General features: G+C 69.2%; 53 protein-coding genes and 2 tRNA genes (1 of these 55 running past the window's edge). 36 read left to right on the forward strand and 19 right to left on the reverse strand.

Annotated elements, in window-relative coordinates; genetic code table 11:
• Positions 1-674 (reverse strand): EamA family transporter RarD (gene rarD, locus ACILR4_RS05955; RefSeq protein WP_395699921.1); only part of this gene is annotated, 674 nt, incomplete at its 3' end.
• Positions 675-811: 137 nt separating this feature from the next.
• On the opposite strand from rarD, the gene ACILR4_RS05960 reads away from it, so the two are divergent.
• A complete protein-coding gene (locus ACILR4_RS05960; RefSeq protein WP_395699922.1) occupies positions 812-2,008 on the forward strand; it encodes a peptidoglycan-binding protein in 1,197 nt (398 codons plus the stop codon).
• Between the two features lie 23 nt (positions 2,009-2,031).
• On the opposite strand, the gene ACILR4_RS05965 is transcribed toward ACILR4_RS05960, so the two are convergent.
• Entirely contained in the window at positions 2,032-2,448 is a 417-nt protein-coding gene (locus ACILR4_RS05965; protein WP_395699923.1) for a YchJ family protein, read from the reverse strand.
• Complete coding sequence (locus ACILR4_RS05970) at positions 2,441-3,436, reverse strand: GNAT family N-acetyltransferase (protein ID WP_395699924.1); 996 nt, start codon at positions 3,434-3,436, stop codon at positions 2,441-2,443. Before ACILR4_RS05970 ends, ACILR4_RS05965 begins: the two co-directional genes overlap by 8 nt.
• Positions 3,437-3,533: 97 nt before the next feature.
• Between ACILR4_RS05970 and ACILR4_RS05975 the strand changes: the two genes are divergently transcribed.
• From ACILR4_RS05975 to ACILR4_RS06095, 25 genes are all read left to right on the forward strand, one after another.
• Positions 3,534-4,472, forward strand: a complete 939-nt coding sequence (locus ACILR4_RS05975) for an alpha/beta hydrolase (protein ID WP_395699925.1) — start codon at positions 3,534-3,536, stop codon at positions 4,470-4,472.
• Between the two features lie 90 nt (positions 4,473-4,562).
• Positions 4,563-5,846, forward strand: a complete 1,284-nt coding sequence (gene tolB / locus ACILR4_RS05980; RefSeq protein WP_395699926.1) for a Tol-Pal system beta propeller repeat protein TolB — start codon at positions 4,563-4,565, stop codon at positions 5,844-5,846.
• A 64-nt stretch (positions 5,847-5,910) separates the two neighbouring features.
• Positions 5,911-6,465, forward strand: coding sequence for a peptidoglycan-associated lipoprotein Pal (gene pal / locus ACILR4_RS05985; RefSeq protein WP_395699927.1), 555 nt, complete (start codon positions 5,911-5,913; stop codon positions 6,463-6,465).
• Between the two features lie 2 nt (positions 6,466-6,467).
• A complete protein-coding gene (ybgF, locus tag ACILR4_RS05990) occupies positions 6,468-7,268 on the forward strand; it encodes a tol-pal system protein YbgF (RefSeq protein WP_395699928.1) in 801 nt (266 codons plus the stop codon).
• 11 nt (positions 7,269-7,279) lie between these two features.
• Entirely contained in the window at positions 7,280-8,395 is a 1,116-nt protein-coding gene (locus ACILR4_RS05995) for a YeeE/YedE family protein (protein WP_395699929.1), read from the forward strand.
• Complete coding sequence (locus ACILR4_RS06000; RefSeq protein WP_395699930.1) at positions 8,395-9,183, forward strand: ThiF family adenylyltransferase; 789 nt, start codon at positions 8,395-8,397, stop codon at positions 9,181-9,183. The genes ACILR4_RS05995 and ACILR4_RS06000 overlap by 1 nt, the downstream gene beginning before the upstream one ends.
• A gap of 75 nt (positions 9,184-9,258) precedes the next feature.
• Positions 9,259-9,334 (forward strand) — tRNA-Lys (locus ACILR4_RS06005).
• A 47-nt stretch (positions 9,335-9,381) separates the two neighbouring features.
• Positions 9,382-9,457: transfer RNA gene (locus tag ACILR4_RS06010), tRNA-Lys, on the forward strand.
• A 174-nt stretch (positions 9,458-9,631) separates the two neighbouring features.
• Positions 9,632-10,933: a tyrosine-type recombinase/integrase gene (locus tag ACILR4_RS06015; protein WP_395699931.1), complete on the forward strand. Its 1,302-nt coding sequence runs from the start codon at positions 9,632-9,634 to the stop codon at positions 10,931-10,933.
• Between the two features lie 897 nt (positions 10,934-11,830).
• Positions 11,831-12,556 carry a DUF433 domain-containing protein gene (locus tag ACILR4_RS06020; RefSeq protein ID WP_395699932.1) on the forward strand — a complete coding sequence of 242 codons (726 nt, stop codon included), beginning with the start codon at positions 11,831-11,833 and terminating at the stop codon, positions 12,554-12,556.
• Positions 12,553-12,954 carry a hypothetical protein gene (locus ACILR4_RS06025; protein WP_395699933.1) on the forward strand — a complete coding sequence of 134 codons (402 nt, stop codon included), beginning with the start codon at positions 12,553-12,555 and terminating at the stop codon, positions 12,952-12,954. The genes ACILR4_RS06020 and ACILR4_RS06025 overlap by 4 nt, the downstream gene beginning before the upstream one ends.
• Positions 12,955-13,009: 55 nt before the next feature.
• Complete coding sequence (locus ACILR4_RS06030; RefSeq protein WP_395699934.1) at positions 13,010-13,846, forward strand: hypothetical protein; 837 nt, start codon at positions 13,010-13,012, stop codon at positions 13,844-13,846.
• Positions 13,847-13,984: 138 nt separating this feature from the next.
• Positions 13,985-14,803 (forward strand): hypothetical protein, encoded by an 819-nt coding sequence (locus ACILR4_RS06035; RefSeq protein WP_395699935.1) that lies wholly within the window; start codon positions 13,985-13,987, stop codon positions 14,801-14,803.
• Positions 14,804-14,957: 154 nt separating this feature from the next.
• A complete protein-coding gene (locus ACILR4_RS06040) occupies positions 14,958-15,221 on the forward strand; it encodes a helix-turn-helix transcriptional regulator (protein ID WP_395699936.1) in 264 nt (87 codons plus the stop codon).
• A complete protein-coding gene (locus ACILR4_RS06045; protein ID WP_395699937.1) occupies positions 15,218-15,481 on the forward strand; it encodes a hypothetical protein in 264 nt (87 codons plus the stop codon). Before ACILR4_RS06040 ends, ACILR4_RS06045 begins: the two co-directional genes overlap by 4 nt.
• Before the next feature lie 3 nt (positions 15,482-15,484).
• Entirely contained in the window at positions 15,485-15,832 is a 348-nt protein-coding gene (locus ACILR4_RS06050; protein WP_395699938.1) for a hypothetical protein, read from the forward strand.
• Positions 15,813-16,667, forward strand: a complete 855-nt coding sequence (locus ACILR4_RS06055; RefSeq protein ID WP_395699939.1) for a hypothetical protein — start codon at positions 15,813-15,815, stop codon at positions 16,665-16,667. Before ACILR4_RS06050 ends, ACILR4_RS06055 begins: the two co-directional genes overlap by 20 nt.
• Positions 16,664-17,263, forward strand: a complete 600-nt coding sequence (locus ACILR4_RS06060; protein ID WP_395699940.1) for a hypothetical protein — start codon at positions 16,664-16,666, stop codon at positions 17,261-17,263. Before ACILR4_RS06055 ends, ACILR4_RS06060 begins: the two co-directional genes overlap by 4 nt.
• Positions 17,264-17,287: 24 nt before the next feature.
• Positions 17,288-17,788, forward strand: a complete 501-nt coding sequence (locus ACILR4_RS06065; RefSeq protein WP_395699941.1) for a hypothetical protein — start codon at positions 17,288-17,290, stop codon at positions 17,786-17,788.
• The gene (locus tag ACILR4_RS06070) at positions 17,685-20,792 is read left to right on the forward strand and encodes a DUF927 domain-containing protein (RefSeq protein ID WP_395699942.1); all 3,108 of its coding nucleotides are present in this window, start codon (positions 17,685-17,687) and stop codon (positions 20,790-20,792) included. The genes ACILR4_RS06065 and ACILR4_RS06070 overlap by 104 nt, the downstream gene beginning before the upstream one ends.
• Before the next feature lie 41 nt (positions 20,793-20,833).
• Positions 20,834-21,328 carry a hypothetical protein gene (locus ACILR4_RS06075; protein WP_395699943.1) on the forward strand — a complete coding sequence of 165 codons (495 nt, stop codon included), beginning with the start codon at positions 20,834-20,836 and terminating at the stop codon, positions 21,326-21,328.
• Between the two features lie 61 nt (positions 21,329-21,389).
• A complete protein-coding gene (locus tag ACILR4_RS06080) occupies positions 21,390-22,019 on the forward strand; it encodes a hypothetical protein (protein ID WP_395699944.1) in 630 nt (209 codons plus the stop codon).
• A 29-nt stretch (positions 22,020-22,048) separates the two neighbouring features.
• A complete protein-coding gene (locus ACILR4_RS06085; RefSeq protein ID WP_395699945.1) occupies positions 22,049-23,227 on the forward strand; it encodes a phage major capsid protein in 1,179 nt (392 codons plus the stop codon).
• A gap of 946 nt (positions 23,228-24,173) precedes the next feature.
• The gene (locus tag ACILR4_RS06090; protein WP_395699946.1) at positions 24,174-24,695 is read left to right on the forward strand and encodes an HK97-gp10 family putative phage morphogenesis protein; all 522 of its coding nucleotides are present in this window, start codon (positions 24,174-24,176) and stop codon (positions 24,693-24,695) included.
• 115 nt (positions 24,696-24,810) lie between these two features.
• Entirely contained in the window at positions 24,811-25,773 is a 963-nt protein-coding gene (locus tag ACILR4_RS06095) for a PriCT-2 domain-containing protein (RefSeq protein WP_395699947.1), read from the forward strand.
• A gap of 438 nt (positions 25,774-26,211) precedes the next feature.
• Here the strand turns inward: ACILR4_RS06095 and ACILR4_RS06100 are convergent, their stop codons facing one another.
• The 3 genes from ACILR4_RS06100 to ACILR4_RS06110 all read right to left on the reverse strand — a co-directional run bounded on the left by ACILR4_RS06100 (position 26,212) and on the right by ACILR4_RS06110 (position 27,975).
• Positions 26,212-26,514 (reverse strand): DUF4010 domain-containing protein, encoded by a 303-nt coding sequence (locus tag ACILR4_RS06100; protein WP_395699948.1) that lies wholly within the window; start codon positions 26,512-26,514, stop codon positions 26,212-26,214.
• A gap of 50 nt (positions 26,515-26,564) precedes the next feature.
• On the reverse strand, positions 26,565-27,461 hold the full coding sequence (locus ACILR4_RS06105; RefSeq protein ID WP_395699949.1) for an MgtC/SapB family protein: 897 nt from the start codon (positions 27,459-27,461) through the stop codon (positions 26,565-26,567).
• Positions 27,462-27,552: 91 nt separating this feature from the next.
• Complete coding sequence (locus ACILR4_RS06110) at positions 27,553-27,975, reverse strand: universal stress protein (RefSeq protein WP_395699950.1); 423 nt, start codon at positions 27,973-27,975, stop codon at positions 27,553-27,555.
• A 163-nt stretch (positions 27,976-28,138) separates the two neighbouring features.
• Between ACILR4_RS06110 and ACILR4_RS06115 the strand changes: the two genes are divergently transcribed.
• On the forward strand, positions 28,139-28,906 hold the full coding sequence (locus tag ACILR4_RS06115; protein WP_395699951.1) for a winged helix-turn-helix domain-containing protein: 768 nt from the start codon (positions 28,139-28,141) through the stop codon (positions 28,904-28,906).
• Complete coding sequence (locus ACILR4_RS06120) at positions 28,903-30,930, forward strand: PAS domain S-box protein (RefSeq protein WP_395699952.1); 2,028 nt, start codon at positions 28,903-28,905, stop codon at positions 30,928-30,930. Before ACILR4_RS06115 ends, ACILR4_RS06120 begins: the two co-directional genes overlap by 4 nt.
• A 19-nt stretch (positions 30,931-30,949) precedes the next feature.
• Here ACILR4_RS06120 and ACILR4_RS06125 read toward each other — a convergent pair whose 3' ends face one another.
• Positions 30,950-31,753 carry a Crp/Fnr family transcriptional regulator gene (locus ACILR4_RS06125; protein ID WP_395699953.1) on the reverse strand — a complete coding sequence of 268 codons (804 nt, stop codon included), beginning with the start codon at positions 31,751-31,753 and terminating at the stop codon, positions 30,950-30,952.
• A 239-nt stretch (positions 31,754-31,992) separates the two neighbouring features.
• Between ACILR4_RS06125 and ACILR4_RS06130 the strand changes: the two genes are divergently transcribed.
• Positions 31,993-32,475, forward strand: coding sequence for a hypothetical protein (locus ACILR4_RS06130; protein ID WP_395699954.1), 483 nt, complete (start codon positions 31,993-31,995; stop codon positions 32,473-32,475).
• Between the two features lie 45 nt (positions 32,476-32,520).
• Positions 32,521-33,126, forward strand: a complete 606-nt coding sequence (locus ACILR4_RS06135; RefSeq protein ID WP_395699955.1) for a hemerythrin domain-containing protein — start codon at positions 32,521-32,523, stop codon at positions 33,124-33,126.
• A 29-nt stretch (positions 33,127-33,155) separates the two neighbouring features.
• On the opposite strand, the gene ACILR4_RS06140 is transcribed toward ACILR4_RS06135, so the two are convergent.
• Positions 33,156-34,397: an NAD(P)H-dependent flavin oxidoreductase gene (locus tag ACILR4_RS06140; protein ID WP_395699956.1), complete on the reverse strand. Its 1,242-nt coding sequence runs from the start codon at positions 34,395-34,397 to the stop codon at positions 33,156-33,158.
• Positions 34,398-34,513: 116 nt separating this feature from the next.
• On the opposite strand from ACILR4_RS06140, the gene ACILR4_RS06145 reads away from it, so the two are divergent.
• Genes ACILR4_RS06145 through ACILR4_RS06155 form a run of 3 tightly spaced genes read left to right on the forward strand, consistent with a single transcriptional unit; the run spans position 34,514 to position 37,245 of the window.
• Positions 34,514-34,879 carry a metal-sulfur cluster assembly factor gene (locus ACILR4_RS06145; protein WP_395699957.1) on the forward strand — a complete coding sequence of 122 codons (366 nt, stop codon included), beginning with the start codon at positions 34,514-34,516 and terminating at the stop codon, positions 34,877-34,879.
• A gap of 20 nt (positions 34,880-34,899) precedes the next feature.
• Positions 34,900-36,036: a hypothetical protein gene (locus ACILR4_RS06150; RefSeq protein WP_395699958.1), complete on the forward strand. Its 1,137-nt coding sequence runs from the start codon at positions 34,900-34,902 to the stop codon at positions 36,034-36,036.
• Positions 36,037-36,051: 15 nt separating this feature from the next.
• Positions 36,052-37,245 carry an NnrS family protein gene (locus ACILR4_RS06155; RefSeq protein WP_395699959.1) on the forward strand — a complete coding sequence of 398 codons (1,194 nt, stop codon included), beginning with the start codon at positions 36,052-36,054 and terminating at the stop codon, positions 37,243-37,245.
• Between the two features lie 26 nt (positions 37,246-37,271).
• Here the strand turns inward: ACILR4_RS06155 and ACILR4_RS06160 are convergent, their stop codons facing one another.
• The 11 genes from ACILR4_RS06160 to ACILR4_RS06210 all read right to left on the reverse strand — a co-directional run bounded on the left by ACILR4_RS06160 (position 37,272) and on the right by ACILR4_RS06210 (position 52,032).
• Positions 37,272-37,991 (reverse strand): carbonic anhydrase, encoded by a 720-nt coding sequence (locus ACILR4_RS06160; RefSeq protein WP_395699960.1) that lies wholly within the window; start codon positions 37,989-37,991, stop codon positions 37,272-37,274.
• Positions 37,988-38,761, reverse strand: coding sequence for a peptidylprolyl isomerase (locus tag ACILR4_RS06165; protein WP_395699961.1), 774 nt, complete (start codon positions 38,759-38,761; stop codon positions 37,988-37,990). The genes ACILR4_RS06160 and ACILR4_RS06165 overlap by 4 nt, the downstream gene beginning before the upstream one ends.
• Positions 38,762-38,777: 16 nt before the next feature.
• Positions 38,778-39,515, reverse strand: a complete 738-nt coding sequence (gene narI, locus ACILR4_RS06170) for a respiratory nitrate reductase subunit gamma (protein WP_395699962.1) — start codon at positions 39,513-39,515, stop codon at positions 38,778-38,780.
• Positions 39,512-40,198 (reverse strand): nitrate reductase molybdenum cofactor assembly chaperone, encoded by a 687-nt coding sequence (gene narJ / locus ACILR4_RS06175; protein ID WP_395699963.1) that lies wholly within the window; start codon positions 40,196-40,198, stop codon positions 39,512-39,514. The genes narI and narJ overlap by 4 nt, the downstream gene beginning before the upstream one ends.
• A gap of 17 nt (positions 40,199-40,215) precedes the next feature.
• Positions 40,216-41,739: a nitrate reductase subunit beta gene (gene narH / locus ACILR4_RS06180; RefSeq protein ID WP_395699964.1), complete on the reverse strand. Its 1,524-nt coding sequence runs from the start codon at positions 41,737-41,739 to the stop codon at positions 40,216-40,218.
• Positions 41,736-45,518, reverse strand: coding sequence for a nitrate reductase subunit alpha (locus ACILR4_RS06185; RefSeq protein ID WP_395699965.1), 3,783 nt, complete (start codon positions 45,516-45,518; stop codon positions 41,736-41,738). The genes narH and ACILR4_RS06185 overlap by 4 nt, the downstream gene beginning before the upstream one ends.
• Before the next feature lie 16 nt (positions 45,519-45,534).
• Positions 45,535-46,983: an MFS transporter gene (locus ACILR4_RS06190; RefSeq protein ID WP_395699966.1), complete on the reverse strand. Its 1,449-nt coding sequence runs from the start codon at positions 46,981-46,983 to the stop codon at positions 45,535-45,537.
• 33 nt (positions 46,984-47,016) lie between these two features.
• Positions 47,017-48,312: a nitrate/nitrite transporter gene (locus ACILR4_RS06195; RefSeq protein WP_395699967.1), complete on the reverse strand. Its 1,296-nt coding sequence runs from the start codon at positions 48,310-48,312 to the stop codon at positions 47,017-47,019.
• 154 nt (positions 48,313-48,466) lie between these two features.
• Positions 48,467-49,162: a response regulator gene (locus tag ACILR4_RS06200; protein WP_395699968.1), complete on the reverse strand. Its 696-nt coding sequence runs from the start codon at positions 49,160-49,162 to the stop codon at positions 48,467-48,469.
• On the reverse strand, positions 49,122-51,038 hold the full coding sequence (locus tag ACILR4_RS06205) for a type IV pili methyl-accepting chemotaxis transducer N-terminal domain-containing protein (protein ID WP_395699969.1): 1,917 nt from the start codon (positions 51,036-51,038) through the stop codon (positions 49,122-49,124). The genes ACILR4_RS06200 and ACILR4_RS06205 overlap by 41 nt, the downstream gene beginning before the upstream one ends.
• A 178-nt stretch (positions 51,039-51,216) precedes the next feature.
• Positions 51,217-52,032 (reverse strand): Crp/Fnr family transcriptional regulator, encoded by an 816-nt coding sequence (locus ACILR4_RS06210; RefSeq protein ID WP_395699970.1) that lies wholly within the window; start codon positions 52,030-52,032, stop codon positions 51,217-51,219.
• A gap of 190 nt (positions 52,033-52,222) precedes the next feature.
• Between ACILR4_RS06210 and ACILR4_RS06215 the strand changes: the two genes are divergently transcribed.
• The 3 genes from ACILR4_RS06215 to ccoN form a co-directional block, all read left to right on the forward strand.
• Positions 52,223-54,502 (forward strand): heavy metal translocating P-type ATPase, encoded by a 2,280-nt coding sequence (locus ACILR4_RS06215; RefSeq protein WP_395699971.1) that lies wholly within the window; start codon positions 52,223-52,225, stop codon positions 54,500-54,502.
• Between the two features lie 12 nt (positions 54,503-54,514).
• Positions 54,515-54,664, forward strand: coding sequence for a cbb3-type cytochrome oxidase assembly protein CcoS (gene ccoS / locus ACILR4_RS06220; RefSeq protein ID WP_395699972.1), 150 nt, complete (start codon positions 54,515-54,517; stop codon positions 54,662-54,664).
• 81 nt (positions 54,665-54,745) lie between these two features.
• Positions 54,746-55,775: the 5' portion of a cytochrome-c oxidase, cbb3-type subunit I gene (gene ccoN, locus ACILR4_RS06225; RefSeq protein WP_395699973.1), read on the forward strand. The gene runs 416 nt beyond the window's last position; only the first 1,030 of its 1,446 coding nucleotides appear in the window; it begins with the start codon at positions 54,746-54,748; the stop codon falls past the right edge of the window.

Below are 55,775 nucleotides of genomic sequence, written 5' to 3' on the forward strand. Positions count from 1 at the left end.
AACAGCAGCAGCGGGATCGCGGTGAAGGGGCCGGCCAGCAGCAACCAGATATCGAGGCCGAGGTCACCGCGCGCGAACACGCCGCGCCCGCTGGCGTGGAACCACAGCAGCACGCCGATCGTCAGCGGGGCCAGCACCAGGGTCTCCAGCGTCAGTCCCTCCAGTGCACCCAGGGTCGCGGTCTTGCGCAGCAGGCCGTAGAGGCCGAAGCTCGCGGCCAGCACCAGGGCAATCCACGGCAGCTGGCCGGCTGCGATGGCCAACCACAGCACACCGGCCGCCGCCAGCACCACCGCTGCCCATTGCCAGGGCCGCGGCCGCTCGTGCAGCACCAGGAAACCGAGCATCACGTTCAACAGCGGATTGATGAAATACCCCAGGCTCGCATCAAGCAGCCGGTCATGGTTCACCGCCCACACGTACACGAGCCAGTTGGCCGACAGCAGCAGCGCACTGAGCGTGAAAACGCCCAGCACCCGCGGCTGGCGCATCACCTCGCGCAGCCAGGCAAAGCGCTTGAGCACCGCCAGCAGCACCAGCATGAAGACCAGCGACCACACCGAGCGGTGCGCCACCACCTCCAGCGCATTCGCCTGAGCCACCTGCTTGATGTAGATGGGAAAGATGCCCCAGAGGATGTAGGCCCCGGCGGCGTAGAGCGGTCCGTTTGACATGCAGCGGGCGGCGGGCAGGCGTAAGCTGTGAAGACAGGTGATTGTCGACCTTCTGCCGCGGTCGTCCTTCGGTCGGCGGATGCAGGCGACACGCCGCGCCCCCTAAGCTGTACGCGCCATCACTGCAGGAGCTCTCCATGGCCCATGTGCCCACGATGCTCGGACAGGCCGTCGGCAAAAGCCTGGCCGGGCAGCTGGCGCCCAACAAGACCGAGGACGTGAACAAGGTGCAGGCGCTGCTGAGAAAGGTGCTGGGCTCGACCGCGCCGGTGATGCTGCCCGGTGCCTGCGACCTGAACATGCAGCGCGCGATCCTGGACTTCCAGCAGCGCTGGAGCGACGCCGCCGATGGCGTGGTCGATCCGCACGGCCAGACGCTGAAGCGCCTGGACCGCTTGGCCACGCCATTGGACCTGCGGCCGATCGCGCTGAGCCGCGTGCTGGCGGCGACCAAGGACGGGCGAACGGTGAACGACGGCGGCGGCTACAGCATTGCCGTGCGCACCTGCGACGGGGGACCGCTACCGCCGGTCGGCCGCGGCTATGTGCTGTACCTGGCGATCCTCAACGACAACCAGACGGTCGATGTCACCGGCCGGCCGCTGCACGACCTGATGTGCGTGGACAACCTCGGCGACTTGCTCAACGCGTTCGACCGGTTGCACTGCTGGGGCACACCGGTGCAGTGCCGCGCCCAGGTGCGGCTGCGGGGCGAAGTCATCAGCAGTTCGGCAGCTCAGACCCTGAACGCGCCCGTACTGCCGCACAACGGTCAGTTGCTGCCGCTGGACGAAGCCGGCAATGGTCCGCGCCTGAGCTACCAGGGCGACCCCGAGGCCAAGGACTTCCATGGCCGCATGTTCGTGCAGGTCCCGGGCTTCAAGAAGTGCCTGTTCGTCTACGCGGGCCAGTTCGAACTGCTGGGTGGCAACCGCGGCTTCGACTGCATCACCTATGCGGGCACCGCCTGTGGCGCCGCCAATACGCACATGGCCGATGCGGAGGACCTGGCCGATTCGCTGGGCGCGCTGAGCCTGAGCCTGCCGCTGAAACACACCGATCCGAAGACCGGCCGCGAGACCAGCACCGTGGTCTCGCTCGACGAGGCTGACCCTGCCCACGTCAAGGCCTTCTTCGCCGGCAACACGGCAGGCTACTACCTGATGTGGAGCAACGGCCACGTGGTGCTGGTGGCCAATGGCGAGGTGCACGAGTTCAAGGCCAGTGCGCCCTCGGGCTATGCGCGCACGCCGGTCGCCACCTGGCTGCAGCCCTACAAGACCAAGAAGCTCACGGTGCGCAAGCTGCCGGACAAGCCGGCGCGCGCGGCCTGAAGCCACCGTTTCCCGCGCCGCGCTCAGCCGACCTCGCCGTCGAGGTAGAACCACTGCCCGCCTTCGCGCACGAAGCGGCTGGTCTCGTGCAGCCGATGGGCGCGGCCACCGAGCTTGCTGCGCGCGACGAATTCGACCGTCGCGGTGTCGGCACCGGTGGGCTGGTGGCGCTTGACCTCGAGCCCGAGCCAGCGCAGGCCGGGCTCGAAGTCGAGCTGCGCTGGCCGCGTGCTGGCGTGCCAGGTGGCCAGCAGGTAGTCCGCCCGCTGCATCACGAACGCGGCGTAGCGTGAACGCATCAGCGCCTCGGCATCGGGCGCCTGCAGGTGCTGGTGGCCTTCATGCCAGCGGCCACAGCAGGCCGCGTAGGTCTGGCCGCTGCCGCAGGGGCAGGCGCCGGGGGACTCAGCCCGCAGGGCCGTAGGGGCTCTATCACCCAAGCGGCATCTCCCAGATCTCGCCGACCAGGTCGTGGCCGAAGCTGTGGTGCGGCTCGGTGCCGACGAGCTGGTAGCCCTCGCGCCGGTACAGCGTGCGGGCCGCGAGCAGGTTGCTCTGCGTCCACAGCCGCAGCTTGCGGTAGCCCGCGCGGCGCGCGAACTGCGTGCACTCCGACACCAGCCGCGCGCCCAGCCCGAGGCCGCGCGCCGACGGCTCGATCAGCAGCAGCCGCAGCTGGCCGACACCGGCATCGGGCGCACCGGTGGCGTCGTCGCGCGCCTGCACCAGGAACACGCAGCCGATGTTCTCGGCCTGCCCGCCGGCGCCCGGGCGCTCGGCGATCCAGCAGGCTTCGCGGCGCGCATCGAAGCGGTCGAGGAACTCGGCCGCGATGTGCGCGACCAGCGCCTCGAAGTGGATGTCCCACTGGAACTCCTCGGCATACAGCGCGCCATGGCGGGCGATGACCCAACCGATGTCGCCCGGCCGGTGATGCCGCAGCGTGTAGGGCGGACGCTCGGCCTGGCGGCCGCCGAGCAGGTGCTCGATGGTCTGCATCGCGGCCAGCAGGCGCGGCTGGTCCACGGCCGGCACGCTGGCCAGCACCTCGGCCATCTGCGCCTGCGAGCCCGCATCCACCGGCGCAAAGGCGCGTCGGCCCGCGGCGCTCAGGCTCAGCAGCTGCTGGCGCGCATCACCGGGCGCGGGCTGCAGGCGCAGCAGCTTGCGCGCCTTCATCGCTTTCAGCAGCCGGCTCAGGTAGCCGGGGTCGAGGTCGAGCGTGCGCGCCAGCGCCGCCGCGCTGATGCCCGGTTCGCCGGCCGGCAGGTGCGACAGCTCCCACAGCACGCGCGACTCGGCCAGCGTGAAACCGCTGCCATGCAGGCGCTCGTGCAGCACGCCGATGCGCTGGGTGTAGAAGCGGTTGAAGCGGCGCAGCGCGGCCACTTGCTCGGCAACCCTGTCGGCAGGCGCAACGGTGTTCATCGGTGCATTGTCAATCAGATCATTGCCAAAGGCAATGATCTGGCGCCGGCACCTGCTGGCTACACTGCGCCGCTGCTGCCACCGCCGGAGACCGCGCATGCTCGACCCGCAAGCCAAGGCCCTGCTCGACCTGATCGCCGCACGCGGCCTGCCACCCACGCACGAGCTGACGCCGGAGGAGGCGCGCCGCGTCTATCGCGAGCGGCGCTTCTTCACGCAACCCGATCCGCCGCCGATGGCCGAATGCCGCGACCTCGCGGCGCCGGGCCCCCACGGCCCGATCCCGTTGCGCCTGTACCGGGCCGCGGCCGCCACCACGCCGTCGCCGGTGCTGGTGTACTACCACGGGGGCGGCTGGACCATCGGCGACCTCGACACGCACGACGTGCTGTGCCGCCAGCTGGCGCAGCGCAGCGGCTGCGCGGTGGTGGCGGTGGACTACCGGCTCGGGCCCGAGCACCGCTTCCCCGCCGCGGTCGACGATGCCGAGGCCGCGACGCGCTGGGTGCAGGCGCATGCGGCCGACCTGGGCGTCGATGCCGGCCGCCTGGCGCTCGGCGGCGACAGCGCCGGCGGCAACCTGGCCGCAGTGGTGAGCCTGCTGCTGCGCGACGGCCCGGCCGACGCGCCGGCGCCGAAGCTGCAGCTGCTGATCTATCCCGGCACCGACATGCGCGCCGTCGCGCCTTCGCACACCCGCAACGGCCAGGGCTACCTGCTGACGCAGGACACCATCGCCTACTTCCGGGCCCAGTACATCGCCGACCCCGCGCAGTACGCCGACTGGCGCGCCTCGCCGCTGCTGCACCCGCGGCTGGACGGCCTGCCGCCGGCGCTGGTGCTGACCGCCGGTTACGACCCCTTGCGTGACGAAGGGTTGGAATACGCCGACGCGTTGTCCAATGCCGGCGTGCCCACGCAATACATCTGTTTCGAGCGCCAGATCCACGGTTTCATCACGATGGGCAAACTGCTGGCCGAGGCCGATACCGCCGTGAGCCTGTGCGCCGATGCACTGCGCCGTGCGTTGAGCTGAGACCGCCCGCAAGCGCGGCGCGACCCCTGCCTACAATCCGCTGCGCCTTGCGGCCGGCCCTGCCCCCAACCGCGACTCCGTCATCCCCCGATGCAACTTCAACGACGACGTTTCAACGCCGCCCTCGCTGCAGGCCTTGCCACCGGCCTGGCCGGCAGCGCCCGAGCCCAGTTCAAGGTGGAGATCACCGGCATCGGCGCCACGCAGTTGCCGATCGCGATCACCCGCTTCCGCGACGAAGACCGCGCCGGCCAGGCCGTGTCGGCCATCGTGCGGGCCGACCTCGAGCGCAGCGGCCTGTTCCGCAGCGTCGATTCCAGCGGCGTGCTGGACGAGCGCAGCCAGCCGCAGTTCAGCGACTGGCGCACGCGCGGCGCCGACGCGCTGGTGGCGGGCTCGGCCACGCGGCTGCCCGACGGCCGCATCGACGTGCGCTTCAAGCTCTGGGACGTGGTGAAGGGCGAGGAGACGCTGGGCCAGGCCCTGGCGGTGAACCCGGCCGACCTGCGCCTGGCCTCGCACCGCATCGCCGATGCGGTGTACGAGAAGCTCACCGGCGAGCGCGGCGTCAATGCCACGCGCATCGCCTACGTCACCCGCGCCGCCAAGGTCTTCACGCTGCGCGTGGCCGATGCCGACGGTGAAGGCGGCGAAACCGCGCTGACCAGCCCGCACCCGATCATCTCGCCGGCCTGGTCGCCCGATGGCCGCAAGCTCGCCTATGTCTCGTTCGAGACCGACAAGGCGGTGGTCATGCTGCAAGACCTGATCAGCGGGCAGCGGCGCCAGGTGGCCAACTTCAAGGGCTCGAACTCGGCACCGGCCTTCTCGCCCGATGGCCGTTCGCTGGCCGTGACGCTCTCGCTCGACGGCATCGCCCAGCTGTACCTGATGGACCTGGGCAGCGGCGAGAAACGCCGCATCACGAGCAGCAACGCCATCGACACAGAAGCCGCGTTCTCGGCCGATGGCAGCCAGGTCTACTTCGTCAGCGACCGGGGCGGCGGCCCGCAGATCTACCGCGTCGGCCTGAACGGCGGCGCGCCCGAGCGCATCACCTTCAGCGGGGCCTACAACATCAGCCCCTGCGTCAGCCCCGATGGCCGCACGCTCGCCTACGTGGCGCGCGACGGCGGCGGCGCCTTCCGCGTGATGACGCAGGACCTCGCCGGTGGCAGCCCGCTGTCCGTCACCGACACGACGGATGACGAAAGTCCCAGCTTCGCCCCCAATGGCAGGCTCATCATGTACGCCACGCGCGCCAACGGGCGCGACGTGCTGATGACCACCACCCTCGATGGCAAGATCCGGACGCGCCTGTTGTCCACCGGCCTCGATGTGCGCGAGCCGGCCTGGGGCCCGTTCATGCGTTGAACCGGGCTTGCCGACCGCGTTGACCAGCCCGCTGGGGCACCCGAAAGGACCGAAGGAGCCGAACATGAGGATTGCATTGCGCAGCGCCGGCCTGTGCCTGGCGGCGGCCGCCCTGCTGGCGGGCTGCGGATCGAGCGTCAAGCTCGACGACACCCCCGTGGTCGACGCCAAGGGAAAGCCGGTCAATTCGATCCCGCCGGGCCAGGAACTGACCAAGCCGCAGACCGCCGGCACCTCCGACTCGAAGGTGGCCGCGATCTCGCTGGAGCGCACGCCGCCGACGATCGCCAACCTCGGCCGCACGGTCTACTTCGACTTCGACAGCTTCGTCGTGCGCGAAGACTACCGCTCGATGATCGAGGCCCATGCCCGCCTGCTGGCCGCCAACAAGGGCCGCCGGATGCGCGTCGAAGGCCACACCGACGAGCGCGGCGGCCGCGAATACAACCTGGCGCTGGGCCAGAAGCGGGCTGAAGCCGTGGCCAAATCGCTGGCGCTGCTGGGCGCGCCCGATGCGCAGATCGAGGCCGTGAGCTTCGGCAAGGAGCAGCCGGCGGTCGAAGGCCATGACGAAGCCGCCTGGGCCAAGAACCGGCGCGCCGAACTGAAGGATCGCTGATGATGAGGCCCCTGTCCGGACCCTGGCGCGGCGTCGCGCTGGCCTGCTGGCTGCTGTTCGCCGCCGGCGGCGCGCGGGCCGCGCTGTTCGAGGACGACGAGGCACGCAAGGCCATCCTCGACCTGCGCGCGCGCCTGAGCGCGGCCGATCAGGCCAGCAAGGCGCAGGCCGAGAGCCTGGGCGCGGCGAATGCCCGCCTGATCGACGAGGTGCAGCAACTGCGCCGCAGCCTGGTGGAGCTGAACCAGCAGCTCGAAGCCCAGCGCGCCGAGACCGCCCGCCTGCGCGGCCTGCAGGAGCAGGTGCAGCGCGACGTGGCCGAACTGCAGCGCCTGCAGAAGGACAAGGAAAAAGGCCTCGAGGAACGCATCAAGAAGCTCGAGCCCACGCAGGTCAGCGTCGACGGCAAGGAGTTCATGGCCGACCCCGACGAGCGGCGGGCCTACGAAGAGGCCATCGCGGTGCTGCGCAATGGCGACTTCGACCGGGCCGCCGCGGTGCTGTCGGGCTTCGTGCGGCGCTACCCGGCCAGCGGCTACATCGATTCGGCGCGCTTCTGGCTCGGCAATGCGCTGTACGGCAAGCGCGACTACAAGGAGGCCATCGCCACCTTCCGCGCGATGATCGCCGCCGCGCCGGACCATCCGCGCACGCCCGAAGCGATGTTGGCGGTGGCCAACTGCCAGGTCGAGATGAAGGACATCAAGGGCGCGCGCCGCACGCTCGACGAGCTGCTCAAGACCTACCCGAAATCCGAGGCTGCCAGCGCCGCACGTGAGCGCCAGGGCTCGCTGAAAGGCTGAGCCGGACCGACATGAGCGACGCTGAGTTGCATGCGCTCGGCACCCAGGTGCTGTGGGCGGCCTTCGTGCTGGCACTGGGCTTCGGCGCCATTGCGCAGCGCACGCATTTCTGCACCATGGGTGCGGTGGCCGACGTGGTCAACATCGGCGACTGGAGCCGCCTGCGCATGTGGGCGCTGGCCATCGGCGTCGCGATGCTGGGCTTCAACGCGATGGTGCTGCTGGGCTGGCTGCGCGCGGCCGACAGCGTCTATGCCGCACCGCAGTGGCTGTGGGCATCGCAGATCAGCGGCGGCTTGATGTTCGGCTTCGGCATGGTGCTGGCCTCGGGCTGCGGCAGCAAGACGCTGGTGCGCGTGGGCGGTGGCAACCTGAAGTCGCTGGTCGTCTTCGTCGTGCTGGCCATGGCCGCGTTCGCCACGCTGAAGGGCATCACCGCGGTCGTGCGCGTCAACAGCGTCGACCGGCTGGCCTGGCAGTTGCCCGCCGGCCAGGACCTGCCCTCGCTGGCCGCCTGGGCCTTCGGCGGCAGCGCCCAGCGCCATGCCGGCTGGCTGGGCGCGCTGTGCGGCGGCGGGCTCGCGGCCTGGGCGCTGGCGCGGCGCGAGGGCCGCTCGGGCACCGTGCTGCTGGGTGGCATCGGCATCGGGCTGCTGGTGGTGGGGGCCTGGTGGGTGTCGGGGCGCCTGGGCTTCGTCGCCGAGCATCCGCAGACGCTGGAACCCACCTTCCTGGCCACCAACTCGCGGCGCATGGAAAGCTTCAGCTTCGTCTCGCCACTGGCCTATGCGCTGGACTGGCTGATGTTCTTCAGCGACAGCAGCAAGCTGCTCACGCAGGGCATCGTCATCGTCGCCGGCGTGGTGCTGGGCAGCGCCGCGGTGGCTCTGGTCACCGGCAGCTTCCGCTGGGAGGGCTTCCGCGGTGTCGAGGACACGGCGAACCACCTCGTCGGCGCGGTGCTGATGGGCGTGGGCGGCGTCACCGCGCTGGGCTGCACCATCGGCCAGGGACTGTCGGGCGTCTCGACCCTGTCGATCGGCAGCTTCGTCGCACTGGCTGCCATCGTCGGCGGCGCACTGCTGGCGCTGCGCTGGCAGGTCTGGCGCATCGAGCGGCAGGCCTGATGAACGCGATCGACGCAGCGCTGGCAGCGCCCGATCTCGAACGGCGCTTCGGCGGCCTGCGTCGCCTGTACGGCGAGGCAGGCTATGCACGCGTGCGCGCGGCCAGCATGGCCGTGGTCGGCCTGGGCGGCGTCGGTTCGTGGGCGGTGGAGGCGCTGGCCCGCAGCGGCGTTGCGCAGCTGGTGCTGGTCGACCTCGACCATGTGGCCGAATCGAACATCAACCGGCAGGTGCAGGCCCTCGACTCCACGCTCGGCATGGCCAAGGCCCAGGCCCTGAAGCAGCGCATCGCCGAGATCCATCCGGGCTGCGTGGTGCACACGGTCGAGGAATTCGCCAGCGCCGACAACTGGCCGGCGCTGCTGCCGGTGCCGGTGCAGGGCCTGATCGATGCCTGCGACCAGTCGCATGCCAAGCTGGCGCTCGCGGCCTGGGCACGTGGCAGCGGCACAGCCTTCGTCACGGTGGGCGCGGCCGGCGGCAAGCGCGAGGCGCAGCGCGTCGAAGTGGCCGACCTGGCCGACGCCACCCACGACCCGCTGCTGGCCTCGCTGCGGCAGCGGCTGCGCAAGCAGGGCGCACCGCGCCAGGGACGCATCGGCGTGCGCTGCGTGTTCTCGCGCGAGAGCGTGGCCGTGCCGGCCGATGCGGCCTGCGCCGCCGACGGCAGCCTGAACTGCCACGGCTATGGCTCGAGCGTCACGGTGACCGCCACCTTCGGCTTGGTGGCCGCGGGCGAACTGCTGCAGCAATGCGTCGCCCGCGACACGATCAACACGAAGGCTTGAACTTTCGAAAAATCCCGTGCTAGAATTTTGGGCTCTACCGGGGTTGCAGCAGCAAACAAGGTTGCCGCATCCAGCGGGTTGTTAGCTCAGTCGGTAGAGCAGCGGACTTTTAATCCGTTGGTCGTGGGTTCGAGTCCCGCACAACCCACCAGTACGTCACCTCGTTAGAATCGCGCTTCGTCAGGCGACAAGAATTTCGGGCTCTTAGCTCAGTTGGTAGAGCAGCGGACTCTTAATCCGTTGGTCGTAGGTTCGAATCCTACAGGGCCCACCAAGACAGCCTCCGCCAGGGTGCGCGAAGGTCCAAAAACCCCTAGAGAATCAATGCTCTAGGGGTTTTTTGTTGTCCGCGTTTGTCCAGTACCGTCCGCCGACAGCCACCCCTTCGTGCGGGTAACTTTGCGGGTAACTCACCTCGAACGGGTAACTGGCCGCTAGAGTTACCCGCATGGCGACTCTCACCGACAAGGCAATACGGGCTGCGCTGCTCCAGGCCCAGCGGGAAGACCGGGCATTGCGAGTGGCCGATGGCGATGGCCTGGTGCTGGAAGCACGCCCCACCGGTGTGGGCTGGTGGCGCTATCGCTATCGGCACGGTGGCAAAGAAGGCATGCTTTCGCTGGGCATTTACCCGGCCGTCACGCTGGCGCAGGCGCGCGAACGTCGGGACGACCTTCGGCGCCAGGTGGCATCAGGGGTGAACCCCAGCTCCGCCCGCAAGGCCTCCAAGGAGGACGCTGCCATCAGGGCCGAGCTGCAGCGCCTGGTCGAGGCTGGCGAAGCCCTGCCAGGCAGCTTTGCTGCCGTGGCGAAGGACTGGCTCGCGCTGGGTGCTACGAAGTGGGCCAGCAGCTACGCGAGCAAGGTGAAGGCGCGGCTCGAACGCGATGTGCTGCCCTACATCGGCAGGCGGCCGATCGCCGAGATCACAGGCGCCGAGCTCCTGACAGTTCTACAGCGCATCCAGGCGCGCGGGGCGATCGAGACGGGCCACCGGGCATTGCAGGAGTGCTCGCTCGTGTTCGAGCATGCCATGCCTGACCTGGTGAAGTTCAACCCGACGGTCGGGCTGGCCAGGAAGCTGCTGCAGCACACCAAACGGCACTTTCCGGCGATCACAACACCTGTGCAGCTGGCGCAGTTCCTTCGCGCTGCAGACGGCTACACCGGCACGCCAGTGGTGCGCTGCGCCCTCAAGCTGCAGGCGATGCTGTTCACTCGACCGAGCGAGCTGCGCCTCGCCACATGGTCCGAGTTCGACCTCGACGCGGCGACCTGGCTGGTCCCGGCAGCCCGCATGAAGCGCAGGAAGGACGGCAAGGTCAATGGGACCCCACACCTGGTGCCGCTGCCACACCAGGCTGTCGAGCTACTGCAGGACCTGCACGCGCTCACAGGGCATCAGCCCTGGGTATTCTTGGGCGAGCGGCACAAAGACAAGCCGATCAGCGAGAACACGGTCAACGCGGCGATGCGCGGCCTGGGCTTCGACATGGAGACGGTGACGGGCCACGGCTTTCGGGCCACGGCTCGCACGCTGTTAGCTGAAAGCCTCGGAGAGCCCGCGCACGTGATCGAAGCGCAGCTCGCGCACGCCGTGCCGGACAGCCTTGGCCGGGCCTACAACCGCACGCAATGGATCGACATGCGCACGGCCATGATGCAGCGCTGGGCAGACTACCTCGATCGATTGCGAAAGGGCGCAGACGTTGTGCCGATCGATCAAGCGGCGCGAGCCAGCACCGGTTGAACTCCCAGCTAGACCAAGCATATGACGCCCGGCCTCGTGCCGGGCGTTGTCCTTATAGCTTCCAGGATGAGCGAGCAAGTTCAGAGCTATGCGGGTCTTTAAGCCCAAGCGAAGCGGCAAGCCCGTCGGTATTGGGGTGAGGTGCGGCGGGTTTCTTTACGCGCGGCAAAACAGCATTCACCATGCAATTCAAAGTCGGTGAACTGATTTTGGGCCGGGGACGGCGGGGACAAGCCGGGAATTCAGTCTGAATCCCATGGCCTGACAAGCACTTACACCAGAAATTGCGGCCGGGGACAGTGGCGGGGACAGCCGGGGACAGCGGGGACAAGGAAGGGTGGAAGTTGACCCTTCTCTCTTCTCTCTCTCCCTCCCTCCGATCTGTCGACCGACGCGCCCCAGGGGGGGTGTCAAAAGTCTGGGACGCTCGAAGGCGGGACCGGCATCTCAGGTCGATTTTTGTCCGCGCAGGTTGCAGGGGTGGGGGGTGTCGGTGGCCTAGTCAGGCGGCGACCGTGGCCTCACCGGACAACGGCCTGGTGAGGCGGGTGGGTTTCGACGGCCTCGCGATAACAGGTCGGCATCGAGTGCATCCCGAGCCGGACCGCGGTCCGGCTGGCCGCGCAGCTCGGATCCCGCGTCGCCGGGCGTCTCCGTCTCGCTGCCCGCCAACGCAAGCCGACCAGGCGGTGTATGCCGCCACGGGACCGGAGCCATCCTTCCGCACGCGCTTGCGCACGCCGTTGGAAAGCTGGCGCGAGGAGGGCGCCCGCCCTCCTCAATCGGCCAAGCGGCATGGCGATAGGTTCGCAGTGCAGGCGTCTGCACTGCGCCAGGTCTACACTTGCCGATTCAGGCGAAGGGGCGCGCGATCGGCTGCGCCCCTTGGGAGAGAAGGTGCATCGCATGTCGCTCGCGGGTCTCGGGCTGTACTCGTTGGCCGAAGCTGCGCGATTGATCGGGTCGGAGGCCCGTGAGATCCGTCGTTGGATCGTGGGCTATGACTACTCGTCTCCGGCTGCGGGGGGTGGGCGCTTGCGGCGTCATTCATCGCCCTTGTGGTCTTCGCAATACGCAGACGATGCCGAGCTGGCGTCCCGGGCCATCGGGTTCCGGGACCTGCTCGAACTGCGCGTGGTGCGTGAGTTCGTGACCGCTGGCGTGCCGTTGCTCGTCGTGCGCCGCTGCCTGGACACCGCGCGCACGCTCTTCGGCGGGCCCTACCCCCTGACGACACGCAGATTTCTCACCGACGGCCGGACGCTGTTCATGCAGGCAGTGAGGGATGACGGCGAGCAAGACTTGCTCGATCTGCGGAGCCTTCAGTACGCCTTCAACGACATCATCAAGCCCTCGCTCTACAGCGGCATCGAGTACGAAGGGAGCACCGCGCGGCGCTGGTTCCCTGAGACGGCCAGGCGGGCTGTGGTGCTGGATCCGGCCGTCCAGTTCGGGAAGCCAGTGCTGGTGCATTCGGCTGTTCCCACCGAGACGCTGTTCGCGGCCTACCAGACCGAAGGCGGCGGGCCTACAGCTGCTGCGACCGTCGCCCGCATTTATGAGGTGCCGACCAAGGACGTGCAGGCGGCCGTGCGATTCGAGACCGAGTTGCAGGCAGCTTGAAGTTCCTGTTCGACGCCAACATGCCGCCCTCGTGGCCGCGAGCCATCTCGGCCTTGGTTGTCGGCAAGGATGCAAGGGTGTCGGAGGTGACTCACCTGCGGGACAAGTTTGATCCATCGACACCTGATGAACAGTGGCTGCGCACGTTGGCCGACGAGGGCGACTGGGTCGTGGTCTCGAAGGACGGATTCAAAAAGTCCGACGGGGAGAAGCACCTGGTGCACCGCGCCGGCCTGGCTGTCTTCGTGCTCGCGCCGGCTTGGGCGAAGCAAAAGCACTGGGAGTGCACCGTTCAAATCATCAGGTGGTGGCCGAAGCTGGTCGATACGGCTGCGCTTGCAAGGGCCGCCCTGCGCGTTCCGTGGAACGTCACATCGAAAATGGACAGCATCCGTTGATTGGGTCTCGGGCGTAGCCGCACGGCACCGTGCCGGCCCACGGCTGGGAGGACCCATGTCGCACGAGGAAGACTTTCTGCGGGAAAACGCCAACAAGCACTTTGTGGCGCTGGCCTATCGAGTGACTCCGCCTGGCGGGTCACCTGCTGAAGAATTCGCATCCTGCTTTGTTGTCGAGATCGAGAGCGATTGGTACCTGCTCACCGCTGGCCACGTGATCGAACGACTGAGAAGGCTGAACGTCGCGGGCGCAGTCCTATCTGCCGGGCGCCTGGTCGACGCCTTCGCCGGTACGTCCTTCCCGCCATTGCCCGCCGATCTGAACCTTGATGACTGGGCGACGATCGACGACGACGAGACCGGTGCCGACTTTGCAGTCGTACCGATCGACGCATTCACTCGCAGAGGTCTGGCCGCTGCAGGCGTGATTCCGCTCGGGGATCAGTATGTGGGTGCCGCTGACTTTGCGCGGTACCGACAGACTGTACTTGTGGGGGTTCCAGCCGAGTCGTACTCGGTGCGCGGGAGCGTGGGCGCGATGCGCCTGGTGATGATTCCACTGACGCAGCAGGCCCCGACACCGGACATGCCGGACAAGCCCGGGACCACTCTCGGTCGCATGGCGCCGAGTCCCCAGGACCCACAGCATCGCGTCGAAAGCGTGGGCGGGATGAGTGGTTCCCCGGTCTTTGGCATCGTGTATGAGAACGGCGCTCCGGCCGCGTACTGTCTCGTAGGCATTCAAAGTTCATGGCATGCCCCGTCGCGCATCGTGCGCTTCTGCCCCATGACCTGGTTCATCGAGTCAATGCACGAGGCGCTGGCCAAGGTGCGCAAAGCAATTGAAGCAGCTGACCCGCCCGCGTCGCCTCCAGATCGAAGCGACTCCTGAGCGTAGCGCTCGCGGGCAAGCCTCATCGAGGCTACGATTGCGGAGCACCGCGCCGGCGGGCCGCTGATCACGGCTCGTATCCCGGCGCCCCGCCTGGCGGCGCGGTGCGTCCAAATTGCGGGGCATCGGGGCGCATCCATGGAATCGCAATTCGAATCAGCGGCGTCGGGCCACGATGCCGATCGCTGGGGCACTGAGTGGCTTGATGCCGCGCGGAGCGGCAAGCTGGTGCGGCTGGCTGACGTGGTACGTGCCAGGCGCACTGAATCTGGCATCAGCTCGACTCAAGCGGCGGCAGTGGTTGTCCACGAGCTGGACGAGTTGCTGAACGCTGGCCTCGATGGCCTGTATTCTCTGGACCCTGCCGGATGGCCAGTGGCGCTGCAGAGTGCAGACGTCTGGATTCCGTCGCCACTGAATCCCGATGGTGAAGGTTCACCAGCCGGCGATTGGCGATGGCTGTCGGGATCGTCTGAATGGGTCGAGTTCGACGATGAGCACAGCCTCTATGGTTCTTTCCGGGACAAGGACGGGTGTGCCGTGGCCGAGCGAGGCGCCGAGGGCCTGCGGCAGTGCTTGGCGCATTGGGCGATGCATGTCACCAGCGACTCGGACCTTGATCGAGGTGCCGCGGCGCACATTGCAGTGACTGAGGCTGTCGCCGCGCAGCTTGGGTGCGCGCCCAATGTCGTGGAGTTGCGTTTGGTCGATGCCAAGCCTGAGAGCAAGGCAGAGAACGACGGCGGCAAGAAATGCCTCCCGACGGCGCAGCAAGCGTGCGCCGATTTGCTCTTGCGACTTGACACCCTCAGAAAACAACCCGGGAGACCAAAAACGACGGCGATCATCGCTGCCGAGTACGGGGTTCACGTCGAAACCGTTAGGCGCTGGGAAAAGCAGGCCCGCAAGCAGTCCGCCGGGGCGATTGGCGGGGTGGTCAGCAGCTTGACAAGGTAGCGACTCGCCCCGACGAGTGCGGCATTACCGCCGCACCGGCGGGCCGCACGTACCTATGGGATCGAACTGCCGCATCGTTGCTGCATTGATGCAGCAGGGGTACGGCCGGCATATTTCCGCCATCGCTCACAAGAGCTTGGCGGAGTGCAAGAGCATGCAACTGGTCAGCAATGGCGCCCCGGTCGTTCAACGCGACCAATACCTGCGCTTGCCTCAGGTGGAGCAGATCACTGGACTGAAGAAGTCGACCATCTACCTGCTGATGCGTCGCGGTGAATTTCCGAATGCCGTAAAGATCACAGCGCGTTGCACTGCGTGGCCAGCATCGCGCGTGTACGAATGGGTCCAGGATGTGAAGGACCGGGCGTCAGCCGCTGAGCCACAACGCGGCCTATCTGGCTTCGAGTCGCGCGCATGAGCAACTTTCGTTGGCTCGGCCTCGATCTGCGGTCTGCTGCACTTGTCACCGCCTATAGCGTGGTGCGTGAGCAGTGGCCACGCACCCAGGTGTACTGCACCGTTCGCGGCGAAGGGCCCAACGTGCTGGATGCGACGGCGGCATTTCACCTGCCGGGCATCCTGCGCGTGACCCTGCGCTACAGCGGCGAGCTGATCGCCCAGTCGAGGCCAGGGCAGCCCACGGTGCTCGACACCTCCCTGTTCCCCGACGATCGCTGAGCCGTGGCATTCGAGCGCCTGGCCAGCATGCAGCTGGCGCTGCAGCGGTACATGCCGCCTGATCGTGCCGCGGCAACCGCGAAGGAAGCCGGCAAGGGCACGCGAGGCGAGCTGTGCTTGCGTCTGATGGCGCCACCGGGCGCAGGCCTGCAGCAGTTGATTCAGCACATGAATCCGCAGGAGGTGCTAACGGCAGCGCTGTACGGGTGGCGGCCGATCGGTATCGAGGTGCGCATCCGGCAGCGCAGCGAGTTCGTGGACCTGGTGCAGTTCACGCTGTTCGATCGCACCAGCGCTACCGCAGATGCGGAGGCAACGGATTGTCGACCTGATGCTGCCCCAGGTCCGTGATGACAAATCGCGGCGGCGAGATCTCAACCTGGCGAATCCACCCGAGCATGGCAAAGGTCACGGCATCGGCCTTGGTCAGCTCACCATCATTCAAACGATCATGAATCTCGAGGAAGCGCCGAAGCTCGGCAAGGGTGTACTTTCCGATCATGGTGGTGCGGTCGCAGTTGTCGACCGCGACAGCCTAACTGACCTGATGGCGCGCTCATGTGGGCGTCGCCCGCGCAAGGCCTTACACTTGCATCGCCCCTGCACATCAGGGGTCGGGGGTGAGAGCCCGAAAACACAGGCGCGCGGCCGCCTCAAGAGCGGCCTTTTTCATGCGCGACGCATCGCCTTGGCGGCGCCGATTTCAATGGCGGCCCGGGCGGGGGAGCCTTCGGGCTCGCCGGTGCCTGTGTTCCGGTCTCTCAACCCCGCTTTGGGCCGCCACCCCCGGGTGAGAGCGAGGGTGGCGGTGATTGACCGCTACACAGGAGCCGACACCATGGCTGGTAATCCCTCGGGCGCTTCCGCCCACTTCTCCCTTTCCCGATTCCCTTCGCAGACGCCTGTGCACCACGCACCGGCGACCTCGCGCAGCCGGCGCTTGCACGGCGTGTTCTCCCTGGCCGGCGACCAGGCCGCCGCGATCTACAGCACGCGGCGCGGCGGCGACGCGCAGGCCGTGATGCTGGAAATCGGCATCGGCAACCAGCGCCTTTCCGGCGCGCTGACGCCGGGCCAGGCGCGCGCGATGGCGCGCGCGCTGCTCGTGGCCGCAGAGGCGGGCGATTTCACGCAGCAACGCGCGCGGGGCGAGCGCGCTGCATTCGCCAAGGGAGGTGCACGATGAACGCGCAAACGAATGTCCCGGTTGTGGTCGCCTATGTGGGTGACGCCCCAGTCGACCTGTCGCGGTCGGTTGAGAGCCTCAATACACGCCTGCAACTGCTGTTGCTGAGCGGCATCGACGCGATCAATGCGGACGACAACGACACGCAGGATTGCACGCGCACCGCAGGTCTTCTGGCGCTAGAGCAAGCCTCGGCGCTAGCGGGCATGTTGGAGCCGGCGATGCGCATGGCCGAACCGGTCGCCGGCTGGAAGGACCAGGTCGAGGCGAAGCACGACACCTTGGGGCATGCGGCCACGGCGAATCGCCTGCGAAGGCTTATTGGGGCAGGGCTGGCTGCAGTTCGCGAAGGTTCTCTTACCGACGTTCAGTGGGCGGGCGTGCATGCGTTCGAGGAGGCCCTGTCCACGGCAAGTGTTTTGCATGAGCGGCTGATGGTTTGCGTGCCGTCCAGATCGCACGTTGCAAAGGACGCACACGAATCGCCGATCGCCCGGCAGCGAAATCGAATGCCGAAGGACAGTCCTGCCCGCGGCGTCGTCAGTGTTGTCGCGGGCACAATGAATCAACGTGGCGGCGCCCACAGGGCTCTGTAGGCGACCATGCCGCACACGCAAGCAATGCGGTTGGCGCTGGTCGAGCTGGATCGCCAGTTCCAGGCCTTCGGGCTTCCAGGCGGACACGCCTGGCGATCGATCGCAACAGAGGCGCTTATTAACTCCACCCGGGAACTCGATTCCGACTTGCCAGGCGCCCGGGCGCGATCCACCTTCAGGCAAAGGCGCCCCTTCACTGCGCAACCCATTGAAGAGGTGTCGCGCCGACTGCTCGAAGGCGGCATGAACATCGGCGGACCGGAGAGTCGAGTCGGCGTGGATGGTCTGACCATCAGCCACGACGTATCAGTCGGTGACGCACTTGAGAGCCTGGGAATTGCCCTGTCTCAGATTGGCGGACTTTTCGCTCTCTTCGCTGTGGCGGCCCAGGGGGGCGGCTTCTTGCCTCGGCTGGCGGACAGTGCCTCATCCGGCCTGGAGCTCTCTGCAATCGCTCGAGGCTACCTCGCCGTGGTGGAGGCCGCAGCGGATGCGGACAGCTTTGACGTCAAGTCGAAGAGCTGATTGCGGCATGGCGAAGCATCGAGCAACTAGCTGGAACCGACGCGCCACGGCCGATCTGGTGCGCAGTGCGCTGGCCAGCGTGCCGTCCGACGTGGACCGAGACACCTGGGTCCGTGTCGGGATGGCCATCAAGTCCGAGCTGGGCGCTGACGCGGGTTTCGATCTGTGGAGCGAGTGGAGCGCACGCGGCGAGTCGTACAAGCCGCGCGACGCCCACGATGCCTGGCGCAGCATGAAGGCCAGCGGTGGCACGACGATCGGCACGCTGTTCGGCATCGCCAAGGATTACGGGTGGCAGTTCCCGGACACTGAAGCCGCATCGCAGGCGCCTGCAATGGAGTCGGCGAACCCCGCGGAGCTGCAGCGCGCGGCGGATGAGCGCCGACAGCAACGCGAGGCCGAGGCAGCCGAGTACCGGCGTCGTGCCGATCAGGCTGCACGCGACGCCCAACGGCTGTGGGATGAGGCCTCGGACAGCGGCGATTCGCCCTACCTGCGGCGCAAGCACGCACGGGGCTACGGTGTGCGCTTCCTGCCCGACGGCACGCTGCTGGTGCCGATGCGCAACGGCTCTGGCGAGTTGCAGAACTTGCAGCGCATCGCGCCCGAGAAGCCTGCCAACGGATCGCCGGAAAAGCGGTTCTTGCCTGGCGGCCGGAAGTCGGGCCTGTGGCACCAGCTGGGCACGCTGGACGGCGCGACGGCGGTGCTGCTGGCCGAAGGCTACGCCACGGGTGCGACCGTGCACGAGGCCACAAACCAGGCCACGGCGGTGGCCTTCGATGCCGGCAACCTGGTGCACGTGGCCCGTGCACTGCGTGAGCTGCTTCCTCGCGCAACGCTGCTGGTATGCGGCGACGACGACCGCGCGACCGAGGCCAGGACCGGCCGCAACCCCGGGCGCGACAAGGCGGCTACTGCGGCGCGCGCGGTGGCCACCGAGAACGGGCCCGCTGGCGTGGTTCTGCCCCAGGGCCTGGCCGAGGGCGGCACCGACTTCAACGACCTGGCCGTGCAGCTCGGCCTGCAGGCGGTGCGCGACCAGGTGCAGGCAGCCCTGGCAGCGCCGGCCGTGCCAAAGCCCCGGCGAGGCGGCAAACCGGCCCCTGGCAGCGCGAACGATGATGAGGACGATGGCGAGGGTGGGCCGCCCGACGATCGGGGCCCCAGCTTCGACCTGTTCGAGCTGGTGACCGATGATGACGGGGCATCGGCGCGCGACCCTCGATGCAATCGCCCTGGCGTCTGGTTCTGCCCGCCGGCCGATGGCGAGGGCAACCGCAAGCGCCCGAGCTGGCTGTGTGCGCCGCTGCACGTCGAGGCGCTGACGCGCAACGACGACAGCAATGGCTGGGGCGTGCTGCTGGAGTTCACCGACCCCGACCGGCGCCGGAAGTCCTGGGCCATGCCGCTGGCACTGCTGAGCGGCGAAGGCGCCGAATGGGCTGGCCGACTGCGCGACATGGGCCTGCGCATGGCACCCGGCCGAGGCGCCCGCAACCTGCTGGCGCAGTACCTTGATACGCGCCACCCTGATCAGCGCGTGACTTGCACCGATCGCGTGGGCTGGCACAACGGCGTGTTCGTGCAGCCGTCGCGCTGCGTGGGCGAAGAGAGCGCCGGCCGGCGCTATGTATTCCAGACCGATGCCGGCATCGAAGACACGTTCCGCCAGGCCGGCACTCTGGCGCAGTGGCGCGATGGCGTGTCCTCCTGGTGCGCCGGCAATTCGCGCCTGGTGTTCGCGGTGTGCTGCGCCTTCGCGGGCCCGCTGATGGGCCCGCTGTCGATCCAGACCGGCGGCTTCCACCTGGTCGGCGATTCAAGCCTGGGCAAGACCACAGCGCTGCTGGTCGCCGCGAGCGTGTGGGGCTCGCCGAAGTTCAAGCAGCAATGGCGCACGACCGACAACGCGCTTGAAGCGACGGCATCGCAGCACAGTGACTGCCTGCTGATCCTGGACGAGATCGGCCAGGCCGAAGGCCGAATCGTCGGCGAGTGCGCGTACATGCTGGCCAACGAACAGGAGAAGGGGCGCGCCACCAGGGCCAACCAGCTGCGCCGCCGACGCACCTGGCGCCTGCTGTTCCTGTCATCGGGCGAGAAGGGCCTGGCCGACCACATGCAGGAGGCTGGCAAGAAGCCCAACGAGGGGCAGCTGCTGCGCATACCCTCGGTGCCCGCTGATGCCGGCGCCGGCCTGGGCATGCTGGAGCAACTGCACGGCGAGGCCGATGGCAAGGCGTTCGTCGACAACATCACGAAGGCAGCGGCACGCACCTTCGGCACCGCGGGCGTGGCCTGGCTGGAGTGGTTGGCGCAGCACCTGACGGAGGTGGAAAGCCGGGCGGCGAACATCATGGGCCAGTTCGAAGCGCAATGCGTGCCCGAGGCCGCGCACCCGCAGGTGCGCCGCGTGGCATCGCGCTTCGCAGTGGTGGCTGCAGCGGGCGAGCTGGCCACCAAGGCAGGACTGACCGGGTGGGAGCTCGGCGAGGCGGTGCGCGCCGTGCGCAGCTGCTTCGAGGCATGGCTGGCCAAGCGCCGGCACTTGGGCAATGGCGAGCACTACGCCATGGCTTCACAGGTCAAGCAGTTCCTGGAGACGAACGGTGACGCTCTGTTCACACCGATGCATCGACTCACCGACGACCATCGCCCGAACACGCCGCTGCGCGTGGGTTTCCGGCGCCTGGTGGATTCGGAGGGCACGCCGATCAAGCTCGATGCCGCGCAGGACTACATCGACAAGCGCAGCAAAGAAGAGCTGCGCGCCATCAACGGTGGCGACTGGCAGCACTTCTGCCTGCCCGAGCAATTCAGGCGTCAGGTGTGCAAGGGCTTCGACGCTGACCAGGTCGCACGTGTCCTGCGCGATCGCGGTCACCTGATGACCGAGGGTGACCGGCTGACGGTTCGCCAGCGCATCCCCGGCATGGGAGACAAGGTGTCGGTCTACCTGGTCAAGCCGTCGATCTTCGGCGACGACTTCGAGGATCTGTGAAGAGTCCGGCCCAGCCCACTACCGAGGGACGGCCGGACACCATGACCGGACGCGCCGAGCATGCTGCGCGCGCTGTCGAGGGCCTGCGTGACGAATGCCTGCGTGAGGCCGATGGTGGGGCGGTGCTCAAGGCGCTGCACGCCTGCCTGCACAACGCGCTTCCTGTCCCTCGCTGGCTGGCAGACGAGTTCTCGCGCCGCGTGCTACGTGTGACGGATGCCTGCGTGGGGTCGTGGGATGAGGCGTTTGGCCGGCCCTGGCCAAAAGGCACTCGCCTTGCCGACGTCCGGACTCGCCGGCGACAGGTAGGTGCAGTGCATGCCGCTGTGCTTCAGCTCGCCTCGGAGCGCATGCCCGACGGCAGCTTCCGTCCTATCAATCGCGACCTGTTCGAAGAGGCCGGCGAACGGCAGGGCATCCACGTCTCTGGCGCCACTGCCGAGCGGCGTTACAGGGAAGCCCTTGAGCAGGGACTTCCCAACGCTGTTGACCTGCGCGCGGCCTGGCTCTGTCGATCCTCGGATCACCCTTCGTAGTTGAGGACGCTTACGGGGAAGTCGGAATCCATGATGCCTCCCGCCAACACAGGAGGTATTGATGGAACACCTGAAAGAGCACCCGGCGCACATCGAAGCCAAGGGCAAACTGGATCGCCTGAACGCGGCATTCGCAAAGGTCGACGGCCGCATCGCCGAGATTGACCTGCAACTGGCCTCGGCACAACCCACGCCGGGCGCAGCTGATGACCGGTTCGTCGGCGCGGCGCTGAAGTTCGCCGAGTCCGGCGAAGTGGTGAAGTCGTCTGCCATCGTCACCAGCTTGACCGAGGAGCGGGCAGAGCTGCAGCCGCAGCGAAGCGCCCTCACCCGGGCAATCTTGGCCGCAAGCGATGAGCTGGAACATGCCGCCCGCAACGTGAGCGCAGGCGTCTGTAAGACGTTGAAGGCGCAGCATCAGCAGATCGTGCGCAAGCGTGTCAACGCGCTGCGCCAGTTGCACGCGATCGAGTGCGAGGAGCGCGCGTTCCTGGCTGAGGTGCGTGCCCATGGCTACGAACCCCGATTCGAGGACACCTTTGCCACGGCACGCCAACACCTCGGCAGTCTCGATGAGCGCGATTCGCTGCTGTGGCGGGCCGAGCGTGACGCGGCCTGGTATGCCGACATGGACGCCTACGAGGGCCCTGGCGAGCCGAAGCCGGTTCGCCTTCAGCCGCGGACCGCCTGATCACAGCGACGCACAAGGAGCACAGCAACATGGAAACGATGACCCAACTGCGCGCGCGCATGAACCACCGTGCGACCGCCGCACGCGCGCTGCTGGCGGACCAGGGCGACCGGAAGTGGACACCCGCCCTGCAGAGTGCATTCGACGCGCTGATGGAAGACTACGACCAGGCCAGCGAGTCCCTGGAAGACATGAAGGTCGCACGCGAGGTTCGCGCGCGGGCACAGGCCCAGACCGAGGCGCTGGAACTCTTCATCCGGTGCCACTCCGAACACTACACGCCGGCTGTCGCGGCCAAGATCAAGGCGGCGATGAGCACGACCACCGGCAGCGAGGGCGGCCTTGTCGTCGGGTCAATCGTGGCAACCGAGTTCACCGACGCCATCAAGGGCTACGGCTGGATGCGCCAGGTGGCCGAGGAGATCACGACCGGCCGCGGCGAAGCCTTCAGCGTGCCGGTGTCTGACGGCACCGACGAGGTTGGCGAGCTGCTCGGTCAGAACGCAGCCGCGTCACTGCTGGACGCCGACTTCGATGTTCGGCTGGTGCCGGTCTACAAGGTGGGCTCGAAGGTCTTCAAGGTTCCGTTCGAGCTGCTCATCGACTCGGCCGTTGATGTGGTGCAGCTGGTGCTGCAGCGCGCGCGCGCCCGAATCGGCCGCAAGCAGAACCAGCTGTTCACCACCGGGACCGGCACCAACGAACCGACGGGCATCGTCACTGCCTCTTCGGTCGGCAAGGTCGGCGCCAGCGGGCAGACGACCACGATCCTCTACGACGACCTGGTGGACCTGGCAGACTCGGTGGACGAAGCCTCGCTCGGCATGCCCGACGCCCAGGAAGGCGCACCCCTGGTCAAGAGTGGCTGGATGATGTCGCAGACCACGCGGAAGGTCGTTCGCAAGATCAAGGACACAAACGGCCGACCGGTGTGGCTGCCTGACGGTGATCAGGGTGCCGCGTACTTGATGGACTATCCGGTGTTCATCAACAACGACATGCCAGCGCCGGCCGCCAGTGCGAAGTCGGTACTGTTCGGCAATCTGGCGAGCTACCTGATCCGCGATGCACTTGCGCTGCAGCTCTTCCGCCTGTCGGACTCGGCGTTCTCGCTGAATGGCCAGGTGGGATTCATGGCGGTTGCTCGCGCCGGAGGCAACCTGCGCGACGTGACCGCGGTGAAGCACTACCAGCACTCCGCCACCTAGGGGCCGAAGCGAGCGATCGAGGCGAGAGTGCTGCCCATAGCTTCGTTCGCGATGCACCTGGCAGGCATGCCGGGCATGCGCTCTCACCCATGGGCGGCATGGCGGCGATCGAGGGGTCGCTGTGAGGCGGTTCACCGTCGGTTATGGCCGGCTGCACACCGCGCCCTCACACTGCAGGAGGTAGATGAATGTCCAAGAGGATCAAAGGCCCATTCTTTCCCGCGGAGTTGCGCGCGGCCATGCAACGCGAGCGCGATCGGCGTGAGGCCTCAGCCGAGTGGGCCGCCGCTGCTCAGCTAGCGGCCGATGCCGGCAATCCCGTGGAAGCGCTGCCGGCTGCGCTCCTGATGGCCCGATGCGCAGCAGTCGAACTGGAGGCCGTGCGACAAGGGGGCAACAGTGCAGGAACCGGCTCGACCACGTCCGCACACCGCGCTTCGCAGCGCAGACGTCTACAAGACCTGACGCAGGTCGAGGACACACGATGAAGCCGCGGCACAACGCGCCGCCCTCCCGGCCCGGCATGACGCTAGCTGTGATCGGTCCATGCGTCCCCGATGGAGAGTTGCACTCCCCTTGGTTCGATGTGCAGGGCCGCATGTCGGGCCTTTGTGTCTCGCTCAACATCGGAGTTGGCGAGCCCGGCGCGACTTGTCGCGTCTAGGCTGAGCAAACCCGAATCGGGCTGAAGGATGCCTGCCCGACGCGCTCAACGAGGCCGGGAATATCTCGATGATGGCGCTAAAGGCATCCACCGGATACCAAGCAAAAGGCGCGGCCGCCAGGAGTGCTGCGATCGAGGCGAGAGTGTTACCCATAGCTTCGTTCGCGATGCGCCTGGCAGGTATGCACGCCTGCAGCGGCTGATGGGGCATCAACCGTGATGGCAAGCGAGCCGGATGCGCGAGCGTCCGCTATAGGTCCCTACACCTTCGAGGAGTTACGTATGGCACTCGATGTCAAGTTCAAAGGCCTGAAGGCACTTCAGGCCGCACTCGATACGCTCCCCGTCAAGGTAGAGCAGACGATCTTGCGCAGCTCCCTTCGAGCCGGGGCGAAGCACCTACAGACTATCGCGAAGAGTTCGGCCGCCTTCAACGATCAGTCTGGTCAACTCCGCGCATCGATTCGCGTATCCACGTCCAAGCAGGGGAGCAAGCTCACGGCTTCTGTCATAGCAGGCGCAAGCAAGTCAAACAAGGCTCCGTGGTACGGGGTCATTGTCGAGAGAGGCGCAAAGCCTCACGAGATCAAGGCACCGCCCCACAGCGCGCTCCAGTTGCCGGGAGGCAAGCAACTGGCGCGCGTGCAGCATCCTGGGTCTGCGCCACATCCTTTCATGGTTCCCGCCTTCGACCAAGGGGGGCAGGGGGCCGTGAAAGCAGTTGCTGAGCACATGCGAAAGCGTCTCGCGAAGAAGTACGGCCTGGAAGTGCCGAAATCAGACTCGGACGGCCTGGCGGACTGAATGCGGACTGATGTCTGCCCGTCCCTTGGTGGTGGCTGGTATTGATGTGGCCAAGGCTCCATGTCGGCCAGACGCGCACGCAAGGCGGCCGCGAGCGTGGCGCTGAAGGCCCCACATGACCTCGAGCAAGGAACGTACAGACACGCGCGGCCGCAAGACTGGCGGCGGCAACACGATGCACCTCCGCCGGACCATCACGGCCGATCTGGTGCGCAGTGCGCTGGCCAGCGTGCCGTCCGACGTGGACCGAGACACCTGGGTCCACGTTGGGATGGCCATCAAGTCCGAGCTGGGCGCTGACGCGGGTTTCGATCTGTGGAGCGAGTGGAGCGCACTCGGTGAGTCGTACAAGCCGCGCGACGCCCGCGACGCCTGGCGCAGCATGAAGGCCGGCGACCGCACGACCATCGGCGCGCTGTTCGGCATCGCCAAGGATCACGGGTGGCAGTTCCAGGACGCTGACGCCGCATCGCAGGCGTCAGCAGTCGAACCGGCGAACCCCGCCGAGCTGCAGCGCGTGGCCGACGAGCGCCGGCAGCAACGCGAGGCCGAGGCCGCCGAGTACCGGCGTCGTGCCGATCAGGCTGCACGCGCAGGCCGACGGTGTGCGGTTCCTGCCCGATGGCACGCTGTTGGTGCCGATGCGCAATGCCACTGGCGAGCTGCAGAACGTGCAGCGCATCGCGCCCGAGAAGCCCGCCAACGGATCGCCGTAAAAGCGGTTGCTGCCGGGCGGTCGGAAGTCCGGCCTGTGGCACCAGCTGGGCGCGCTGAAAGCGCGCGGCGACTGTGCTGCTGGTCGAAGGCTTTGCCACCGGCGCGACGGTGCACCAGGCCCGCCGGCCAAGCCACAGCAGTGGCCTTCGATGCCAGGCAACCTGGTGCACGTGGCTTCGAGCCCTGCGTGAGCAGTTGCCGACCGCGACGCTGCTGGCGTTCACCGACCCCGAGCCGAAACCCGCTTTCGCTCAAAGGCAGCGGGCATAGCAATCTTTGTGATCGATCCGCGTCGAGGACGTGGGACTTCGCCGGCTCGATGGATGAGGTGGTTGTGGTTCTACTTCGCCGCGAGACTTAGAGCATGCTTGCTGCGGCCGCTTGATGATCCGGCGTGCCGGATGCTGGCCACGCTGGTGACGCGGCACGACGCGCTGAAGCCAATTCCAATCGATCAATCGCTGTCCCCGTCCGCCGAATGCAACGGGGACAGCTTTTTTATGCTTCGGGGACAGAGAATGCCAATGAATTCAACAGCTTGGGTGCTGCGGTCCCCGCGTCCCCGTTGTCCCCGTCAAAAAATGGCCGAGTCGGATATGCGCAGCGCAAACGTGCCTACCCGGCATATGGCCAGCGAGCCATCTGTGCGGGTAACTTTGCGGGTAACTCGCGCCAACAATGAATCGTTCTCATAGGCGGATTTGGGAGATACAGGGCCCACCAGACACAAAGAGGGTTAGCACGCGTCAGCGGCTAACCCTTTTTTGTTGTCCCCGCGCGAGCCGCCGCTCACCCCCGCTCAGCCGGCCACGGCCAACGCAGCGCTGGCCGCCAGCATGGCGGCGCCATACGCCAGCGCCAGGCGCCAGGCCATCGCCAGGCTGCCATTGACGCCCGCAATCACGGCCTTCGCCGCGAGGCTGCTGAACAGCGCCAGGCCCAGCGCCAGGGCCGCCACCGGCGCACCCAGGCTGCCGCTGCCCTGCAGCCGCGCCAGCGAGACGGTGATCGCATCCACATCGGCCAACCCGGACAGCAACGCCAGGCCATAGAGCCCCGCCGCGCCCAGGCCCTGCCGCGCCGCCTCGGTCAGCACGGCCATCAGCGCGAGAAAGACGCCGAAGGCCAGTGCGGCGCCCAGGTCGAAGGGCCTCAGCTCGCCGGCGGCAGGGGCCGATGCAGCGGGTCGAAGGGCCTCAGCTCGCCGGCGGCAGGGGCCGATGCAGCGGCCGGCACCACCGGCCTGCGCCGGCGCCAATGCCACAACGCGCCGCCGATCATCGTGGCCGCCGCGGCCAGCAGCGCGGGCAGCACCCGCGGCAACAGGCCCGGGGCCAGCACGGCCACGATCAGGGCCATGCGCAGGCACATCATCGCGGTGGCGGCCAGGCAGCCGGCCAGCGCCGCGGCACGCAGCGCCGGCTCGGCCCGCACCTGCCGCGCCAGCGCCAGCGTCGCGCCGGTCGACGACGCCAGGCCGCCGAGCAATCCGGTCCACACCGCGCCGGCCTGCGGGCCCACCAGGTGCATCGCGACATGGCCGGACATCGACAGGCCCGCCACCATCACCACGGCCCACCACAGGCGGTACGGGTTCAGGGCCTGGTAGGGGCCGAGCGGCGCATCGGGCAGCAAGGGCAGCACCACCGCCGACAGCACCAGCAGCTGCAGCGCCGCGCTGAGCTCCGGGTGATCGATCATGCGCAGCCAACGGTGGATGGTCGGCCGCAGGTCCAGCAGCACGGCCACCAGCACCGCGGCGCTCACCGCCAGGCCCGGCGAGTCGAGGGCCGCCAGTGCGCCGAGGCCGAAGCTCAGCAGCAAGGCCACGGCCGAGGTGGCGCTGAGGTTGCCGGTCGAACGCACCGACTCGCGGTAGCCGGCGGCCCCGATCAGGGCCAGCCCGAAGGCGCCGGCCGCCAGCAGCAGCGGGCCGACGATCGCCAGCACGCCGCCCAGCAGACCGACGAGCGCGAAGGTGCGCAGGCCCGCGACACGGCCGCCATCGGCCACCGCGCGGGCGCGCCACCCGCGCTCCAGGCCGATCACCAGGCCGACGGCCAGCGCCGCCAGCAGGCCCGGCGCATGCGCGGGCAGTTGCAGGGACGGGGCGTCCAGTCGACCCTCGGGGCCGCAGCGCTCAGCGAATCAGCAGCACGGGCTGCTTGCAGTGCGCGACGACGCGCGTGGTCACCGACCCGAGCACCACGCCACCCAGCGTCGAGCGGCCATGCGTGCCCATCACCACCAGGTCGAAATGCTCCTTGGCTGCCAGCGCGGCAATCTCGTCGCCGGCATGGCCGGCCACATGCAGCGCGCGCAGTTGCCAGCCCTGCTGGGCGGCGAAGGCCTTCACCGGGCCCAGCACCTCCTCGGCCTGTTCCTGGTAGTAGTCCTCGACGATCTTGTGCTCGAGGTAATCGGCCGCCCGCGGCGGAATGCGCGGCACCACGGTGAAAGCGGTGTACTCGTGCGCCGGCCCCAGCAGTTCGGGGTGCGCGGCGATGTAGGCCAGCATGCGCTTGGTGTAGGCACTGCCATCGACAGCGAGCAGGATCTTCATGGTCGTTCACTCCGAGGTGGGAAGGAAGGCGGCCCGGCCGGGCCGGTGCAAGGAATGATGCCGCCTCTGCACAGAACCGGCTTGATGGTACGCAATCCGGCGATCGAGACCACTTCTCGCGCTACCCTTACGTTCCCGCGCCGGATTCCGACACGCCCCCTGCATGCCCGACCCGACCCACATTGCCGTCGTCGACGACGAGGCCGACATCACCCAGTTGCTGGCGAACTACCTCGGCGCCCACGGCTTTCGCATCACCCAGCTGCCCAGCGGCCACGCGCTGATGGCACTGATGGGCAGCGACGCGCCCGCGCTGGTGCTGCTGGACCTGGGTCTGCCGGGTGAAGACGGTTTCGCGATCGCGCGCCAGCTGCGCGAGCACTGGCGCTGCGGGCTGGTGATCGTCACCGGGCGCGGCGACGCGATCGACAAGGTGGTCGGCCTCGAGATCGGCGCCGACGACTACGTCACCAAGCCCTTCGAGCTGCGCGAGCTGCTGGCCCGCATCAAGGCCGTGCTGCGGCGCCTGCAGCCCGAGGCGGCGCCGGCCGCGGCACCCAGCGCTACTGCCCCGCTCGCCGCCGCCCCGGCGGCCGCTGCGGCGCCGGCGCGCGAGCGCTTCCGCTTCGCCGGCTGGCTGCTGGACCTGGCCGGCCGCCGCGTGCTCGACGCCGGCGGCCAGGAGGTGGCGCTGACGACCGGCGAATTCGACCTGCTGGCCACCTTCGTGCGCCACGCGGGCCGCGTGCTGTCGCGCGACTTCCTGCTCGAGCAGACGCGCGGCCGCGAAGCCGGGCCCTTCGACCGCACGATCGACGTGCAGGTGGGCCGGCTGCGCCGTAAGCTCGAGGCGGATCCCGAGAACCCGTCGCTGATCAAGTCGGTGCGGGGCGCGGGCTACGTGTTCGTGCCGGAGGTGCAGCCCTCGTGACCCATGGCGCGCTCGACCGCGACAGCGTCTTTCGCACGCTGTTCTCCGCCTACCCCGATGCCATGCTGCTGGTCGACATGGCCGGCACGGTCGTGCTGGCCAACCCCTCGGCCGCTGACTTGCTGGGTTATTCCGAGGGCGAGCTGAACGGCCTGCCGGTCGATGCGCTGGTGCCCGACAGCATCCGCCCGCGCCACGCCGCCTACCGCGAGGCCTATGCACGCAACCCGCGGCCCAGGCCGATGGGTACCCAGATGGAGCTGGCAGCACGCCGGCGCGACGGCAGCGAGGTGGTGGTCGAGATCGCGCTGAGCCCGCTGCAGGAGCAGGGCCTGCCCTACGTGGTGGCCTCGATCCGCGACATCGGCAGCTACCCGCGCGTGAAGCAGGCGCTGCAGCGCGCGCGCCATGCCGAGGCCATCGCCCAGATGAGCCGGCTGGCGGTGGACATGCGCGAGGCCGAACCGCTGCTGCGCCAGGTGCCGGTGGTTGCGGCCGAGGCGCTGCAGGTGGAGGTCGGCGTGCTGTACCTGCTGCAGCCCGATGGCCAGAGCTTCCGCGTGGCCGGCGGGCTGGGGCTCACGGCCGGCGAGGCGCCGGGCACGCTGGTGCCCAACCTGCCGCACACGCCGCCCGGCCATGTGCTCCAGACCGCGGCGCCGGTGGTGGTGGCCGACTACCGCAGCGAGTCCCGCTTCACGACGCCGCCCGCCTACCTGGCCGACGGGCTGGTCAGCGGCCTGGGCGTGCCGCTGCTCGAGCGGGGCCGCGTCATCGGCGCGCTGAGCGTGCGCTCGCGCCAGCGCCAGCGCTTCGGCGAGGACGAGACCCGCTTCCTGCAGTCGCTGGCCAACCTGGTGGCCACCGCGCTGCAGCGGGTGCAGACCGAGGAGGCGCTGCAGCATGCCCAGCGCCTGGAAACCGTGGGCCAGCTCACCGGCGGCATTGCGCACGACTTCAACAACCTGCTGACGGTGATCCACGGCAACCTGCAGGTGCTCGAAGAGCTGCCCGCGGTGGCCGGCGACGACTTCGCGCAGCAACTGGTGCACGCCGCCGAACGCGCGACGCGGCGCGGTGCCGAGCTCACCGGCAAGCTGCTGGCGTTCTCACGCCGCCAGGTGCTCAAGCCGCACACCGTGGATCTGGGCACGCTGCTGCCTTCGCTGGCCGACATGCTGCGCCGCACGCTGGACCAGCGGGTGCGCATCGGCGTGGAGATCGAGCCCGACTGCCCGCCCTGCCGCGCCGACCCCGGCCAGCTCGAATCGGCGCTGCTGAACATCGCGATCAATGCGCGCGACGCCATGCCCGACGGAGGCCAGCTGCTGTTCAAGGCCCGCCGCGCCACGTTGCCGCCGGCGCTGGCGGCCGAACTGGCGCAGGAAGACCCCACCGCGATCACCGGAACCGGCATGCCCGAATCGGTGAAGGAGCGCGCCTTCGAGCCCTTCTTCACCACCAAGGAAGCCGGTCGCGGCACCGGGCTGGGCCTGTCCACCGTGTACGGCTTCGCGCGCCAGTCGCATGGCGGCGCCACGATCGACTCGGCACCCGGCGAGGGCACGACCATCACGCTGTACATACCGGCCGACCTGCAGGAAGCCGCGCCCCGCGGCGAAGGCCCGGCCAGCGGGCAGCCGGTGCCGCCGGGCCTGCGCGTGCTGCTGGTGGAAGACGATGCCGAGGTGCGCACGGTGGTGCGCAATTTCCTCGATGGCTTCGGCTGCCGCGTCACGGCCTGCGCCAGCGGCGAGCAGGCGCTGGCGCTGCTGGCGCAGCCCGACGAGGTCGACCTGCTGCTCAGCGACATCGCGCTCGGCCCCGGGATGCGCGGCACGCAGCTTGCGCATAGCGCCCAAAAGCAGCGGCCACAACTGGCGGTGCTGCTGATGTCGGGCTATTCGTCCGACCTGCTGGACGCCGACCGCGACAGCCCGCCGGGCTGGGAGCTGCTGCGCAAGCCCTATGGCCGCGACGAGCTGGCACGGGCCATCGTGCGCGTGCTGGGCGCGCGCGCCTGAGGCGCGCGGCGCCGGCGGCTCACTGCAGCGTCGGGCGGGCGGCGCCGCCGCAGCGCTGGACAAAGGCGCCCAGGGCCGCGACGTCCGGGATGCTCACCTCGCGGCGGCCCTTCTCGACGAAGCCGATGACCTTGTCGCGCGCCAGCTTCGACAGCGCCCGGCTCACGCTCTCCAGCGTCATGCCCAGGTAGTTGCCGATCTCGGCACGCGTCATGCGCAGCGTGATCTGGTCGTTGCGCAGGCCGCGGCGGGCCAGCGATTCGGCCCAGTAGCGCAGGAAGTCGGCCACCCGCGCGTCGGCGGACAGCGTGCACAGCGACAGCAACGAATCGCGGTCCCGCGTGATCTCGCGGCTCATCTCGCCGTGCAGCACGGCCAGCAGCTGCGGCTGGCGCATGCAGGCGGCCAGCAGTTCGTCGTAGCGGATGGCCCAGACCTCGCCGGTGTCCATGGCCACCGCGTCGCAGCCGTACTGGCCTTGCGCGATGCCGTCGAAGCCCAGCCAGTCGCCCTTGAAGTGCAGCGCCACGACCTGCTCGCGCCCGTCGGACGCGGTGTTGACGATCTTGAAGAAGCCCGAGTTCAGCACGTACAGGTGCGAGAAGCGCTCGCCGGCCTGGTACACCGTGTCGCCGGCGTGCAGCACGCGGCGCTGCACATTCACCGATTCGGCCAGCAGGGTCAGCATCTCGGCGATGCGGCGGCTGTCGTCACTCACCTCGACCGGCGCAGCGGCCTCCGGCCGCTGCAGCGAGGCCCGCGCGGGCAGGCGGACGGCGGTGATCGACTGCGGGGCGGTGTGGGGGGCGAGCGAGGTGTTCATCGTGGATCTCCGGGCGGCTGCAGGGGCTGTGTCGTTGGATGCCAGTGTCGGCAGCGCCGAGCAACGGGGTGAGAACACGCCATATCGCTCGGTGTCACTCGGTAAACGGCCGGTATCAGCACCGCAACGGCAGGTGCCCGCCGTTCGGCACTTGATGTTGCGCAAACCGATCCGCGGCCGGCGGCCTACCCTTGCCGACCAACAACCCTTCTCAAATCCCTGTCTTGTCTGCTGGCGCGATGAAGTTGTCCCTGACCCACAAGCTGCTGGCCCAGATGCCGCTGTCGACCGACGAGTTGCAGGTGCTGCTCGGTTCGGCAGAGGCGCTGCGCCGTGCTGCGGCCGCTGGCATCGAGCAGCCGCTGCTGCGCGGCAAGAACATCGCGGTGCTGTGCAACCAGGCGGACTGCGCGGCGGCCGAGGCCTTCACCCGCGCGGCCACGCGGCTCGGCGCCCGGGTGGCGCGCATCTCGCCCGACACGGCGCTGCAGCGCGGCGAAGCCGACGCCGAGCGCGACACGGCGCGGCTGCTGGGCCGGCTGTACGACGCGGTGGAGTGCGACGAGCTGCCCGACGAGGTGGTCCACCGCCTGCAGCGCAGCATCGGCGTGCCCGTCTACAACGGCCTGGCGCGGCGCGACCATCCGTTGCAGCGCCAGCTGCCGGCCGAGGCCGACCCCGACTACGTGCTGCAGGCGCTGCTCGTCGCCACGTTGGCCTGACACAGCACAACCCGGCACCCCCACCCCCCTGCCAAGCTGCACATCATGCGCTCCACCACCCTCACCATCATCCGGGACGAGCACCGCGCCTTGGCGGCGATGCTGCAGTCGATGTCCATGCTGCTGCAGCAATGCCGCTCGCACCACCAGCTGCCGGACTTCGGCCTGCTGCGGTCGATGCTGTTCTACATCGACGAATACCCGAACCGGCTGCACCACCCGAAGGAGGACCAGCTGCTGTTCCCGCTGGTGCGCAAGTACTGCCCGGAGCTCGCCGATGTGCTGGACGAGCTCACGGCCGACCACGAGAAGGGCGAGCGCTCGATCCACCTGCTCGAGCACACGCTGCTGGCCTACGAGGTGATGGGCGACGCCCGGCGCGAGGCTTTCGAGCAGGCGCTGGCGCGCTACACCGCGTTCTACCTGCGCCACATGATGCTGGAGGAGCGCCACGTGCTGCGCGCGGCCGAGACCCAGCTCGGCGAGGAGCATTGGGCCGAGCTCGACGCCGCCTTCGCGGCCAACCAGGACCCCTTCGCCGGCGGCCACCCGCCCGACGAGGCCTTCCAGGCGGTGTACCAGCGCATCCTGAAGGCGCTGCCCGACCCGCTGGGCTTTGCGCCGCCGCTGCAGGAAGGCCACCAGGTCTGATGCCGGAAGGCCTCCCGGCCTGAGCGTGCTCAGCCGACCGCGGCCTCGGCCAGCGCCGGAGCGGGTGCCGCATCCGCCGTGGCGCCCAGCAGGCGCTCCATCAGCTCGCGCACGCTGCGGATCTGGTGGCCGAAGGGCAGCTTGCCGCGACCGCTGAAGAACAGGCCGCCCTTCAGGTCACCGTGCAGCGCCGCGGCCAGCTGCTGGTCGATGCAGAACTGGCCCCAGCCGACCTTGCCGTCGCGCAGCCCGCACTGCGCCAGGCAGTCGAACACCTTGGTGCAGCGCGCCTTCACATGCGCCACCGCCTGCAGCCGCGGCTCGGCCTTGAGGTAGGCCTCCAGCCAGGGCGTCCGCACCGCGCGCGCCGGCAGGCCGGCCACGCTGGTGAACTCCACCAGGTCTTCGTCGCGCGCCTCGGCCAGCACCTGCTTGAACACCGGATGGGCGTCCGACTCGGTGGTCACCGCGAACGGCGTGCCCAGCTGCACCGCGGCCGCGCCCAGGCCCTGCAGGCGGCGGATGTCCTCCAGCGTGCGCACGCCGCCGGCGGCGATCACCGGCACCTCGTCCTCGATGCCGGCCGCGCGCAGCACCGCACGCGTCTGCGGCAGCACGTTCTCGAAATCGAAGCGCGGATCGTGCACGTCCTCGACCTTGGCGGCGCCCAGGTGGCCGCCGGCATGGCCGGGGTGCTCCAGCACCACCGCATCGGGCCTGCGGCCGCGCCGCTCCCATTTGCGCAGCACCAGCTGCACGCCGCGCGCGTCCGACAGGATCGGGATCAGCTGCGCCTGCGGATGCTCGGCCGCCAGGTCGGGCAGGTCCAGCGGCAGGCCGGCGCCCACCACCACGGCATCGATGCCGCATTCGAGCGAACGCTTCACGTAGGCCGCGTAGTCGCTCACCGCGCGCATCACGTTCATCGCCAGCAGGCCCAGGCCGCCGGCCAGGCGCCGGGCCTGCGCGATCTCGCGCTCCAGCGCAGTGAGGTTGGCGGCGTTGATCGCAGCCTTGGCCGCCTCGCCCACGCCCAGGCCGCGCGTGCGCTCCATCAGGTCGGGATGGTGCCGGCGCAGGTCCACCGACGACAGCGTGCCCACGCCACCCAACGCCGCCACGCTGCCGGCCAGCCGGTGCGCCGACACGCCGATGCCCATGCCGCCCTGCACGATGGGCAGCAGTTCGCGCCCGCCCAGGCGCAGCGGACTCAGGCCACTGCGTGCCAGCAGCTGGCGCAAGGCGGGATCGATGGACGGCAGAACGGACATGGCAGCGGCAACCTTCGGCAACGCAACAGGCGGGCCTGCACCCTAGCGGCGACCGGTGGCCCCGGGCTTGCGCCAAGTCAAGACCCCACCGGTTTCATGTCCGCACGATGCCGGGCATGGATGCCGAACCCGCCGCGCCCGATCTGCCAGAGCCGCAGCCCTTCCCCTTCGTCGGCGACAGCGATGCGCTGCGCGAGCCCATCACCCAGGCGCTGCGCACGGTGATCGACCCCGAGGTGGCGCTGTCCATCGTCGACATCGGGCTGGTCTACCAGGTCACGGTCGAGGGCCCGCGCGTGCATGTGCTGATGACCATGACCTCGGCCGCCTGCCCGGTGGCCGACGAGATCCTCGACGCGGTGGAACGGGCGCTCGACCCGGTGGTGCCGCCCGACTGGCGCATCGAGACCGAGCTGTGCTGGGAGCCGCCGTGGACGCCCGAGGCCATCACGCCGCGCGGTCGTCGCCTGATGGGCTGGTGAAGCCGGCCGCCGCGCACGCCATGGCCACTGCCGATACCCGCCTGCTGGCACGGCCGCTGATGGTCGTGGCCTTCGGCTGCCTGTTGCTGGGCCTGCTGGGCGGGCTGCTGCGGCTGGGCCTGAACCCGCTGGCCGCGGTCACGCAGGACCCGGGCGTTTCGCCGCTGGTCGGCCAGGCCGCGGTGTCGCATGCCGCGCTGATGATCTGCGCCTTCCTCGGCACGGTGATCGGCGTTGAACGCGCGGTGGCGCTGCGGCTGCGGCGGGCCTTCGCCGCGCCGCTGGCCGCGGCCACCGGCGGCCTGGCGCTGTGGCTGGGCGAGCCGCGCGTGGCCGATGCCGCCTTCGTGATCGCTGCTGTTGCCTTCGTGCCGGTGAACCTGGCGCTGCTGGCGCGCCAGCGCGCGCTGCACACCGGCGTGCTGCTGCTGGCCGCACTGGCCTGGCTGGCCGGCTGCCTGCTGCAGTGGCTGCGACCGGGTGATGGGGCCGTCGCCGCCTGGTGGTTCGCCTTCCTGGTGCTGACCATCGCTGCCGAGCGGCTGGAGATGACGCGGCTGATGCGCCACCAGCCCGGCGCGCGCGCCACGCTGCTGGCCGTGCTGGCCACGCTGCTGGCCGGTGCCGCGCTGGGCAGCGACTGGCCTGCCGCCGGCAGCGTGGTCTACGGCGCCGCGCTGCTGGCCCTGGCGCTCTGGCTGCTGCGGCACGACATCGCGCGGCGCACCATCCACGCCGACGGTCTGGCGCGCTACATGGCCGCCTGCCTGCTGGCCGGGCATGCCTGGCTGGGGCTGGGCGGCATCGCCTGGATCGCGCTCGGCCTGCAGCCCGCAGCGGCCTGGCGCGATGCGGCGCTGCATGCCATCGGCCTGGGCTTCGTGCTCGGCATGGTGATGGCGCATGCACCGGTCATCCTGCCCGCGGTGGCGCGCATCAAGCTGGCCTTCGGCCCCTGGTTCTATGCCGCGCCGGCGCTGCTGCAGCTGTCGCTGCTGCTGCGCCTGGGCGGCGGCGCGCTGCACCCAGCGCTGCGCCCGCTGGGCGCCGCGCTGAATGCCGGCGCGGTGCTGCTGTTCCTGTTCACCGTGCTCGGTTCGGCGCTGCTGCAGGCACGCCGCCACCGGCCGGCCCGTTCCACTGTCCTTGTGCGTTAGGCACCCTAGTCTCCCATGGCCATCCTGCTGCAGATCGAAGAACCCCCGCGCGCCGCGCCGCCCCGCGGCCTGGCCTTGTGGCAACTGGGCTTCCGCCCGTTCTACCTGCTGGCCAGCAGCTTCGCGGCCCTCTCGGTGGCCCTGTGGGCAGCGCAGATGCTGGGCTGGCTGCCCTTCAGCTACCTGCACAGCCCGGCCTGGCATGCGCACGAGATGCTGTTCGGCTTCACGCTCGCGGTGGTGGTGGGCTTCCTGTTCACCGCCGGCCGCAACTGGGCCGGCCAGCCCACGCCCAGCGGTGGCGCGCTGGCCGCGCTGGCCGGCCTGTGGCTGGCGGCCCGCGTGCTGGCGCTCACGCCCTACACCACCGCCACCGCGCTGGCCAACCTGGGCTTTGCCTGGGCCTGCGCGTGGGGCTTGTGGCGCGCGCTGCACGCCGGCGGCAACCGGCGCAATTACTTCTTCGTGGCGCTGCTGGTCGCGCTGGGCCTGGCTTCGGTGGCGGTGCAGGCCGCGCTGGCCGGCGTGCTGCCGCTGCCGCCCTGGGCCGGGCTGCAGCTGGGGCTGGACCTGGTGCTGTTCATCGTCTCGGTGATGGGCGGCCGCGTGATCCCGATGTTCACGAACAACGGCGTGCCCGGTGCCCAGGCGCAGCGCCAGCCCATGGTCGAACGCATGGCGCTGGGCAGCGTGCTGGCGCTGCTGGTGCTGGACGCCAGCGGCCTGCCCGCCCCCTGGCTGGTGCCGCTGCTGCTGGCCACCGCCTTTGCCCACGCCTGGCGGCTGTGGCTGTGGCAGCCCTGGCGCACGCTGCGCACGCCGCTGGTGTGGGTGCTGCATGCGGCCTATGCCTGGATTCCGCTGCACCTGGCGCTGCGCGCCGGCGCGGCCGTGGGCTGGCTGCCCCCTTCGATTGCCGCGCACGCATTGACGGCCGGCGCGATCAGCGGCCTCATCATCGGCATGATGACCCGCACCGCCCGCGGCCACACCGCCCGCCCGCTGCGCGCCGACCGCTGGGACGTGACGATGTACGCGCTGGTGCTCGGCGCCGCGCTGTTGCGCGTGCTGCCGCCGCTGCTGTGGCCGGCGAGCTATCCGCTGGCGATCGGCAGCTCGGCACTGCTGTGGTCGGCCGGCTTTGCCGCGTACGCGCTGCGTTATGGCCCGATGCTGCTGAGGCCGCGGCTGGACGGCAAGCCGGGCTGAAGCGGCCGGCCGCGGCAGGGTGCGAACTAGTTGTCGCCCGCCGCCCGCCCCGCGCCGAGGTCCAGCCAGTCCGGTTCCTCGAAGGCCTTGTAGGGCCCGGTGCCGCTGTGCCCGGCCTCCACGGCCGGCACGAAGCAGCCGCGCTCGACGTCGAACACATGCACCTGGCCGTCCTCGATCACGTAGTGCCAGCCGTGCAGGAACAGCGCGCCCGCCTCGACCCGCCGGCGCACCATCGGGTAGGCCATCAGGCGTTCGAGCTGCAGCACCACCGCGCGCTGCTCGGTGCGGCGCAGCGCTTCCTCGCTCAGGCGCACCGGCAGCGCGGCCTCGCGCGCCATGTCCAGCCAGGCCTTCAGGTGCACCGCCTCGTCGGGCGTCTCGCCGTACAGCGCACGCATCGCGCCGCAGTGGCTGTGGCCGCAGACGACGATGTGCCGGACCTTCAGGTTCAGCACCGCGAACTCGATGGCCGCGGCCGTGCCGTGCAGGCCCGACAGCCCATCGGCCGGCGGCACCAGCGCGCCGACGTTGCGCACGATGAACAGCTCGCCCGGGCCGGCGCCGGTCAGCAGGTAGGGCACCAGGCGCGAATCGCTGCAGCCGATGAACAGCGTGCTCGGATGCTGGCCCTGGTCGACCAGCTCGCGGAAGCGTTCGCGGTACTGCGGAAAGTAGTCGGTGTGGAAGCAGCGCAGCCGCTGCAGCAGGTCGTCGTCCTCCGGCGGCTGCGCGCTGCCGCTCATTGCACCAGCGGGCTGTCGCTGGCGTCCAGCGCCACGCCGTGCACATCGGCCGCGGCGGCCAGCAGCTGCAGGTACTGGCGCAGCGCCGTGGCATAGGCCTGCTGGCGCAGCGCCAGGCGCACGGCACCATGCACCGCCTCGTAGGGCTGTGCCTGGCCGGCATCGCGCGCCAGCACCTCGACGATGTGCAACCCGAAGCGGCTGTGCACCAGCCGCGGCAGCACGCCGACCTCGGGCTGCGCGAACAGCTCGCGCGCGAACTCCGGCGCACAGTCCTCGCGCCGCAGCCAGCCGAGCTGGCCGCCATCGGCCGCGCTCGGGCAGTTGGACTGCTCGGCCGCGCGCTGCGCGAAGGCCTCGGGCTCCGCGCGCAGGTCCAGCAGCGACTGCTCGGCCACGCGGCGCAGCGCGTTGATGTCGACGCCCGGTGTCACCGCATACAGGATGTGGCGGCACTGCACGCGCTCGCCCAGGCTGTAGCGGGCCTGGTGCGCAGCATGGTGGCGGCGGCAGGCGGCGTCGTCGGGCTCGGGCACCTGCAGCTCGGCCTCGAGCAGGGCCTCGATGGCCTGGGCCGCGGCCTCGCTGATCACGCCATCGTCGCCCGGCACGTCGCCGGCGTCCAGCAGCCCGCACTGCTGGGCGCGCTGGCGCAGCAACTCGGTGCAGGCACGCTGGCGCAGTTCATCGGCGCTCAGCACTTCGTCGGCACGTTGCAGCAGCACCGCGCCAACCCGCGCCGGTTCCAGTGTCTTCAGTTCGACAGTCATCGCGCATTCCTCCTGTTCAGACCTTGCGCGCGGGCAGCGTGTGGCCGGCCGGCAGGTTCAGGTGCCGGCTGCGGGCCACCTGGTAGGGCCGCAGCAGGTAGAACACGGTCGCGAAGCCGCTCCACACATGCACCAGCCGGGTGAACGGGAACACCAGGAACACGGTCATGCCCAGGAACATGTGCAGCTTGAACAGCGGGCCGGCCTCGGCCAGCTGCTCCACCGCGCCGCCGCGGAAGGTGGCGATGCGCTGCGCCCATTCGCCGAACTTCATCATCAGCCCGCCATCGAGGTGCTGGGCCGACAGCGCGATGCTGCCCAGCCCCAGCGCCAGCTGCACCCACAGCAACATCAGCAGCGCGATGTCGCTGGTCTTGGAGGTGGCACGGATGCGCGGGTCGCCCAGGCGCCGATGCAGCAGCAGCGACACGCCGATGAAGGCCAGCGTGCCGGCAATGCCGCCCGAGACCATCGCCAGCAGCTGCTTGTTGCCCGCACTGATGAAGTGCTCGTACAGCCAGTGCGGCGTGAGCATGCCGAAGCCATGGCCGAAGAACAGGAACAGCACGCCGATGTGGAACAGGTTGGATCCCCAGCGCAGGCTGCCGGTGCGCAGCAGCTGCGAGGAATCGCTCTTCCAGGTGTACTGGTCGCGGTCGAAGCGGATCAGGCTGCCGACGAAGAACACCGTCAGGCAGATGTAGGGGTACAGCCCGAACAGCAGGAAGTCGAGCATCGAGGTGTCGTGGTTCATGTGGCCGCTCCAGGATTCTGATAGGACTTGCCGCGCACGCTGGGCACGATCCGCACCGGCTGCGGCGTGTTCGGTGCCTGCTGGCCGGCGCTGCTGCAGCCGCCGAAGGCTTCGGGCTCGGCCCAGCTGGCGTCCAGCGCCTCTTCGGGGGGCAGGCTCACCGCCTGCACCTTCTCGCCGGCCAGTTCCAGCACCGCGGCCATCACCGCGGCATAGGGGCTGCGCTTCTCGGCCAGCGCGCCATGCAGCGCGCTGAGGATGTGCGCCATCTCGCCCAGGAACTCGCGCGCGGTGCGCGCATCCTGCGTCGAGGCGAACTCCAGCACCACCGGCAGGTAGTCGGGGAACTGGCCCTCGTCCAGGTACAGGCCGGCACTGGCATAGGTGTTGCGCAGGTCGATCATTGCCGGGCCGCGGTCGCGCGAGTCGCCGTGCACGTGCTCGAACAGGTGCAGCGCCGTGCGGCGGCCGTGGTCGAAGGTCTCGACATAGCGCGCCTCCGCCGCCAGGCCGTCGGCGCGCTGCAGGCCGTCGATCAGGCTGGCCAGCGCCGCGCGGGTGCCGGCCGACAGCGTCCGCTCGCCGGCCAGCAGTTCGGCCAGTGCCGGCAGGTCGGCGCGCAGCGCCGCATCGGGATAACCCAGCAGGTGAGCGAGTGCCCGCAGGCTGAATGCCATGCTCATGGTCGTGCTCCTTGCGCTCATACCGTGGTCTTGATCGGGATCGTGCGGCGCTTCTTGCCGCCGAACAGGCTGACCTCGCTGGCGCCGTCGGAACAGCCGTTGCCGAACGAGAAGCCGCAGCCGCCCTTCATGTCGAAGGTGTTCTCGGCGTACTCGCGGTGCGAGCTGGGGATGACGAAGCGGTCCTCGTAGTTGGCGATGGCCATCGTGCGGTACATGTCCTGCACCTCGGCCGGCGTCAGGCCCACCTGCTCCAGCGCCGCCAGGTTCTGGCTGCCGTCCACGTGCAGGCCGCGCTGGTAGGCGCGCATCGCCAGCATGCGTTCGAGCGCGCGCACCACCGGCTGGGTGTCGCCCGCGGTCAGCAGGTTGGCCAGGTACTTGACCGGGATGCGCAGCTGGTTCACGTCCGGGATCTCGCCGTTGATGCCCATGTGCCCGGCCTGCGCGGCCGAGGTGATGGGCGACAGCGGCGGCACGTACCACACCATCGGCAGCGTGCGGTATTCCGGGTGCAGCGGCAGCGCCACCTTCCAGTCCACCGCCATCTTGTAGACCGGGCTGGCCTTGGCAGCTTCCAGCCACGCGTCGGGAATGCCGTCGGCGCGCGCCTGGGCGATGACCTTCGGGTCGTGCGGGTCCAGGAAGATGTCCAGCTGCGCCTGGTACAGGTCGCGGTCATGCTCGACGCTGGCGGCCTGCTGGATGCGGTCGGCGTCGTACAGCAGCACGCCGAGGTAGCGGATGCGGCCGACGCAGGTTTCGCTGCACACCGTGGGCTGGCCGGCTTCGATGCGCGGGTAGCAGAAGATGCACTTCTCGGCCTTGCCGGTCTGCCAGTTGTAGTAGATCTTCTTGTACGGGCAGCCCGACACGCACATGCGCCAGCCGCGGCACTTGTCCTGGTCGATCAGCACGATGCCGTCTTCCTCGCGCTTGTAGATCGAGCCCGAGGGGCAGCTGGCCACGCAGGCCGGGTTCAGGCAGTGCTCGCACAGCCTGGGCAGGTACATCATGAAGGTGTTCTCGAACTGGCCGTAGATCTCCTTCTGCACGTCGTCGAAGTTCTTGTCCTTCGAACGCTTGGCGAATTCACCGCCGAGGATCTCTTCCCAGTTCGGGCCCCACTCGATCTTCTCCATGCGCTGGCCGGTGATCAGGCTGCGCGGCCTTGCGGTCGGCGCCGCCTTCGATTCGGGCGCCGACTGCAGGTGGTCGTAGTCGAAGGTGAAGGGCTCGTAGTAGTCGTCGATCTGCGGCAGGTTCGGGTTCGCGAAGATCTTCATCAAGAGCTTCCACTTGCCGCCCTGGCGCGGCACGATGGAGCCGTCGGCCTGGCGCACCCATCCGCCCTGCCACTTGTCCTGGTTCTCCCATTCCTTCGGGTAGCCGATGCCGGGCTTGGTCTCGACGTTGTTGAACCAGGCGTACTCCATGCCGGGCCGGCTGGTCCACACGTTCTTGCAGGTGACCGAACAGGTGTGGCAACCGATGCACTTGTCCAGGTTCAACACCATGCCAATCTGGGCGCGGATCTTCATGCGTGTGCTCCCTTAGCGGTGCTCGATTCGTCATCGAGCCAGTCGACCTTGTTCATCTTGCGCACCACGACGAACTCGTCGCGGTTGGTGCCGATGGTTCCGTAGTAGTTGAAGCCGTAGCTCAGCTGCGCGTAGCCGCCGATCATGTGCGTGGGCTTGAGCACCACGCGCGTCACCGAGTTGTGGATGCCGCCGCGCTGGCCGGTGATCTGCGACCCCGGCGTGTTGATGATCTTTTCCTGTGCGTGGTACATCAGCACCATGCCGGGGTTCACGCGCTGGCTCACCACCGCCCGCGCGGCGATCGCGCCATTGGTGTTGAACAGCTCGATCCAGTCGTTGTCGACGATGCCGGCCTGCTTCGCGTCGTCCTCCGACAGCCACACCACCGGACCGCCGCGGTTGAGCGTCAGCATCAGCAGGTTGTCGCTGTAGGTCGAGTGGATGCCCCACTTCTGGTGCGGGGTGATGAAGTTCAGCACCACTTCCTTCTCGCCATTGGGCTTGCGGCCTTTCACGTCGGCAATGGTCTTCAGGTCCACTGGCGGGCGGTAGCTGGTGAAACCCTCCCCGAAGGCCAGCATCCACGGGTGGTCCTGGTAGAACTGCTGGCGGCCGGTGAGCGTGCGCCAGGGGATCAGCTCGTGCACGTTGGTGTAGCCGGCGTTGTACGAGACCTTCTCGCTCTCCAGCCCGCTCCAGGTGGGCGAGCTGATGATCTTGCGCGGCTGCGCCTGGATGTCGCGGTAGCGGATCTTCTCGTCCTCGCGGTGCAGCGCCAGGTGCGCGTGCTCGCGGCCGGTCTGCTTGGCCAGCGCGTCCCAGGCCTTCACCGCCACATGGCCGTTCGTTTCGGGCGCCAGCATCATCACCACCTCGGCGGCGTCGATGTCGGTCTCGATCTTCGGCCGGCCCTGGCTGACGCCGGGCTCCTGCACGAAGCCGTTGAGCTCGCCGAGCTGCTGCACCTCGTCATCGGTCTTCCAGCCGATGCCCTTGCCGCCGTTGCCCAGCGTGTTCATCAAGGGCCCGAGGGCGGTGAAGCGCTTGTAGGTGTTCGGGTAGTCGCGCTCGACCACCATGATCTGCGGCGCGGTCTTGCCGGGGATCAGCTCCACTTCGCCGCGCTTCCAGTCCTTGACCTCGAAGGGCTGGGCCAGCTCGGCCGGCGTGTCGTGCATCAGCGGCGTCAGCACCACTTCCTTCTCGACGCCGAGGTGGCCGACGCAGACCTCGCTGAACTTCTTGGCGAAGCCCTTGTAGATGTCCCAGTCGCTGCGCGCCTGCCAAGCCGGGTCCACTGCCGCCGAGAGCGGGTGGATGAAGGGATGCATGTCGCTGGTGTTGAGGTCGTTCTTCTCGTACCAGGTGGCCGTGGGCAGCACGATGTCCGAATAGAGGCAGGTGGTGCTCATGCGGAAGTCCAGCGTCACCAGCAGGTCGAGCTTGCCTTCGGGCGCCTGCGCATGCCACTTCACCTCGTCGGGCTTGGCGTCGTCGTGGCCGAGGTCCTTGCCCTGCACGCCGTGGCTGGTGCCCAGCAGGTGCTTGAGGAAATACTCGTGGCCCTTGCCCGACGAACCCAGGATGTTCGAGCGCCAGACGAACATGTTGCGCGGCCAGTTGGCCGGGTCGTCCGGGTCCTCGCAGCTCAGCTGCAGCGAGCCGTTCTTCAGCGCCTGCACCACCTGCGCCTTGACGTCGGCGCCGCCCTGCTTCGCCACCTGCAGCGGGTTGGTCTTCAGCTGCGGTGCGCTGGGCAGCCAGCCCATGCGCTCGGCGCGCACGTTGTAGTCGATCATGCTGCCGCCATAGGCCTTGGCATCGGCCAGCGGCGAGAGCACCTCGTCGACACCCAGCTTCTCGTAGCGCCACTGGTCGGTGTGGGCATAGAAGAAGCTGGTGGAGTTCTGCTGCCGCGGCGGGCGCACCCAGTCCAGCGCGAAGGCCAGCGCGGTCCAGCCGGTCTGCGGGCGCAGCTTCTCCTGGCCCACGTAGTGCGCCCAGCCGCCACCGCTCTGCCCGATGCAGCCGCACAGCATCAGCATGTTGATGATGCCGCGGTAGTTCATGTCGCAGTGGTACCAGTGGTTCATCGCGGCGCCGATGATGACCATCGACTTGCCATGCGTCTTTTCGGCGTTGTCGGCGAACTGGCGTGCCACGGTGATGATCTGGTCGCGCGGGGTGCCGGTGATGTGCTCGGCCCAGGCCGGCGTGTAGGCGCTGTTGTCGTCGTAGCTGCCCGCGCAGTCGTCGCCGGCAAAGCCGCGGTCCACGCCGTAGTGGGCCAGCATCAGGTCATAGACCGAGGCCACCTGCACGCTCTGCGGCTGGCCGTTCTCCAGCAGCTGCAGGTTGCGCACCGGCACCTGGCGCACCAGCACCTCGGCCTGCTTGTTGGCGGTGAACTGCGGCGACTCGATGCCGCCGAAGTACGGGAAGCCCACCTGCGCCAGCTGCGCGGCCGGCGCGTTGGCCGCGCCTTCCAGCGCGGAGAGCTGCAGCTTCACTTCCGCGCCGGCGGTGGCCTCCTTGGCCTCCAGGTTCCAGCGGCCGAGGTCGGCGCGCACGGCCGCGCCCCAGCGGAAGCCGATCGAGCCGTTGGGCACCACCAGGCGGCCGTCACCGTCCATCGCCAGCGTCTTCCACTCGGGGTTGTTGGCCTGTTCCAGGTTGCCGGCCACGTCGCTGGCGCGCAGGTAGCGGTCGGCCACCTGCACCGTGCGGCCGTCCGGCAGCGTGTGGCTCTTCAGCTTCACCAGCAGCGGCAGGTCGGTGTAGCGGCGCGCATAGTCGTCGAAGTACGCGGCCTGGCGCTGGACGTAGAACTCCTTCAGGATCACGTGGCCCATGGCCATCGCGATGGCCGCGTCGGTGCCCTGCTTCGGATGCAGCCAGATGTCGGCCAGCTTGCTGACCTCGGCATAGTCGGGCGTCACCGCCACCGTCTTCGCGCCCTTGTAGCGCACCTCGGTGAAGAAGTGGGCGTCCGGCGTGCGCGTCTGCGGCACGTTGGAGCCCCAGGCGATGATGTAGGTGGAGTTGTACCAGTCGGCCGATTCGGGCACGTCGGTCTGCTCGCCCCAGGTCTGCGGGCTGGAGGGCGGCAGGTCGCAGTACCAGTCGTAGAAGCTCATGCACACGCCGCCGATCAGGCTCAGGTAGCGCGAGCCCGCGGCATAGCTGACCATGCTCATCGCCGGGATCGGGCTGAAGCCGATGATGCGGTCCGGGCCGTACTGCTTGATGGTGTGCACGTTGGCCGCGGCGACGATCTCGTTGACCTCGTCCCAGCTCGAGCGCACGAAGCCGCCGAGCCCGCGCTGCTTCTGCCACTCGGCGCGCTTGTGCGGGTCGCCCACGATGGCGGCCCAGGCCTCCACCGGCCCCATCGTCGCGCGTGCGGCGCGCCAGTGCTTCAACAGCCGGCCGCGCACCAGCGGGTACTTCACGCGGTTGGCGCTGTAGAGGTACCAGCTGTAGCTGGCGCCGCGGGCGCAGCCGCGCGGCTCGTGGTTGGGCAGGTCCCAGCGCGTGCGCGGGTAGTCGGTCTGCTGGGTTTCCCAGGTGACGATGCCGCCCTTGACGTGGATCTTCCACGAGCACGAACCGGTGCAGTTGACGCCGTGCGTCGAGCGCACCACCTTGTCGTGCTGCCAGCGGCTGCGGTAGGCGTCTTCCCAGGTGCGGTCTTCGCCGGTGGTGACGCCGTGGCCGTCGGAGAAGGTCTCGCGGGGCTGCGAGAAGAAGCTCAGTCGATCGAGAAAGTGGCTCATGGTCTTGGGATCCTGCTCAGCACGGCATGGGGGCGTTCTTGCGGCTGTAGTTCCACCAGGTGATGGCGATGCAGCACAGGTAGAACACGATGAAGGTGTAGAGCGCGAGCTCGGGCCCGCCGGTGGCCGAGATCGAGCTGCCGTAGCTCTTGGGGATGAAGAAGCCGCCGTAGGCCGCCATGGCCGCGGTGAAGCCCAGCGTCGCGGCGCCTTCGGTATTGCCTTCCTTGGTGGCGCGGGCCACCGCCTCGGCGTCCTTCGGGTTCACGCCCTTCAGCGCCTGGTTCAGGAAGATCACCGGGATCATCCGGAACGTGGAGCCGTTGCCGATGCCGGTGGTGAGGAACAGCACCAGGAACATCAGGAAGAAGCCGGTGAAGTTGCCGGCCGCCGGGCCGAACGCGAACGCGTAGGGCGAGGCCTGGCCCTTGGGCAGGAAGTACAGCACGCCCACCACCGCGCAGGCCATCACGACGAAGTTCCAGAACGTGACGCGGGCGCCGCCGAGCTTGTCGGACAGCCAGCCGCCGAAGGGCCGCACCAGCGCGCCGACCAGGGGCCCCAGCCAGGCATAGGCCAGCGGGTTGACGTTGGGGAACTGGCTCTTGATCAGCAGCGGGAAGCCCGCGGCATAGCCGATGAACGAGCCGAAGGTGCCGAGGTACAGCACGCACATCAGCCAGTTGTGCTTGCGGCCGAAGATGGTGGCCTGCGTGGCGAAGGAGGCGCGCGCATCGGCGATGTCGTTCATGCCGAACCAGGCGGCCACCGAGACCAGCGCGATCCACGGCACCCAGACGAACGCGGCGTTCTGCGTCCACACCTGCAGCGTCTGGCCGTTCTTGACGATGGTCTGCGCGTCACCGCCGAAGATGCCGAAGATGCCGGCCGTCACCACCAGCGGGCTCAAGAACTGCACCACCGAGACGCCCAGGTTGCCCAGCCCCGCGTTGACGCCCAGCGCCGAGCCCTTGCGCTCCTTCGGGAAGAAGAAGCTGATGTTGGCCATGCTGGAGCTGAAGTTGCCGCCGCCCAGGCCGCACAGCAGCGCGAGCATCAGCATCGTCGGGTAGCTGGTGGTGTTGTCCTGCACCGCCATGCCGATGCCGATCGCGGGGATCAGCAGGGTGGCTGTGGAGATCGCCGTCCAGCGGCGGCCGCCCACCAGCGGCACGATGAACGAGTAGAAGATGCGCAGCGTGGCGCCCGAGAGCGCCGGTGCCGCGGCCAGCCAGAACAGCTGGTTGGTGGAGTACTTGAAGCCCAGCGCCGGCAGGCCGACGGCCACCACGCTCCACACCTGCCAGACGGCAAAGGCGAGGAACAGCGCGGGCACGCTGATCCACAGGTTGATCTTCGCGACGGCTTCGCCTTCGCGTTCCCAGAAGGCCTTGTCCTCCGGGGTCCAGACGGTGATCATGCGGCCGCGGCGACCATTCGGCGCGGCGGCGAGGGTGGCATTCATGTGTGTCCTCCAGCGGGGGAGATGAAGAGGGGGTCAGCGCGCCGCGGCCAGGGTGCTGGTGCGGCTGTCGCGGCCCATCACGTCGGTGCGGCGCACCTCGGTGAAGTACATCCAGATCAGCGAGACCCAGACCACGCCGTACATCAGCATGAAGGCCGACGAGCGCACGCCGGTCAGGTCCAGCAGCGCGCCGAACATGATCGGCAGCACGAAGCCGCCCATGCCGCCGGCCAGGCCGACGATGCCGCTGATGGTGCCGATGTTCTGCGGGTACTCGTCGCTGATGTACTTGAAGACGCTGGCCTTGCCGAACGCGAAGGCGACGCCCAGCGCGGCCATCAGCGCGGTGAAGGCATAGACGTTCAGGCCGATGTGGAAGGTGCGCGCGCCGTTGACGGTGACGATGGTGAAGTCGGTCTGCGGGTAGCTCAGCAGGAACAGGCAGATCCAGCTGACCCACATCACCCACCAGGTGACGCTGTGCGCGCCGTACTTGTCCGACAGCCAGCCGCCGATGGCGCGCAGCACGCCGCCGGGCAGCGAGAAGCAGGCCGCCAGCAGCGCGGCGACGCGGATGTCCAGGCCGTACTCGCCGACGTAGTACTGCACCATCCACAGGCTCAGCGCCACGTAGCCGCCGAACACGATGCTGTAGTACTGGCAGTACTTCAGCACGCGCGGGTCCTTCAGCGCCTTCAACTGGTCGGCGAACTTCACGTTGCTGGGCACCAGGTGAGCCGGGTCGCTGTGGCTGAAGAACCAGAACAGCAGCACGGTGCCCAGCATCACCGCGGCATACACCTGCGGCACCATGGTCCAGCCGAAGGCCACCACCAGCGCCGGCGCGACGAACTTGTTCACCGCCGCGCCCGAGTTGCCCGCGCCGTAGACGCCCATCGCGAAGCCCTGGCGCTGCTTCGGGAACCAGCGCGCGACGTACGGCGTGCCGACCGAGAAGGATCCGCCGGCCAGTCCGACGAACAGGCCGATCGCGAGGAAGTGCCAGTAGGCGGTGGCATAGGACATCAGCCAGATCGCCGGCACGGTGGCGGCCATCAGCAGCGCCATCACGATGCGGCCGCCGTAGCGGTCGGTCCAGATGCCCAGCGGCACCCGCACCAGCGAGCCGGTGAGCACCGGCGTGGCCGTGAGCAGGCCGAACTCGGTGGCGTTGAGGTTCAGCGCCTTCTTGATCGGGATGCCGATCACGCCGAACATCATCCACACCATGAAGCAGACGGTGAAGGCCAGCGTGCTGACGATCAGCACCGAAAGGGCTTGGCGCGCGCGCTGCGGCGTTGCAGCGGGGGCCAGGGTCGGGGCAGGCATCGCATGACTCCGGGTGTTGTGCATGTCAGCACTATCGGGTCCGGCCTCGCGCGCGAACATCCTTCGCTGGGGGCGGCCGGGTGTGGCGGAAGAACGATGCCGGGGGTCGGCGGCATCGTCCGGAAGAACGATGCCGGCGGCCCGGCCCGACGGATCAGGGCGCGGCCGCACTGCCGGCCAGCACCACCGCCGCCTGCACCCGCGAGCTGAGCTTGAGCTTGCGCAGGATGTGCTGCACGTGGATCTTCACCGTGGTCTCGGCAATGCCGAGCTCGCGGCCGATTTCCTTGTTGCTGGCGCCGCGGCCGATGCAGCGCAGGATCTCCTGTTCGCGCGGGGACAGTGCCGCCAACGGCGATGCGGGCGTCTCTTCGGGTTCCTCGGCTGCCGGCACGGTGCCGGTGGCCGCCTCGTGCCGCGCCTGGAAGGCGCTGACGAGCTTGCTAGTCATCTCCGGGCTCACCACCGATTCGCCGTGCATGCAGCGGCGCAGGCACTGCGCCAGCACGTCGCCTTCCATCGTCTTCAGCAGGTAGCCCTGCGCGCCGGCGCGCAGCGCGGCGGACAGGTCCTGCTCGTCCTCGCTGACGGTGAGCATCAGCACCCGCGCCTGCGGCGCTACCTCCTTCAGGCCGGCGATCGCATCGATGCCGCGCACGCCGGGCAGGTGGTTGTCCAGCAGCACGATGTCCGGCTGCAGCGCCTGCGCGCGGCGCTGCGCCTCGCCGGCATCGCCGGCCTCGCCGGCCACCTGCAGGTCGGCGAACTGCGACAGCAGCGCGATCAGGCCGCGGCGGAACAGCGTGTGGTCATCGACCACCAGCAAGCGAATCGGCGTCTCGGTGTTCATGGGGCTCGGGCAGGGTGGGCGGTACGGCGGCGGCCATCGGTGGCAGCAGCAGGCTCAGCGTCGTGCCGGCGCCGGGCGCGGAGGCCAGGCGCACCTCGGCGCCGATGCGCTGCGCCCGCTCGCGCATGATGCGCAGGCCGACATGGGTTTCGTCGTGCACGGCGTCGGGGTCGAAGCCGCGGCCGTCGTCCTGCACCTCGAAGCGCCAGGCCGGCGCCTGCTGCACGGACAGCCGCACCTGCGTGGCACCGGCATGCTTGCGTACGTTGGACAGCGCTTCCTGCAGCACGTGCAGCACCTGGATCTGCACGTCGGCCGGCAGCGGCACGCCGTGGCCGCTGGACTGCAGCTGCGTGCGCAGGCCGCTCTGGTGCTCGAACTTCTGCAGCGTCTGCCGCAGCGCGGGCATGATGTCCTCGTGGCTGGCACGGGTGCGGAAGTGCAGCAGCAGCTCGCGCACGTCGGCATAGCTTTCCTTGACGCCGGTCTCGAGCTCGCCGACGCCACGTGCCATCGCCGCCGTGTCCTGCTGGCGCATCGCCTCCTTCAGCAGCGCGACCTGGATCTTCAGGAAGGCGAGCGACTGCGCGATCGAGTCGTGCAGCTCCTGCGCCAGCAGCGTGCGCTCCTGCGCCACCGCGCTCTCCTTCTCCAGCGCGTTGGCGCGCAGGCTGTGCATGCGGGCGGCCAGGTGGCTGGCCATGGTCTCGTAGAGCGAGCGCTCCTCGGGCTGCAGGTCGCGCGCCTCGCGGAAGAAGATGTCGATCTCGCCGAGCAGCCGGTCGTGCAGCCGCACCGGCACCGACAGCAGCGTGCGGTAGCCGATGCGGCCGCAATGGCCCTCGGCCATCAGGCTGCCGACGGCCGTGTCCGGCACGATCGGAATCGTGCGCGTGTGCGCCTGGGCCGCCTGCTGGCCGCAGTGGCAGTCGCCGCTGGTCACGCACTGCTCCTCGTCGCGCAGCCTGGTGGGCAGACCGTCGGCAGCGAGCATCAGGTAACGCGCGTTGTCGGCGTCCGCCCAGCGCACGGCCACCGCATCGGCCTGCGCGATGCGCCGCACCATCGCGGCAAAGCCCTCGGCCAACCCGCTCAGCGCATCGGCGCTGCCGATGAAGGCACTCACCTCGTACAGCGCCGCCAGGCGCTGGCGCTTGACTTCCAGGTGCTCGGTCTTCTCGGCCACCTTGGCCTCGAGCTGCCGGTACAGCGCCTGCAGGTGCGAGGCCATGCCGTTGAAGGCGGTGGCCAGCTCGGCGAACTCGTCGTCGGCCTGCACCTCGACGCGGGCCGAGAAGTCGTCGCTGCGGATGCGCGCCACCGCACCGCGCAGGCGCCGCAGCGGCTCCAGCACGATCAGGTGGCCGGTGTAGAGGAAGACCACGGTGCCCACCACCGCCAGGGCCACCAGCACGAACTGCACGCTGCGCAGCAGCGCGGTGCGGTCCGACAGCTGCTGCTCGATGGCGCCGACGAAGCCGTCGACCCGTTCGACGAAACCGTCCACCTCGGGCAGCGCCGGCGTGACGCCGGCCTCCGCCCAGCGCGGCTGCAGCAGTTGCCAGCGCGCGCGCACGTCGTCGAAACGCGAGCGCGTCGCGTCGTTCCACGGCACGAACAGCGGCCGGGAGGGGTCGCCGGCGCGCAGGCGCTCGAGGCTGGCTTCCATGGCCTGCAGCACGGCCGCGCGCTCCTGCTGCAGCGCCGGCTGCGGCTGCATCAGCGCCACGCGGTAGGTCTGCATGCGCAGCCGGCCGGCTTCGTTGACCGCCGCGGCACCGCCCTCGAGCTGCCACGAGACCCACAGCGTCAGCCCGATCGAGCCCAGCGCCATCACCAGGAAGGCGCAGCCGATCATCAGCAGCTTGGAGGCCATCGGCCAGCGCGAGAACATGTCAGCGTCGCCCGGCCGCCCGAAGGCGCTGACGCGCGCCCTCGGGGCGCAGCAAACGAAGTGAACTCGGTGGTCGCATCACCCCACTGTAGGCAGCTGGCGGCCGGCCCGGCTTGCGCAATGTCAAGCCGCGCCGGCGGGCTGCGGGCCGGGCGGGCGCTCAGCGCGGCGGGTCGGCCACCTGGCGCAGGCCGGGCACGTCGAGCAGGCGGATGTCGTAGCCGTGCACCTCGATCAGGTTCTGCCGGCGCAGCTGGTGCAAGGTGCGCGAGAAGGTCTCGGCCGTGGTGCCCAGCTGCAGCGCGATGGTGCGCTTGCGCTGCTGCAGCCGCAGCGTGGCGGTGAGCGCGGTGGCGTCGTCCAGCTGCGCATGAGCCAGCAGCCAGGTGGCGCAGCGCGCCAGCACGCACTTCATCATCAGCCCGCGCGTGCCTTCGATCAGGCTCTGCACCTCGGCCGCCAGCGTGGACAGCAGCGCGCTCAGGATGTCCGGATGCTGGCGCACCACGCGCTGCACCGCGGGCAACGGCCAGTGCCACAGCACGCAGTCGGTTTCGGCCACCGCGTCCTCGGCCTGCAGGGTGCCGCGCAGGCCGCTGGCCAGGTCGAGCCAGCTGCCGGCCCCCACCGAGCAGCGGTGCTGCAGCAGCCCATGGTCGCCGCGCGTGCCCAGTGCGGCCAGGCCGCTGGCCATCAGCCACAGGCCCTGCGCCGGCTGCTCGCGCGACAGCAGCAGCGTGCCCGCCGTCACGCGGCGGCGCGTGGCCGCCTCGGCAAAGGCGGCCCAGGCCGCCGGGCTGGGCGGGTCGAGCACGCCGCGCGCGCAGGCCTCGGCCAGCAGCGCCTCGCACTCGGTCTGCAGGGCCGGACCCTCGGTCGGGCCGGGTTCGCGCCAGGGCACCGGCAGGGCACCCGCTGCCATCCGCGCCGTCGGCCGTGCGCCGCTGTGCTGCATCGTCGTCGCCATCGTCTCCATCGCGTCCTCGCTGTCGATCCGTCGGATATCGGTTGAACGTCAGCGCACTGTGGTATGTCACGCGGCGCAGGGCTTTGAGCCAAGGCAATGGGCAGCGGCCGCGCAGATTGACGTGGATCAGTTCCGCGCGGCTTGACAAAGCGCAAGAGCGCCCCAGGGCTTGGCTCCTACAGTGCGGCGGCCCCTTGCCATGAGCTCCGCCGCCCCTGCCCTGCCCGTCCTGCCTGCCACGCCGGCCCTGCCGGCTGCGGTGCTGGACGACCCGGTCGAGCTGCAGCGCTTCACCCGCTTCACGCCGGGCCTGGCCGAATCCTCGTTCCAGCTCGGCGGCATGCATTGCGCGGCCTGCGCCGGCCTGATCGAGCAGGCGCTGGGCCAGGTCGACGGCGTGGTCGAGGCCCGCGTGCAGGCCGCCGCGCAGCGCGCGCTGGTGCGCTGGGACCCGCAGCGCACGCGCGCCTCGGCGCTGGTGGCCGCGGTGGCCGCCGCCGGCTACCAGGCCGTGCCCGACACGGCAGCCGCCGCGCGCGGGCTGCGCCAGGCCGAATCGCGCAAGCTGCTGTGGCGCCTGTTCGTGGCCGGCTTCTGCGCGATGCAGGTGATGATGATGGCCACGCCGGCCTACGTGGCCGGCCCCGGCGAACTGGCACCGGACCTGCGCCAGCTGCTGAACTGGGCCAGCTGGCTGTTGACGCTGCCGGTGCTGGCCTTCTCGGCCGCCCCGTTCTTCGCCAGTGCCTGGTCCTCGTTGAAGGCACGCCGCATCGGCATGGACGTGCCGGTGGCACTGGGCATCGCGGTGGCCTTCGTCGCCAGCAGCGGCGCCGCGTTCGACCCGCAGGGGCTGTTCGGCAGCGAGCCCTATTTCGATTCGCTGACGATGTTCATCAGCTTCCTGCTCGGCGGCCGCTTCCTCGAGATGAAAGCCCGGCACCGCGCAGCCGCCGCGCTGGAGCAGGCGCTGGGCACGCTGCCGGCCACCGCGCAGCGGCTGGACGAGCAGGACATGCCGCACGACGTGAGCGTCCACCGGCTGCAACCCGGCGACCGCGTGCGCGTGGCGGTGGGTGACGCCTTCCCGGCCGACGGCACGCTGCTGCAGGGCGAGACCGAGGCCGACGAAGCCCTGCTCAGCGGCGAATCGCATCCGGTGGCGAAGCGGCCCGGCGCGGCCCTCGTGGCCGGCAGCCTGAACCTGGGCGCGCCGGTGGTGCAGCGCGTCGAGCGCACCGGCGCCGACACGCGCTACGAGCAGATCGTCGCGCTGATGCGCGAGGCCATGTCGCAGCGGCCGGCCGGGGCCCGGACGGCCGATCGCATCGCCGGCCCCTTCCTGTGGGGCGTGCTGCTGCTGGCCTTCGGCGCGGCCGCGGTCTGGCTGCGCATCGACCCTTCGCGTGCGGTGTGGGTGGCGGTGTCGGTGCTGATCGTCACCTGCCCCTGCGCGCTGTCGCTGGCCACGCCGGCCGCGCTGCTGAGCGCCGCCAGTGCGCTGGCGCGGCGCGGCGTGCTGCTGCGGCGCATCGAGGCACTGGAGAACCTGGCCGTGGTGCAGCAGCTGTTCGTCGACAAGACCGGCACGCTGACCGCCAGCCGGCCCGCCTGGCGCGGCCTGGTGGCCCTGCAGCCGATGCCCGCGGCGCGGCAGGAGGCGCTGCTGCGCGCCGCCGCGCGGCTTGCCGCCTGGTCGCGGCACCCGCTGTCGCAGGCCTTGTGCGAAGCGGTGCCCGACGACGGCACGGCCGCCACGCCCTGGCACGACGTGCGCGAGACCCCGGGGGCCGGCCTCGAGGCCACCGATGCCGACGGCCAGCGCTGGCGCCTCGGGTCGGCCGCCTGGCTGGGTCGAACCGACGGAACCGGCGCCGGTGCCGACGCCACCGCCGACGCGCTGCAGGCCTGGTTCGGACCGGTCGGCCAGCCGCTGCTGAGCCTGCAGTTCGACGAGGCCTTGCGCCCCGATGCCGCGGCCGCGATGGCGGCGCTGCGGCAGGAAGGCATCGCGCTGTCGCTGCTGTCGGGCGACGAGCCGCAGCGCGTCGATCGCCTGGCGCAGCGGCTGGGCATTGCCGATGCCGTGGCGCAGGCCACGCCCGAACGCAAGCTCGCCGCGCTGCGGGCGGCCCAGCAGCAGGGTCGCCGTGTGGCGATGGTCGGCGACGGGGTCAACGACGCGCCGGTGCTCGCGCAGGCCGACGTCTCGTTCGCGATGGGCCAGGGTGCGCTGGTCGCGCGCGCGCAGGCCGACGCGGTGGTGCTGTCCAACCGCCTGGGCGACGTCGCCGTGGCGCGCCGGCTCGCGCGCCGCACGGTGCGCGTGATCCGGCAGAACCTGGCCTGGGCCGCGCTCTACAACCTGGCCTGCGTGCCGCTGGCGCTGGCCGGCTACCTGCCACCCTGGGCCGCCGGCCTCGGCATGGCCGCCAGCTCGGCCGGCGTGGTGCTCAATGCCGTGCGTCTTGCACGTTAGGAAGAGAACGAGATGGACATCCTGTACCTGCTGATCCCGATGTCCGCACTGCTGGTGCTGGCCATCCTGGCGATCTTCGCGTGGGCCATCAACAACGGCCAGTTCGACGACCTGCAGCGCGAAGGCGAGCGCATCCTGGAACAGGATCCGCGCGTCGATTGATCGGTATCAATCACTCGGAAACCCCTACGAAGAACAATGTCAAAAACCGCTCCGAGCGACCTCGCAAAGAAAGGACGGCCAATGGCCACCTCAACCACACCCACCTCCGCCGCGCCGGTCTACGACGACTGGCCGGTTCGCGCTTTCGCACTCGTTGCCGTGCTATGGGGCATCGTCGGCATGCTTGTCGGCGTGATCATCGCGGCACAGCTGGCCTGGCCCGAACTGGGCTTCGGCATCCCCTGGCTCAGCTATGGCCGGCTGCGGCCGCTGCACACCAACGCGGTGATCTTCGCGTTCGGCGGCTGCGCGCTGTTCGCCACCTCGTACCACGTGGTGCAGCGCACCTGCCAGACGCGGCTGTTCGCGCCGATGCTGGCCCGCTTCACCTTCTTCGGCTGGCAGCTGGTCATCCTGGCGGCCGCCATCACGCTGCCGCTGGGCATCACCACCGGCAAGGAATACGCCGAACTCGAGTGGCCGATCGACATCCTGATCACGCTGGTCTGGGTGTCCTACGCCGTCGTGTTCTTCGGCACCGTCGGCACCCGCAAGGTGCGGCACATCTACGTGGCCAACTGGTTCTTCGGCGCCTTCATCCTGGCCGTCGCGCTGCTGCACGTGGTGAACAGCGCCGAGATGCCCGCCAGCTTCTGGAAGAGCTACTCGGCCTACGCCGGCGTGCAGGACGCGATGGTGCAGTGGTGGTACGGCCACAACGCGGTGGGCTTCTTCCTGACCGCAGGCTTCCTCGGGATGATGTACTACTACATCCCCAAGCAGGCCGAGCGCCCGGTGTACAGCTACCGGCTGTCGATCGTGCACTTCTGGGCGCTGATCTTCACCTACATGTGGGCCGGCCCGCACCACCTGCACTACACCGCGCTGCCGGATTGGGCGCAATCGGTGGGCATGCTGTTCTCGCTGGTGCTGCTGGCGCCCAGCTGGGGCGGCATGATCAACGGCATCATGACCCTGAGCGGCGCGTGGCACAAGCTGCGTGACGACCCGATCATCAAGTTCCTGATCGTCTCGCTGTCGTTCTACGGCATGTCGACCTTCGAAGGTCCGATGATGTCGATCAAGACGGTGAACGCGCTGTCGCACTACA

The organism is Aquabacterium sp. (assembly GCF_044226965.1).
In the GTDB taxonomy this organism is placed as follows: domain Bacteria; phylum Pseudomonadota; class Gammaproteobacteria; order Burkholderiales; family Burkholderiaceae_C; genus Pseudaquabacterium.

Bases quoted from the DNA above. Each gene is read 5' to 3' on its own strand.
- ACILR4_RS05960 (WP_395699922.1), top strand. From the start codon at position 812: ATGGCCCATGTGCCCACGATGCTCGGACAGGCCGTCGGCAAAAGCCTG.
- ACILR4_RS05970 (WP_395699924.1), bottom strand. From the start codon at position 3,436: ATGAACACCGTTGCGCCTGCCGACAGGGTTGCCGAGCAAGTGGCCGCG.
- ACILR4_RS05975 (WP_395699925.1), top strand. From the start codon at position 3,534: ATGCTCGACCCGCAAGCCAAGGCCCTGCTCGACCTGATCGCCGCACGC.
- tolB (WP_395699926.1), top strand. From the start codon at position 4,563: ATGCAACTTCAACGACGACGTTTCAACGCCGCCCTCGCTGCAGGCCTT.
- pal (WP_395699927.1), top strand. From the start codon at position 5,911: ATGAGGATTGCATTGCGCAGCGCCGGCCTGTGCCTGGCGGCGGCCGCC.
- ybgF (WP_395699928.1), top strand. From the start codon at position 6,468: ATGAGGCCCCTGTCCGGACCCTGGCGCGGCGTCGCGCTGGCCTGCTGG.
- ACILR4_RS05995 (WP_395699929.1), top strand. From the start codon at position 7,280: ATGAGCGACGCTGAGTTGCATGCGCTCGGCACCCAGGTGCTGTGGGCG.
- ACILR4_RS06000 (WP_395699930.1), top strand. From the start codon at position 8,395: ATGAACGCGATCGACGCAGCGCTGGCAGCGCCCGATCTCGAACGGCGC.
- ACILR4_RS06015 (WP_395699931.1), top strand. From the start codon at position 9,632: ATGGCGACTCTCACCGACAAGGCAATACGGGCTGCGCTGCTCCAGGCC.
- ACILR4_RS06030 (WP_395699934.1), top strand. From the start codon at position 13,010: ATGTCGCACGAGGAAGACTTTCTGCGGGAAAACGCCAACAAGCACTTT.
- ACILR4_RS06035 (WP_395699935.1), top strand. From the start codon at position 13,985: ATGGAATCGCAATTCGAATCAGCGGCGTCGGGCCACGATGCCGATCGC.
- ACILR4_RS06040 (WP_395699936.1), top strand. From the start codon at position 14,958: ATGCAACTGGTCAGCAATGGCGCCCCGGTCGTTCAACGCGACCAATAC.
- ACILR4_RS06045 (WP_395699937.1), top strand. From the start codon at position 15,218: ATGAGCAACTTTCGTTGGCTCGGCCTCGATCTGCGGTCTGCTGCACTT.
- ACILR4_RS06055 (WP_395699939.1), top strand. From the start codon at position 15,813: ATGCTGCCCCAGGTCCGTGATGACAAATCGCGGCGGCGAGATCTCAAC.
- ACILR4_RS06060 (WP_395699940.1), top strand. From the start codon at position 16,664: ATGAACGCGCAAACGAATGTCCCGGTTGTGGTCGCCTATGTGGGTGAC.
- ACILR4_RS06065 (WP_395699941.1), top strand. From the start codon at position 17,288: ATGCGGTTGGCGCTGGTCGAGCTGGATCGCCAGTTCCAGGCCTTCGGG.
- ACILR4_RS06075 (WP_395699943.1), top strand. From the start codon at position 20,834: ATGACCGGACGCGCCGAGCATGCTGCGCGCGCTGTCGAGGGCCTGCGT.
- ACILR4_RS06080 (WP_395699944.1), top strand. From the start codon at position 21,390: ATGGAACACCTGAAAGAGCACCCGGCGCACATCGAAGCCAAGGGCAAA.
- ACILR4_RS06085 (WP_395699945.1), top strand. From the start codon at position 22,049: ATGGAAACGATGACCCAACTGCGCGCGCGCATGAACCACCGTGCGACC.
- ACILR4_RS06090 (WP_395699946.1), top strand. From the start codon at position 24,174: ATGGCACTCGATGTCAAGTTCAAAGGCCTGAAGGCACTTCAGGCCGCA.
- ACILR4_RS06095 (WP_395699947.1), top strand. From the start codon at position 24,811: ATGACCTCGAGCAAGGAACGTACAGACACGCGCGGCCGCAAGACTGGC.
- ACILR4_RS06100 (WP_395699948.1), bottom strand. From the start codon at position 26,514: ATGGCCGTGCTGACCGAGGCGGCGCGGCAGGGCCTGGGCGCGGCGGGG.
- ACILR4_RS06110 (WP_395699950.1), bottom strand. From the start codon at position 27,975: ATGAAGATCCTGCTCGCTGTCGATGGCAGTGCCTACACCAAGCGCATG.
- ACILR4_RS06115 (WP_395699951.1), top strand. From the start codon at position 28,139: ATGCCCGACCCGACCCACATTGCCGTCGTCGACGACGAGGCCGACATC.
- ACILR4_RS06125 (WP_395699953.1), bottom strand. From the start codon at position 31,753: ATGAACACCTCGCTCGCCCCCCACACCGCCCCGCAGTCGATCACCGCC.
- ACILR4_RS06130 (WP_395699954.1), top strand. From the start codon at position 31,993: ATGAAGTTGTCCCTGACCCACAAGCTGCTGGCCCAGATGCCGCTGTCG.
- ACILR4_RS06135 (WP_395699955.1), top strand. From the start codon at position 32,521: ATGCGCTCCACCACCCTCACCATCATCCGGGACGAGCACCGCGCCTTG.
- ACILR4_RS06140 (WP_395699956.1), bottom strand. From the start codon at position 34,397: ATGTCCGTTCTGCCGTCCATCGATCCCGCCTTGCGCCAGCTGCTGGCA.
- ACILR4_RS06145 (WP_395699957.1), top strand. From the start codon at position 34,514: ATGGATGCCGAACCCGCCGCGCCCGATCTGCCAGAGCCGCAGCCCTTC.
- ACILR4_RS06150 (WP_395699958.1), top strand. From the start codon at position 34,900: ATGGCCACTGCCGATACCCGCCTGCTGGCACGGCCGCTGATGGTCGTG.
- ACILR4_RS06155 (WP_395699959.1), top strand. From the start codon at position 36,052: ATGGCCATCCTGCTGCAGATCGAAGAACCCCCGCGCGCCGCGCCGCCC.
- ACILR4_RS06160 (WP_395699960.1), bottom strand. From the start codon at position 37,991: ATGAGCGGCAGCGCGCAGCCGCCGGAGGACGACGACCTGCTGCAGCGG.
- ACILR4_RS06165 (WP_395699961.1), bottom strand. From the start codon at position 38,761: ATGACTGTCGAACTGAAGACACTGGAACCGGCGCGGGTTGGCGCGGTG.
- narI (WP_395699962.1), bottom strand. From the start codon at position 39,515: ATGAACCACGACACCTCGATGCTCGACTTCCTGCTGTTCGGGCTGTAC.
- narJ (WP_395699963.1), bottom strand. From the start codon at position 40,198: ATGAGCATGGCATTCAGCCTGCGGGCACTCGCTCACCTGCTGGGTTAT.
- narH (WP_395699964.1), bottom strand. From the start codon at position 41,739: ATGAAGATCCGCGCCCAGATTGGCATGGTGTTGAACCTGGACAAGTGC.
- ACILR4_RS06185 (WP_395699965.1), bottom strand. From the start codon at position 45,518: ATGAGCCACTTTCTCGATCGACTGAGCTTCTTCTCGCAGCCCCGCGAG.
- ACILR4_RS06190 (WP_395699966.1), bottom strand. From the start codon at position 46,983: ATGAATGCCACCCTCGCCGCCGCGCCGAATGGTCGCCGCGGCCGCATG.
- ACILR4_RS06195 (WP_395699967.1), bottom strand. From the start codon at position 48,312: ATGCCTGCCCCGACCCTGGCCCCCGCTGCAACGCCGCAGCGCGCGCGC.
- ACILR4_RS06200 (WP_395699968.1), bottom strand. From the start codon at position 49,162: ATGAACACCGAGACGCCGATTCGCTTGCTGGTGGTCGATGACCACACG.
- ACILR4_RS06205 (WP_395699969.1), bottom strand. From the start codon at position 51,038: ATGGCCTCCAAGCTGCTGATGATCGGCTGCGCCTTCCTGGTGATGGCG.
- ACILR4_RS06210 (WP_395699970.1), bottom strand. From the start codon at position 52,032: ATGGAGACGATGGCGACGACGATGCAGCACAGCGGCGCACGGCCGACG.
- ACILR4_RS06215 (WP_395699971.1), top strand. From the start codon at position 52,223: ATGAGCTCCGCCGCCCCTGCCCTGCCCGTCCTGCCTGCCACGCCGGCC.
- ccoS (WP_395699972.1), top strand. From the start codon at position 54,515: ATGGACATCCTGTACCTGCTGATCCCGATGTCCGCACTGCTGGTGCTG.